Origin of the sequence: Polaromonas sp. JS666, assembly GCF_900103405.1 — a bacterium.
In the GTDB taxonomy this organism is placed as follows: Bacteria; Pseudomonadota; Gammaproteobacteria; order Burkholderiales; family Burkholderiaceae_C; genus Polaromonas.
The window spans coordinates 56,380-110,552 of the sequence record NZ_FNHX01000001.1 but is presented as its reverse complement, the minus strand read 5'-3'; the positions used below and the strand labels follow the sequence as shown (position 1 = coordinate 110,552).

The window sequence follows — 54,173 nt, the reverse complement described above, 5'->3', positions numbered from 1 at the left end:
CTGCGTATCTTGTGGTCCGCCGTGTAGCGGTTGATCATCGAGTCCATGTTGCCGGCGGTCACGCCGAAGAACAGGTTGGGCTTGCCCAGCACGCGGAAAGGATCGGCGCTGTGCCACTCGGGCTGGGCGATGATGCCCACGCGAAAGCCCTGCGCTTCGAGCATACGGCCTATGACAGCCATGCCGAAACTCGGGTGGTCCACATAGGCGTCGCCCGTGACGATGATGATGTCGCAGCTGTCCCAGCCAAGCGCGTCCATCTCGGCCCGGCTGGTGGGCAGAAACTTGGCCGTGCCGAAGCGGGCCGCCCAGTACTTGCGGTAGCTGGTCAGCGGCTTGGCGGCGCGCGTGAAGAAGGAGACGTCGACGGGGGCGTTCATGGGGGCTTTGTAGGGCCTGTTAACCCTGTGTTTGCAAATGCGAATGGGGTGAAAACGGTGCCAATCAAGACGCGCGACGACGCGCAGACCGGGTGTCTGCGCTAGGAGCGCAACGCCGAGTGGCGCCGTTTTCACCCCATTCCCTCCGGGTTGCGATCAAAAAGGCCTTGCGCGGCGTTGCAAAGCCTCGGCGGGGTCTACCCCGCCTGCGTTTTGCGCCTTGCTCAAGGCCTTTTTGACTCGCAACGCATCTTGCAAACACAGGGTTAACAGGCCCTAACCCTCTATTCTAAGGTTTACCCTGAGTTTTGCCCCTTTATTCAGCATTTAAGCCCTACAAAGGCCTTGCCGCAGCCGCCCGGTGTGGTTTATCGGGGCGATTGGCCCCTCCTCGGCCCCGAATCAGCCATGCACCTGCCGGCTGTCGGCCGGTGCTTCATCCCGCTCATTCAGACCGTAATCGCGCAGCACATGGGCCACGCGCAGCCGGTAGTTCTCAAACACGCCACCGCGCCCGCGGCTTTGCGCCTGCCTGTGGCTTTCCAGCTTGCGCCACTCCAGCACGGCCGCCTCGTCGCGAAAGAAGGACAGCGACAGCAGCTTGCCCGGCGTGCTCAGGCTTTCAAAACGCTCGATGGAGATGAAGCCGTCGATTTTTTCGAGCTGGGGCCTGAGCGCCGCGGCGATGTCGAGATAGGTCTGCTTCTGGCCCTGGGCGGGCTGGACTTCAAAAATAATCGCGATCATGGGGGCCTTCCTGGTGCTTTATGGGTTGCTGCGATGCTCGCATCAAGCGGTGAAAACCGGAATGCGGGCATTCATGGAGGGACGATAGTCCCAGCGGAACGACGCGGCGTCTTTGAGCCGCCCCGATACCAGCAAGGCCCGGATAGCCGCCGCGGCGATGGCGCAGGCCAGCGCCTGGCCCGGACACTGGTGGGCACCGTGGCCAAAGCCAGGCACCTGGCGATCAGGGCGCTCCAGCAAAAACTCATCGGGCCTGGGGTTGCACGCGGGGTCGCGGCCCGCGGCGGCCAGCAGCACCAGCACCACATCGCCGGCCTGCAGCGAAACACCCGCCACCCGGCTGGCTTCGGCCACAAAACGGCGCGTGTTGTGGATGGACGGGTCATGACGGCTGACTTCATGAACCATCTGCAGCAGCTTTGAGGGTTCGCGGGCCATGGCGTCCAGCAAGCCGGGCTGCGTGGCCAGGGCCGTGATGCTGTTGCCGATCAAGCCGGCCGTGGCCTCATAGGTCTGAGACAGCAGGCCCACCGCATTGCATAGCAGCGCCCGCGCATCATGCCAGCCGGCCTGCGCCGCTTCTTGCTGCAGGCGCGCCAAGGCGCTGCCGGGCTGGGCGCCGGCGGCCTTTACCAGTTCCGCAAAGCGCGACAGCAAGGCCGAAGCGGCATTGCCGGCCGACACGAGCTGGGCCGGCGTGCTGAGCGGCGACAGGCAGGCGACAAAATCCGCCATCCAGCGCGCGACCTGAGGCAGTTCGGCCTCGCCAAAACCCAGCAGGTCTGCCACCGCCATCACGGGCACCTCAAAGGCCCAGCGCGAAAGGGCCTCTCCCCTTAAGGCGCCCTCCCCGGCGGTTTGCAAGGCCAGCGCTTGCGTTCTTGCCTGTACAGGATCGAGATCCACCGCCGCCAGGAAACGCTGCAGCGCGAGCTTGGGCGCGCCATGCCGCAAGCCCTCGTTCATGCGCACCAGATGGCCGAAAACCTCGCCGGCCGCCGAGCCGACGATGGCTGAGGGAACTGGCTCAGAAACAGGACGCACGCGGCAGGCCGGATTGCCCAGGACCGCCTTGACGCTGGCCGCGTTGCTCGCGATCCAGAGTTTGCGCGGCGCATCAAACACCAGCGCAGGGCCCGCGGCCAGCGCCGCGTAATAGGGATAAGGATTGCGGTGGGCGGACGCCGCGAGGATGTTGTCAGGAGTCGGTTCGGGGTTCATGGCAAGCATTTTTGCCGCAAACACCCACCCCATGCTTCGCCCACGAACGAAGCATCAGCGCCTTGAACTTAAGCGCGCGCCGGCAGCACCTGCCCGCGGCATTCACCAAATCCTATGCGTTGAAAGCCCTCGCGCTCACACCAGGCGCGCAGGATGATGGCATCGCCGTCCTCGAGGAAAGTGCGCGTCTGGCCATTGGCCAGCGTCACTGCCTTCTTGCCGCCGGCGCTGAGCTCCAGCAGCGAGCCGGCCTGCTCGGGCCGCGGGCCGGACAGCGTGCCCGTGCCCAGCATATCGCCGGGCTGCAGGTTGCAGCCGTTGATGGTGTGGTGCGCGAGCATTTGCGCGACTGTCCAGTAGGCGTCGCGGTAATTGGACTGCGACAGGCGCTCGGGACCCAGGCCGGCGTCGCGCATGGCCTGGGTCTGCAGCCAGACTTCGAGCTGCACGTCCAGGCTACCCTGTTGGCGGTTGCCCGGCGAATCCAGGTAAGGCAAAGGCTGCGGGTCGCCCTCGGGTCGGGTAAAGGCCGCGCGAAATGGCGCGAGTGCCTCCAGGGTGACGATCCAGGGCGAGATGGTGCTCGCGAAATTTTTGGACAGGAAGGGGCCCAGCGGCTGGTATTCCCAGGCCTGCACGTCGCGCGCCGACCAATCGTTGAGCAGCACCAGGCCAAAAGCATGGGCCTCGGCCTGCTCCATGGCCACCGGTTCGCCCAGGGCATTGCCCTGCCCCACAAACACGCCGAGCTCCAGCTCATAGTCGAGCCGGTGGCTGGGCCGCAACAGCGGCAGCTCTTCATTAGGCCCCTTGGTCTGGCCCTTAGGCCGCGGGAACTGCTGGCCGCTCACGCCTATGGACGAAGCGCGGCCGTGGTAGCCGATGGGCACCCATTTGTAATTGGGCAGCAACGGTGCGTCGGGGCGGAACAGCTTGCCCACCGTGGTCGCATGGTGGATGCCGGTGTAGAAATCGGTGTAGTCGCCGATGCGGCAAGGCAGGTGCAGCGTGGCCGCGTCCTGGCGGTGCAACAAACCCGCCCACTCGCCCTGCTTCGCGCTGCCCTCGGCCAGGCCTTGCGAAATCGCGGCCCGCAGCGCGCTCATCGCCTGCGGGCTTTGTGCCATCAGCGCATTCATGTCGCTGGCGTCCGTCAGCCCGGTTGCACGCAGGTCCAGCACCTGGTCGCCGATGGCAACACCTATCTTGCGCTCGCCCTGCGGCGTGAGGCTGTAAGTGCCAAAGGGCAGGTTCTGGATGGGAAAATCGCTCGCCTTGTTGGCGGATGTCACCCAGCTGCGCAGCTGGGGGTCATGGGTGGCGTTCAGGAGTGTCGTCATGGTCGGCTTAAAAATGAGGTTTCGGCATCAGCCTTTGAACTGGTCCTTGAGCCCGGCCCAGCAGCCGGCATAAGCGGCGTCCAGCGCCCCGCCCTGCATGGCATAGGCCGTGGGCACAAAGCGGTAGCGGCTTTCGAACATAAAGGCCAGGGTGTTGTCCAGCTTGTGCGGCTTGAGGTCGGCCGCGCTGGCTTTTTCAAAGGCCTCAGCGTCGGGGCCGTGCGGCACCATGCAGTTGTGCAGCGAGGCGCCGCCGGGCTTGAATCCCTCGGGCTTGGCGTCGTACTGGCCGTAGACCAGGCCCATGAACTCGCTCATGAGGTTGCGGTGGTACCAGGGCGGGCGGAAGGTGTCCTCGGCCACCAGCCAGCGCGGCGGAAAGATCACAAAGTCGCAGTTGGCCGTGCCCGGCGTGTCCGAGGGCGAGGTCAGCACGGTGAAGATGGACGGGTCCGGATGGTCGTAGCTGATGGAGCCTATGGTCATGAAATGCGCGGTGTCGTACTTGCAGGGCACCAGGTTGCCGTGCCAGGCCACCACGTTGAAGGGGCTGCGCGGCTGCGTGGTCGACCACAAACGGCCGCCGAACTTCTTGATGATTTCGTAGCCTTTGCCAGGCTCGTCATCGGCGTCAAACGCCGCCACGGGCGCGAGGAAATCACGCGCATTGGCCAGGCCGTTGGAACCTATGGGGCCCAGCTCGGGCAAGCGAAAGTGCGCGCCGTAGTTCTCGCAGATGTAGCCGCGCGAGGCGCCGTCGGGCAAGCCCACGCTGAAGGCCATGCCGCGCGGCAGCACGGCGATTTCACCAGGCTTCACGTCCAGGATACCCAGCTCGGTGGTCAGCACCAGCCGGCCCTGCTGCGGCACCAGCAGCATTTCGCCGTCGGCATTGACCAGCGCGCGCCGCGCCATGGAACGGTTGGCTACATACATATGGGCGGCCATGCCGGTCTGGGCCTCGGCGTCGCCGTTGGCCGCCACGGTGCGCAGGCCGTCGACAAAATCCAGCGGTTCCGCGGGAATGGGAAACGGGTTCCAGCGCAAGGGATCGGGCGGCACGGCCATGCCGCCGGCGGCGCCCGTGGTCCACTGCGGCTGCGCATAAGGCTGGTAGCCGCCCACCACCACCGAGGGCTGGCGGCGGTACAGCCAGGTGCGGCGATTCTCGGCGCGCGGCGCGGTGAAGGCCGTGCCGGATATCAACTCGGTGTACAGGTCGTGCGGCGCGCGCTGCGGGCTGTTGCGGCCTTGGGGCAAGGCACCAGCGACGGCTTCGCTGGCGAATTCATTGCCGAAGCCGGACTGGTAGCGCAAGGGGGTGTTCGTGTTCATTGCGGTTTCTCCAAAATTCCCATGTCATTCTTCGCCGGCGTCTTCAACCGCGCCGCCGTCGGCCCTGGCCTTGGCGATCAAGCGGTCGAAAAAATCGCTGAGCTGCTCGCGTTCGGCCGCGCTCAGCACGCCAAAAATATCCTGGTTGCGCCGGCCCACCAGTTGCATGGCGCGCTGCCAGGCGGCCTTGCCCTTGGGTGTCATGGTCAGCACCACGCCGCGGCCATCGGTCGGGCTGGCGGCCTTGACGACCAGGCCCTGGTCGACCAGCGACTGGGCGGCCCGGCTGGCCTGGCCCTTGTTGAGGTTGGCTTTTTGCGCAAGGTCGTTGACCGACAGCGGCGCGAAGGTGCCGACCGCCGTGAGGCAGCGGCCGTCGCTCATGGACAGCCCGGCCTCGGCCACATAGGCACGCTGGCTTTCCAGGTCGGTCAGCTTGTGCAGCAGATGCAGGCGGTAGGTCAGGGTTCTGTCGAGCTTGATCATGCGGGCCACCGGTTGATTTATTGGTTGCGCCCGCAACTATAAACCCATCCGGTTGCGCGCGCAACCATTTAATCGACAGCCTCCGGAAGGCCCGGAGGCAGTGGCAAACCCCTGCGCCTAGTTGCGCACCACGGTCATCTGGCCGCGCACTTCCCCGCCGGGATAGGCGGCGGTGTGGACGTTGGCGTACCAGCGGCCGGCCAGCAGGTCGGCGGCCTGGGCGGCCGTCAGCGTGGCGCTGCCATCCAGGGGGCTGCGCATGGGGCCGGCCCATGGCAGGGCCACGCCGGCGTTCGCACCTATGGCCGCGGGACCGTGGAAATGCCCCGCCGTGGCCGGGCCCGTCAGGCCGGTGTAGCTGACCTTCCAGCGCAGCAGGTTGGTGTTTTTGTCGAACACCGCGTCGACCTGACCACTGCCTGTGCTGGCATTGGCCGGTACCTCGTTGGCCCCGCGCAATTGTGTGGTCATGGCCACCAGGTTGGACTGGCGGTCCATCACGCTGCAGCCCGTGAGGGCGGCCGCGGCCATGGCCACGGCGGCAAGGGACAAACGGGCGGCGGTGCGGCGGGTCGGCATGGTCGGCTCCTTGAAACAGGAGCCGATTGTGCGTGGCGTGCCCGCGGCCTGCCCGTAGGACAAACCCCATGCGGGCGGTGGGTTCCGGACGACATGCCGGCGCCGCGGCCGCGCCCGCCCGCAAGCCCCGCAACCCTCACAAAAGCCGCCGTCCTACGAAAGGGCTCTTGGCAGGCCGACACAGGCGCGCGGGCACGGCTCCCACACTGATTTACCTAGACCTTCATCAGGAAAATCCCATGACATCCCGCGTTCTCTGGAAAGGCGCCATCAGCTTCGGCCTGGTCCACATTCCCGTCGCGCTGCATTCGGCCACCTCCGAAAGCGGCATCGACTTCGACTGGCTGGACAAGCGCAGCATGGACCCAGTGGGCTACAAGCGCATCAACAAGCGCACCGGCAAGGAAATCAGCAAGGAGAACATCGTCAAGGGCGTCGAATACGAGGACGGCCAGTACGTGGTGTTGTCCGAGGAAGAAATCGCCGCCGCCTACCCCAAGACCACCCAGACCATAGAGATCGAAAGTTTTGTGCCCAACACCGAGATTCCTTTTGTCTACCTGGAGCGGCCCTACTACGTCGCGCCCATCAACAAGGGGCAAAAAGTCTATGCCCTGCTGCGCGACACCCTGCTGAAGACGCAGCGCGTGGGCATTGCCCGCGTCATCATCCAGACCAAGCAACATCTGGCCGTGCTGGTGCCGTCGGGCCCGGCGCTGGTGCTGAACCTGTTGCGCTGGGGCGCCGACATCCGTTCACTGGAAGAGCTGAACTTGCCCCCCGTGGGCGCCAAGGCCGCGGGCCTGTCCGACAAGGAGCTGGCCATGGCCAAACAGCTGGTGGACGACATGACTGGCCAATGGGACCCCAAACAGTTCACCGACTCCTTCAAGGACGACATCATGGCGCTGGTCAAGCGCAAGGCCAAGGAAGGCAAACTGGAGAGCGTGGTGCAGCCGGAAGAATCTGAGGAGCCCGAAGCCCGTTCCGGCGCCAAGATCATTGACCTGACCGAGTTGCTGCAGCGCAGCCTGCGCAAGGGCGGCGGCGATGCGCCCAAGGCCAAGGCCGCCGCCAAGGCGCCCACACGCAAAAAACCCGCGGCCAAAACCAGGGCGCATGCCCCCGCAAGGCGGCGCGCCGCCTAGGCGGCTCCACGCGCAGCCCTGGCCATGGACGACCGCGATTCCCTCAAAAGCTACCGCGCCAAGCGCGACTTTTCGCGCACACCCGAGCCTGCGGAAGGCGGCACGCGCTCGGACAAGTCTCTGCGCTTTGTGATCCAGAAACACGACGCGCGCAACCTTCATTACGACTTCCGCCTGGAGCTGCAGGGCGCGCTCAAAAGCTGGGCCGCGCCCAAGGGCCCCAGTCTGGACCCGGCCGTCAAACGCATGGGCGTGCGTGTCGAGGACCACCCGATTTCCTATGCGGGGTTTGAGGGCAGCATTCCAGCCAGACAATACGGCGCGGGCGATGTGATCGTCTGGGACCGGGGCCTCTGGACGCCGCACGGAGACCCGGCCAAGAGCCTCAAGGCCGGCAAGCTCAAGTTCGAACTGCACGGTGAAAAGCTCAAGGGCGGCTGGACCCTGGTGCGCATGCACGGCCGCGGCGATGAAAGCCACGAGCCCTGGCTGCTGATCAAAGAACACGACGAACACGCCCGCCCGGAAAAAGACTACGACGTGCTCCAGGCCCTGCCCAACAGCGTGCTTTCGGGCCGGCCCCTGCCGCGTGACGCCGCGGAAAAACCCGGCAAGGCGTCAGGCAAGGCCGCGGCGAAGAAAGCCGCGCAAACCGCCGCCGATACTCCGGAAGGCGCCGTTAAGGCCAAGCTGCCCGAGCTACTGACGCCACAACTGGCCACGCTGGTGGCGGCGCCGCCTGCCGACCCGCAAGGCTGGGCCTATGAAATCAAGTACGACGGCTACCGCCTGCTGGCACGCATAGACGGGGACTCGGTTCGCCTCATGACACGCAACGGCAACGACTGGACGCACAAACTGCCCCGCCTGGCCGAGGCCGTGGCCGCGCTGGAGATTCCCTCGGGCTGGGTGGACGGCGAGATCGTGGTGATGAACGAGCATGGCCTGCCCGACTTCGGCGCGCTGCAAAACGCGTTTGACCATGCGAGCACGGCCCGCATTGTGTACTACGTGTTCGACCTGCCCTACTTCGATGGGCTGGACCTGCGCCGGCTGCCGCTGTCGCAGCGCCGCGAACTGCTGTGCGCGCTGGTCACCCGCCATCCGCAGGAGGGCATACGTTTTAGCGACACGCTTGAAGCATCGCCGCAAGACCTGCTGGTGTCGGCGCGGCGGGTCGGCCTTGAAGGCGTGATCGGCAAGCGCGTGGATTCGGCCTATGTCTCGCGCCGCTCGCCGGACTGGATCAAGCTCAAGACCCAGTTGCGTCAGGAGTTCGTGATAGGCGGCTACACAGCCCCCAAGGGCTCGCGCGCCGGCCTGGGCGCGCTGATGCTGGGTGTGCACGACGAAGACGGCGCACTGAAGTACGCCGGCAACGTCGGCACCGGCTTTAACGACAAGGTGCTCAAGGACCTCAAGGCGCGGCTGGAAAAAATCCATACGGAGCGCAGCCCTTTCGCGAAGCTGCCGGCCGGCGTCAAAGGCCAGTTCGTCAAGCCGCAGCTGCTGGCCGAAGTCGCTTTTGGCGAATGGACGCACGGCGGCCACATCCGCCACTCGGTGTTCCAGGGCCTGCGCAGCGACAAGCCCGCCAGCCGCATCCTGCGTGAAAAACCCGCCGCCCTGAAAAGCGGCCAGAAAGGCGCCGCCGTGAATCCTGCGAAAAAAAACACTCCGGCCGCGCTGAAGTCCCTGCGCATCACCCACGCCGACCGAGTGATCGACAGCAGCACCGGCTTTACCAAACAGAATGTGGTCGAGCACTACGCGCAGGTCGCGTCACTGATGCTGCCGCATCTCAAGGCCCGGCCGACCGCACTGGTGCGCGCGCCTTCGGGCATAGGCGGCGAGCTGTTCTTCCAGAAGCATGCCGAGGCCGCCTCCATCCCCGGCATCAAGCTGCTGGACCCGGCGCTCGACCCCGGCCATGAACCGCTGCTGGAGATTCCCTCCGCCGCCGCCCTGCTGGCCGCCACGCAGCTCAATGTGATCGAGTTCCATACCTGGAACGCCACCACGCGCGCCATCCACAAGCCGGACCGCATGACTTTTGACCTGGACCCGGGCGAAGGCGTGGCTTGGCCGCAGGTGCAGGAGGCCGCGCAGCTGGTGCGCGCCTTTCTCGACGAACTCAAGCTCTCCAGCTTCCTCAAGACCAGCGGCGGCAAGGGCCTGCATGTGGTGGTGCCGCTCAAGCGGCAATACGACTTCGACACGGTGAAGGACTTCTCGCATGCGCTGGTGCTGCACCTGGCCGCCGTAATTCCGCAGCGCTTTGCCGCCAAGAGCGGCCCCAAAAACCGTGTCGGCAAGGTTTTCCCCGACTACCTGCGCAACGGCTTCGGCGCGACCACGGTATGTGCCTGGTCGCTGCGTGCGCGGCCGGGCATGGGCGTGTCGGTGCCGGTGGCCTGGGACGAACTGGATTCGCTGACCGGCGGCGCGCACTGGACGGCCCAGACGCTGGGCGCCCGCCTGGCCGTCGGCAACCAGCCCTGGGACGCCTACGAGGGCTCGCGCAACGGCCTGGCGGCCGCGATGAAGCAGCTCGGTTTCAAGCCGGCAGCGCAGGCCAAATAAAGGTCCATCTGAAGGTCCAGCCGGCTGTCATCCGCCTCCTACACACGCAGGGCCCGCGGCCCGACATGGCGAATGCGGGTGCGGTTTTACATTGGCTTCATGGCGGTTTCATACCGTCATTTCGCATTCAACCCAGTCATCTTTTCAAGGAGAACCGGTATGCCATCCAAGCAGAATGATCAGAAAAGAAACAACCCCCAAGCCCAGGACAAGCAGCAGCAACAAGGCCAACGCAACCAGCCCGGCCAGCAGGACAGGCAGAACATCAACCAGTCCAGCGATGCGCAACTGAACCAGGGCCAGGGCAACCAGCGCCAGCCTGGGCAGCAGGGCCAGCACGGCAGCGCCCGGGACAATCCGCAAAAGCAGTCGGAGCGCGATGAGAACATGCAGCCCGAAGATTCGGGCAGCCGGCAATCGGGCCGCAGCAGCAACTGATAGAGCGCCGTGCGCGCCTTCCAGCCAGGAAGACAGCCAGCGGAGGCCATGCGCCTCCGCTTTTTTGCGTCCCCAGGACGGGACTTGCGAGGCAGCCATGAACCAGCCCGATGAAATGGATCTGACGCTTTACCTGCAGACCGAAGGCCGCCGGCTGGCGGCGGAACGGGTCAGGCAGCATGCCGCCACCGACAAGGCCAGGCCATCGCCCACCCAGCAGCAGTGCACGGCTGCACAGCCCGCGCGCAGCCTCAGCGAAGCCCTGCAGCGCATGGGCGTGGGCAGCGCGCACCCGCGCCGCCGCCTGTAGGCGGTGTAGGTGGCCACCGCGACTTGCCTTGCGGCACTGGCCTTGCGCGGGCCCGCGGCCTATCATTTCAGGCAGCGCAACAGCATGCGCCTGGAGACACCATGAAGCCCCTCTTGCCCTTCACACTGGCCGGCTTGCTGCTTTTGTCCGCTTGCCCCGACGCCAAGTCACCCAAAGCCCCACCCAAAGTGCCTGAACCCAAAGCCGCGAACACATCAGCACAGGCCCTGCCGGCGGCGCCGCTGGTGGCGCCGCGCGGTACGCGCGCGTCCGCATGAAGGCTTTCCGGCATGCCGCGCCCATCGCAAGCTGGGCCTTGCTGTGCGGTGCAGGCTTGGTGGCCTGCACCGGCATGCGGGCAGACCCTGCCGCGCAACGCGTCACCGTCGAAGGGCGGACCTACCTGGTCAGCGCGCTGACCGCCGGCACCTGGATAGCCAGCTCACCCACTGCCGGCCCAATCTCCACCACGCCCGCCGGACGCGCCGCCCTGCTGCAGGCCATAGAGCAACACTCGGGCTGCAAGGTCACCGATGTCGACTACTCGCGCGGCGGCATGCAGCTCGATGCGCAGGTGGACTGCGCCAGCCGCCTCAAGAATTAGCCGGCATCCAGGCGAAAAAAAGGGGCAGCCTGCGCCGCCCCCGGTTTGCCGAACCTCGAGTGTCGGCAAGAAACGCTACATATCTTTTCTGGAACCGTCGCCTTATTTCGAGGCCTTCAGCGCATCGCGCAAGGCCTTGACCTGGTCGTGGTTGCGCTGGGCGCCCTGGGCCTGGCGCTCCACCACGCTCTTGATGGCAAGCGGCAGGTTTTGCTTCAGGGCCTTGCGGTAGCGCGCCACGGCGGCGTCCTCGCCGCGCTCGCACTCATTGAGCATGGCTTGGTCGCTGTAGGCGCTCAGCGTCGCGCGCACGGACACCCAGCCGCGGTGCAGCGCGCCGCTGACGGAGCCGCCCTCATCGGGCTTGCCGCCCAGCTGGCGTATCAGGGTCTGCAGCTCCAGGCCCGCGGCGCGGCATTCACCGGAATGGCGGTGCAGCAAGACCTTGATGTCTTCGGAGCGCGAGTGCTCGGCGCATTCGCGGAAACCGTATTCGCCGTCGCGGCAGGATTCGAGCAGGTCGTTGAGCGTGTCAATGATCTCCTCGTCGTCCGCCACGCCGACGGTATCGGCGTTGCTCAGGGTGGCGGTGGTTTCAAAGGCGCTGAGCCGCTCGTGCGCACGGTTCCAGGCCGCGCGGCTGGCCAGGCGGGCTTTCGGCCAGTCCAGGGTCGAGCGCCCCCTGTAGGTATCCCAGCGGTCCGCCAGGCGCATTTCGGTTTCCTCAAACGAGCCCGGGTAATCGCGCCGGCCCTCCACACCCAGCCGGTAGGCGGGTGCATAGTCGTCAAAGGGACGGCCGCTTTCGTAATAAGGCTCCAGCGTGTGCCTGTCGCGCCAGTAAGCCTCTTCGGCCGTCGGGTCCAGCGCCTCGGCGGCTTCCTTGCCGCCCATGCCGCCGGCGATCGCGCCGGCCACGCCACCGACAACGGCTCCCGCAGGGCCGGCCACCACGCCGGCGGCGGCGCCCCCGGCGATGCCGCCCATGGCCGCGCCTATGCCGGTGCCCACCGGGTGCGCGCCGGGCTCTTTGCTGATGGGATCAAGGTTGGGATCATGCTCTTTGGCCATGGTAGGTCTCCTTTGTGTCGAACGCAGGTTTGAAAGAGATCCGCGCCACTGCTTCCTGTGTGTGCTGTGTGTGCTGTGTGGCCGGACACTGGCAACCATGGTCGCGTGCGCTGCAAGACGCGGCGGTCAGGCAAGCACAGACAGGCATGTAGGAGAGCGCCGCGCACAAAACGCCGGCAACTCAGGCATCGAGTTCCGGGTAGCGGCGGAAGATGCCGTCCTCGTTAAAGGGAATGCGCCGCTCGCTGGCCAGGTAGGCGGCCACGCGCCTGTGCCGCGCCACGCGGTCGTGCAGCGCCATCACATGCGGCACGTTTTTCAGCGCGCGGCGGGCGGCCTTGGGGAAGGCATACAGCAATCCCTCCACCAGCTGGAACAGCGAGAGGTCGGCATAACTGAGGCTGCCGCCCACCAGGTGCGCACTGCCGCGCGGGTTGCGCACCAGCACGGCTTCAAACCAGGCCAGGAATTTGCGGATGCGCGCCGTCCTGAATTCCCTGGCGCGCCTGAGCGCTTCCGTCTTCTGCTCTTCGTAATAAAGACCCGTGCCCACCGGATGGTGGGTGTCGTGCGCCTCGGCCACAACGTCGGCAATCGTGAGCTGGATCTGGTGCGTCCACAGGCGCGCTGTTTCGCTTTTGCCGACCAGGCCCAGGCGCGGTCCCAGGTAGAGCAGGATGGCCGCCGACTGGCCGACGATGGTCTTGCCGTCCACCAGGAATGGCGGTGCGAAGGGCGGCTGGTGCACGGCGGCGCTCTCGATGAAATGCATCATCGCGGGAATGCCCTGACCCTCGCCTTCACAGCCGCGCGCCACGTCCACGTAGTCGGCGCCGGCGGCCTCCAGCGCGAGCCGGACAAATTCGCCGCGGCCCTGGATGCCGGGCCAGTAATGAAGTTCGTAAGGCATGAATGACAACTCCTGTGAGGTCGTTTCATTCTGCGTGAAGCCCGTGCGCGAATCCACGGCAAAAGGCTCGGCGTGCCCTTGTCCTACGAAGATTTCGCCCCCTTCCGACAAGCCGCCGTTTTGGGCGAGCCTAAGTTGAAACTGTACCCATCCATCCAGGCCCGCCGAACGCGGCGATCAAGGCCAAACTCTGGAGCCCATCATGACCACCTTCCCCGCATCCCTGCATGGCAAAACCCTGCGCTGGACCTTCCGGGACGGCCCGACCAAGGGCCATACCTTTGAGCACACGTTCGCCAGCGACGGCACCCTCACCTGGCGCAGCGCCAGCCCGGGCGCCAAGGACCACCTCCAAAACGCCAGCGCCGCCGTCAAAATGTCGGACGACGTGCATGTGGTGTCTTACCTTTCGAAGGAGAGCGGCTACACGCTGACGGTGGCACTCAACCTCAAGACCGGCGCGGCCACAGGCTTTGCCTCCAACGGCAAGGACTGGGTCCAGCAGTCGGGCAGCTTCGAGGTGCTGGGCGAAAGCCGCGCCTAGCCCGCCGCCGCGATCTGCCTCAAGGCCTGCTCGAACACTTCCACAGGCTGGCCGCCGGAAATCAGGTGGCGGTCGTTGATGATGACGGCCGGCACCGAATGGATGCCTTGCGTCAGGTAGAACTGTTCGCGCTCGCGCACCTCGCGCGCGTATTCGCCCGAGGCCAGTACCTCGCGCGCGCGGCTTTCATCCAGCCCCGCTTCGGCAGCGGCCTTGGCCAGCACCTCGTGTGAGGCCGGGCTCTGGCCGTCGGTGAAATAGCGCTTGAACAGCAGCTCCTTGAGCGCCTTCTGCTTGCCCGCGCCTTCGAGTTCGGCCCAGTGCAGCAAGCGGTGCGCGTCAAAGGTGTTGTAGATGCGGCTGCGCCCGCCGCCGGGCTCGTCGGCCATGCTGAACTTGAAGCCCACCTGGGCACCGCGCGCACGGATGTTCTCGCGGTTGGCCTGGGCCTGGGCCGGCGTGATGCCGTATTTCTCGGTGATGTGCTCGGTGATCTCCTGGCCCTCGGGCGCCATTTTGGGATTGAGTTCAAAGGGCTGGAAATGCAGCTCAGCCTGGATGTCGCCGCGCACGCGCTCCAGCGCCTGGTCCAGCGACTTCAGGCCTATGACGCACCAGGGGCAGGAAACGTCGGACACAAAATCGATCTTGAGTTGGGTGGTCATGGGAAGGCCTTGGAAGTTGCTGCTCTGGGCAGGCCGATTTTGGCCCGTAGCAAGCCAGCTTGCGGCTCACCCCGGGATATTCAAGTACCCGGTGCGTGGTTAATCCCCCTCCGTCCCCGCTGCCCGCCATCTTCTGTGGCAGCCCGTTTCAAGAAACTGTCACACAAGCTTCCTAAGATTCCGGCAGCGCAGCGGCCCTGCCCTGCGTTTCGGCGCGGGCACAGCGCCGCTTCGCATCATTCCCCACCTGAAACTGGAACACACAACAATGTCCGACCTGGCCACCCCTTCCCTTCCCTCACGCCGCACCGCCCTGAAATTCCTGGCGACCGCGCCCATGCTGCCGCTGGGGGCACTGGCCTCCAGCACCCTGCTGTCGGGCTGCGCCACCGGCAGCGGCCCGGCTGGAGCGGGCAATTACCTGTCTTCCAGCTTCACCTCCATGGCCGCGCCTTCGCTGGCCGACACGGCCGCCATGGCCACCACCACCGTGGGCTCCAGCCTGCAGGTCCGGCTCAAGGACAACAGCACCCAAAGCTATCGGCTGGCCTACCAGCCCTTCTTCGTGACTGGCGATAGGGTGCCGGACGGCAAGGGTGGCACCATCCTGAGCGGTGGTTATGTGGACATCAACAACCAGCCCATCATCGACCGCTCGGTGCCCGGCAAGGAACGCCAGATGTTCTCCGACTCGCCCGACGGTACCTCGCTGCTGGGCCTGCCGAACGCCAACGTGCCCGGCGTCAAGGGCAAGGCGGTGTTCGCCGTCGTGCAGTTTGAATACACCACGCGCGACCAGGCCGGCGCCGACGCCTATGGCAACCTGCCCTCGCCCATCGCCGTGCTCACCCTGGACCAGGACCAAGCCACCGGCAAGCTCAGCCTCGTGAAGTACCACAACGTCGACATGTCCAAGGCGCACGGCCTGTGGATCACCTGCGGCGCCAGCCTCTCGCCCTGGAACACCCACCTGTCCAGCGAGGAGTACGAGCCCGACGCACCTTTTGCGGCCGAGAGCTCGCAGTTCAAGAAGTTCAGCAAGAACGTCTACGGCGACGAGACCAAGGCCAACCCCTACCACTACGGCCACCTGCCCGAAGTCACCGTGCATCCCGACGGCACCGGCACGGTGAAAAAGCACTACAACCTGGGCCGCATCTCGCACGAGCTGGTCCAGGTCATGCCCGACAACCGCACCGTGCTGATGGGCGACGACGCCACCAACAGCGGCCTCTTCGTCTTTGTGGCCGACCGCGAGAAAGACCTGTCGTCCGGCACCTTGTACGTGGGCAAACTGGGCAGCGGCTTCTCGGTCGACCCGGCCGCCGAAGGCGCAAAGATTTCCTGGATCAAGCTGGGCCACGCCACGAGCGCCGAAATCGAAAAAATGGCCGACACGCTCAAGCCGTCCGACATCATGACGGTGCACAAAACCGACCCGTCCGATGCCAGCTTCACCAAGGTCTTCTACAACGGCAACGCCAACTGGATCAAGGTCAAGCCCGGCATGGAAAAAGCCGCCGCCTTCCTGGAAACCCACCGCTATGCCTACCTCATGGGCGGCAGCATGGGCTTTTCCAAGATGGAAGGCACCACCGTCAACATCAAGGACAAGATCGCCTACTCGGCGCTGCAGAACATGCAGGACTCCATGGTCAAGACCGGCAAGGGCTGGAACGCTGCCAGCGGCATCGCGCTTGACAAGGCGCTGATCGCCGGCGGCGTGATGATGCACAAGCTGGACGGCGGCCAGAAGGACTCGGCCGGCAACGCCATCAACAGCGAATGGATGCCGGTGCACACCAAGGCCCTGCTGGTCGGCGAAGACATCGCCGGCGATGCGCTGGGCAACAAGGCCAACCCCAACATGGTGTCCAACCCCGACAACCTGAAGTTCTCGGAAAAAATGCGCACCCTCTTCATCGGTGAAGACAGCAGCACCCACGTCAACAACTTCATCTGGGCCTACAACGTCGACACCAAGCAGCTGTCGCGCCTGATGTCCATGCCCTCGGGCGCTGAAGCCACCGGCCTGCATGTCGTGGACGACCTCAACGGCTGGACCTACATCATGAGCAACTTCCAGCACGCCGGCGACTGGATCCCGTCGCTGCACGGCAAGGTGCAGGCCACGCTGGACCCGCTGGTGCGCGCGAACTACAAGGACCGCTACGGCGCGGCCGTCGGTTATCTCACCGCCGACCCGAGCAGCATCAAGCTCGGTTAAGCGCGGAGCCGCTCAAAAGCCCTCCTGGCGTTGTTGCGCCGCCTTGCCGTGCCTTCAGCACTGTCTGCGGCGACGCGCCTAGCCAGGACCGCTTCGCTGGGTTTTGTGAGCAGCTCTATACAAGACTGCGATCAATCTCATCACCCTTCGCCCTGAGTTGCCGAGCTTTTCGGCGGCCTCAGGGCGAACTGCATTGGGGCGCCGGTATACGCGCACCGACTTGTGCATCGTTACACCCTTCTTCCCTAGAATGCCGGGAAGCCCGCGGCGACCTTGCCCGGGCAGCACCGACCGCCGGGAATACCATGCACTACCGCCACGACGACCTGATCCATTACGCGCAAGCCCTGCTGACCGCCGCCGGGCTGGAGCCGGCCAAGGCCACGGCCGTGGCCGAAATCCTCGTCGAGGGCGACCTCTTGGGCCACAACACCCATGGCCTGGCCCTGCTGCCCGGCTATCTGGGCGAGCTCGAAGCAGGTTCCATGGAAAAGCGGGGCGCGCCCACCGTGCTGGCCGACCACCCGGCCGCCCTGACCTGGGACGGCCGCCGCCTGCCCGGCCCCTGGCTGGTGCTCGAAGCCATGGCGCTGGCCGCCGAACGCGCCGCCACCCAGGGCACATGCACCGTGGTGATACGCCGCAGCCACCACATCGCCTGCCTGGCCGCCTACCTCAAGCGCGCCACCGACCAGGGCCTGCTGATGCTGCTGACCTGCTCCGATCCCAACACCGCCAGCGTCGCGCCCTTCGGCGGGCTGGACCCGGTGTTCACGCCGAACCCGGTCTCAGCCGGCATTCCCACGGGCGGCGTGCCGGTGCTGATGGACGTTTCCACCTCGGCCACCACCAACGGCATGACCAACCGCCTGCACAAGGAAGGCAAACGCCTGCCCGCGGCCTGGGTCATGGACGGCCATGGCGTGGCCAGCGACAACCCTTCGGTGCTGTTTGAAGAACCCAAGGGCACCATACTGCCGCTGGGCGGCATGGACTCCGGCCACAAGGGCTACGGCCTCACGCTGCTGGTCGAGGCCCTGACCGGCGGCCTGGCCGGCCACGGCCGCGCCGACCCCAAGGAGGGCTGGGGCGCCACAGTGTTCCTGCAGATCCTGGATCCGCGCGCCTTCGCCGGCCTCGAAGCCTTCGAACGCCAGACCGGCCACGTCGCCGATGCCTGCCGCGCCTCGCGTCCCGCGCATGCAGGCAAGGCCGTGCGCACGCCCGGCGAAAAAGGCATCGCGCTGGCGGCAAAGCAAAAGCTGGATGGCGTGGCGCTCTACCCGTCCATACTGCCGGCGCTCTCCAGCTGGGCCATCAAGCTCGGGGTGACGGAGCCGGTCGCCGTCCCTTAAAACGCGGGGCTTTCCAGGGAGAAAACCGGTCTAGCCGGCCAGCGCTTGCCGGTTCGAGGCCCGGTCCTACTACAAAAGCTTTCCAAAATTGCGCGAAGCCTCCGCATGCCAGGGGTTTGTCCCTAGACGGGGAATTTTTCAGCTTCACATAATTAGTGCGTCGTTCAAACTAATTCCAAAGTGCTGCGTAGGCAGTGGAACGACCACCGGGATTTATCTGAGCTCAAAAACACATGCCTGCCTGGGCAAAAACTATCGGAGACACTCAATGAAATTCAAAGCTTCCCTGACTGCCATCGCACTCAGCCTGGCCGCCGCCGGCGCATTTGCGCAGGTGACGGTAGGCGTCAGTTGGTCCAACTTCCAGGAGGAACGCTGGAAAACCGATGAAGCCGCCATCAAGACGCAGCTTGAAAAGCTGGGCGCCAAATACATCAGCGCCGATGCCGCGGGCTCTCCCGAAAAACAGCTGGCGGACATTGACGGGCTGATGGCCAAGGGCGCCAAGGTCCTGATCGTGCTGGCCATGGACAAGGACGCCATCCTGCCCGCCGTGAACAAGGCCACCAAACAGAAGGTGCCCGTCATCGCCTACGACCGCCTGATCGAGGCGCCCGGCGTGTTCTACATCACCTTCGACAACAAGGAAGTCGGCCGCATGCAGGCCCGCGCCGTGTTCAAGGCCAAGCCCAAGGGCAACTACGTGATGATCAAGGGCTCACCCACCGACCCGAACGCCAATTTCCTGCGCGAAGGCCAGCAGGAAGTCATAGACGCCGCCGTCAAGAAAGGCGACATCAAGATCGTGGGCGAGGAATACACCGAGGGCTGGAAGCCCGAAGTCGCGCAGAAAAACATGGAACAGATCCTGACCAAGACCGGCGGCAAGGTCGATGCCGTGGTCGCCTCCAATGACGGCACCGCCGGCGGCGTGGTGGCGGCGCTGAGCGCCAAGGGGCTCAAGGGTGTGCCGGTGTCGGGCCAGGACGGTGACTTTGCCGCCCTGAACCGCGTGGCCGTGGGCACCCAGACCGTGTCGGTCTGGAAGGATGCCCGCGACCTCGGCAAACAGGCGGCCAGCGCGGCGGTCAATCTCGGTGCCGGAAAACCGGTCGAGGGCGCAAGCTCCTGGAACGGCGGCGAGAAAAAGATCGCCCTGCAGGCCCAGTTTCTGAAACCCGTGCCCATCACCCGCGACAACCTCGACGTAGTGCTCAAGGCCGGCTGGATCAAAAAAGACGAGCTCTGCAAGGGCGTCACCGGTAACGTCGCCGGCTGCAAGTAATACAGGCCTTCCAGGCACCCGCTCCCCGTTCCGCGCAAGCGGGCAAGGCAACCGGCCTGTAGGTTGCCCGGGAGCGCCGCACCCCCAAAACCATGCAATTGCCTTTTCGAATCCCGCGCGACACCGCCATTGACTGGCGGCTGGTCTTCATGGGAGCCGTGCTCGCCGTCCTGGCGGGTGTGTTCCAGGTCCTGTCGGGCGGCATTTTCCTGTCGCCTGAAAACCTCTACAACATCGCCCAGCAAACTGCGGTGGTGGGTATCGTGTCCACCGTCATGGTGCTGATCATTGTGGCGCGGCACATTGACCTGTCGGTCGGCTCGGTGATCGGTTTTGTCGGCGTGCTCATCGCCTACCTTCAATACACCCTGGGATGGTCCTGGCCGGCGGCGTCGCTTGCCGGGCTGGCCGCGGCGCTCGTGGTATCGGTGTACCAGGGATGGCTGACGGCCATGCTGGGCGTGCCGTCTTTTGTGGTCACGCTGGGGGGCTTGATGTCCTTGCGCGGCGCGGCCTTCCTGGTGGCCGACGGCAAGACCCAGCCGGTCAGCGACGAGTTCTTTTTGCAGCTGGGCGGCGGCTATGACGGCGGCATCGGGGTGACCGCCACCTGGGTCCTCACCGCCTGCGTCAGCCTGGTGCTGGTGGTTCGCAGGGTGCTGGGCCGCCGCGCCTCGGCACGCCACGGGATGCCCCAGCAGCCCGTATGGGTGGACGTTCTGCTGGTGGCCGCGCCCGTGGCCCTGCTGGCGGCATTTGCCGCGGCCATGAACAACTACCAGGTCACCAACAAGGACGCGCCCCAAGGCATCCCGATACCCGTGCTCATCTGGGCGGGCGTGGCGGTGCTGATGTCCTTCATCTCCCGGCGCACCCGTTTTGGCCGCTACGTCTACGCCATGGGCGGCAACCCCGACGCCGCGATACTGGTCGGCATACCGGTCAAGCGGGTCACGCTCATGCTGTTCGCCCTGCTCGGCGTGCTCATCACCATCGCGGCCATCGTCTCGGTGGCCCGCCTGAACGCGGGTACCAACTCGCTGGGCACTGGCATGGAACTGTTCGTGATCGCCGCCGCCGTGATAGGCGGCACCGCGCTGGCCGGCGGTAGCGGCACCATCATCGGCTCGGTGCTGGGCGCGCTCATCATGCAGTCGCTGGACAGCGGCATGCTGCTGCTGGATGTTTCCATCGGGAAACGCATGGTCATCATCGGGCAGGTGCTGATTGTGGCGGTGGTGTTTGACGTGCTCTACCGCAAATGGGCGCAGGAAAGCTGACATGCCAACCCTGCAACCCTCCAACGAACCCCTGGTCCAGTTCAAGGACATCCGCAAGGCCTTTGGCGGCGTTCACGCCGTCGACGGCGTGAACCTGAACCTGTACGCGGGCGAAGTGGTCGCCGTGCTGGGCCACAACGGCGCCGGCAAATCGACCCTGATGAAAATGCTGGCGGGCGCCTTTCCCATCGACTCGGGCGAGATCCACGTGATGGGACAGAAAGTGAACCTGCGGACCCCGGCCGACGCGCAGCGGGAAGGCATAGAAACCATCTACCAGACGCTGGCCCTGGCCGACAACCTGGACGCCGTGGCCAACCTCTTCCTGGGCCGCGAAAAAATGACGGCCTGGAACACGCTGGACGACTACTTCATGGAGGCGCAGGCACGCAAGGTGTTCGGCCGCCTGAATAAAAACTTCACCAACATCCACACCCCGGTGCGGCGCCTGTCCGGCGGGCAGCGCCAGGTGGTGGCCATCTCGCGCGCCATTTATTTCAATGCCCGCATCCTGATCATGGACGAGCCCTGTGCCGCCCTGGGCCCGGAGGAGTCCGCCATGGTGGCCAACCTGGTGCTCCAGCTCAAGGCCGAAGGCGTGGGCATTTTCCTGATCACGCACGACATGCACGACGTGTTTTCGCTCAGCGACCGTGTCTCGGTGATGAAAAACGGCCGCCTGGTCGGCACCTACCGCACGGCCGACCTGGACGAGGACCAGATCCTCGGCATGATCATCGCCGGCAAGCCGCCGCCAGGGCGCGAGCAGGCCCCGCACCGTAGCGCCTGATACCATGCCATCGTCCATGAAAACCACAGGCGACCAGCAACTCGTCAAGCGTATCAATCGCAGCGTGTTGATGCGCCTGCTGCGCAACCAGCCGAGCCGCTCGCGCGCGCAACTGGCCAATCACAGCGGCTTGACCAAGTCGACCGTCAGCCTGCTGGTGCGCGAACTGATTGATGAAGGCTGGCTCAGCGAAATCAGCATGGCCGCCTCCAACGGCGTGGGGCGGCCTTCCACACCCCTGCAGATCGACGGCCAGTCGCGCGGCCTGATCGGTGTGGAAGTGGCGGTCGACACCGTGCGTGTGGCCAGCGTGTCCCTGCTGGGGAAGGTGCTGTGGTCGACGCAGGAGCCTTTGCGCAGCACCCGGCCCGAAGACGTCTGCTGCCAGGTCGCCGGCCTGGTGGTCATGGCCCAGGCGCAGCTGGTCTCGCGCGGCGCGCAACTCTCGGGTGTGGGCATAGGCCTGCCCGGCGCGTTTGACGAAACCACCGGCGTGTTGCGCTTTGCCCCCAACCTTGGCTGGCGCAACGTGGACTTTGTGCCGCAGATCACCCAGGCGCTGACGCAGGCGGGCTTGCCCCCGGTGCCGGTGCACGTGCAAAACGAAGCCGACACCGCCGCACTGAGCGAGTACGAGTTTTCGGAGAACGACGGCAAGGATTCGCTGATTTTTGTGAGCTGCGATGTGGGCGTGGGCGCCGGCATCGTTCTCAACGACAGGCTGTTCACCGGCATGCGGGGCATGGCCGGCGAGATCGGCCACAGCGTCCTGGAACTGGGCGGTCCCCCCTGCTCCTGCGGGCGGCGCGGCTGCGCGGAGGCCTTTATCGGTTCGGGCGCCCTGGGCCAGCTGGCGGATGCCCGCCGGTCGGGACACTACCTGGGCGTGCTGCTGCAGAACCTGTGGACCACCTTTGACCCCAGCGTGCTGGTGGTGGGCGGCTCCTCATGCCTGCGTTTTCCCGACATGGTGAAGGTTGCCCAGGAAACGCTGCAAAACTACGCCACCGATGCCGGCGTCAGCGCTCCCACGGTGCGCGTCGCGCGCTACGGACTGCTGGCTTCAGCGGTGGGGGCCGCCGCCCTGGTGCTGCACCAGTACCTGCGCCCCATGCATCCGTCCGGCCGCATTGTGGGCAATGGCCGCCCAGGGCGGGGCCGGGGCCTCGAACCGGCCTCCACACAGCGCAGGCCTGTGTCGGCGTAAAAAGTGGCCAAGCGGCACACCGCCCGGCAGCCCGGCGCGCGGGAATCGCCGGTGTCGCGAGATCGACCGTAGGCCTTGGCTGACAGCCATCAGGGCATCTCCCCGATAAGGCCGCGCCTGCGCGGCACACACAGTGGAAGCACAACATTTTTTGGAGAAGAAAAATGTCTTTTGCGCTTTACATGCTCGGGTTCGTGATCTTCCTGGCCGGTGTCATCTGGGGCGCCGTGGAAGCCGGCGTGCCGCATCTTTACATCGGCATAGGCGCGCTGATCTTCCTGGGCATAGGCATCTTCAGCGCCGTCAGCCGCACGCGCAGCAAAGACCCGTCTTAAGCGCGGGCACGGCTGTCCCCGGCTATTCCTGAGGGGACTCCGGCAAGGTTTCCTGCGCCCTCAAAGCCTGTTGCAACTGGGCCAGCACGGCGCTCGCGGCACGCAGCTGGCTTTCATTCATACCCGCGGCCAGGGCATTGGCCCATCGTTTCTGGCCTGACTGTATGGTGCCCAGCGCTTTACGGCCCTTGGGCATGAGCCGCAACAGCTTGGCACGCGCATGGGCCGGGTTGTCCTGATAGGCGGCGAAGCCCTCCTCCACCAGCAAATCCGCCACGCGCTGCACACTCTGCCGCGTCAGATTCATGGCCCGCGCAATCTGCGCCACCGACAGCGGCGCATCCTCCACCGCGGCCAGCACCTGCCAGCGCGCCGAAGTCTGCCCGGCAGGCGCCGCCAGCGCGTCGCCGGCCGCCGTCAGCAGGCCGTTGAGCTGCATCACCTGCACCACCAGCCAGCTCAGGGTGTTGGCCGCCGGCGTGCGCTCGACTTCCCCGGTGGCGGCCACCGATTTGACAGCATGCTGTCGTTTAACTATACTTCCAGACATGACAACATTCTGTCATATTCACCCCGTCACCACCAACATCAACCTGCCCGCCTGAAAGGAATGCCACCATGCTGAAAACCTATACCGGAAGCTGCCACTGCGGCGCCGTCCGCTTTGAAGCCGACATCGACCTCAGCAAGGGCACGGGCCGCTGCAATTGCTCTATCTGTACCAAAACCCGTAACTGGGGCGCCATCATCAAGCCCGACGCCTTCCGGCTCCTCGCCGGCGAAAGCGAACTGAGCGACTACCAGTTCGGCACCAAAAGCGGCCATCACCTGTTTTGCAAGCACTGCGGCGTGCGCCCTTTCGGCCGGGGTTACATCGAGCAGATCGGCGGCGACTACGTGTCCATCAACATCGCCGCCCTGGACAATGCCGAGCCAGAGGAACTCATCAACGCACCGGTCAACTACGCCGACGGTCGCAACAACGCCTGGTGGAACAAGCCCGCCGAAACGCGGCACCTGTAAGAGCCGCGCAGAAAATCCGCCCGCACAGCCGGCACGGCTGTGCGCCGTGCGGGTTATGCCATGCGACGTAGGCGCTGTCTCATGACATCTAGTCGCCACGTCTCACATACGGCGGAATTTGCAAGCGTAGTGTTGCAACACGCCCGGACAAACAAACGCCGGGCGTAAGAACCAACACCTAAACCGCCCTTTTCCGGAGAAACCATGAAGCTCAACCATCTCGCGCCCCTTGCCGCAGCGACCCTGCTGGCCTGCCTCAGTCCCGGCGCCCTGATGGCGCAAACCACGACCTCGATGTACGACATCCCCAACCCGTCCTGGTACATCATGCCGCAGGTCACCGTGGTAGACCCGGACTCGCGGTTCAACGGCAACAAGAACCTCAGCGGCCTTGGCCTGCGTTTGGGCAAGGCGGTGTCCCCCTCCTGGGACATGCAGATAGGCGGCAGCATAGCCCGCGCCAACAACAACGGCCGGCGCTTTGAGCAGGACACGCTGGGCATCGACGGGTTGTACATATTCAACCGCAGCAGCAATTTCAGGCCCTTCCTGCTGGCCGGCATAGGCGCCGAGCGGGACAAATTGCCCAACACCAGCAAGACTTCGCCCTATCTGAACCTGGGCCTGGGCTTTCAGCTGGGGCTGTCCGACCAGTGGTTCATGCAGGCAGACCTGAGGCGGACCCGCACCTACCTTCGCGGCAACACCTTCGGCTTTGACCACGCCAACACCAACACCGTGAATGTCGGCCTGAGCTACTACTTCGACAAGCCGGCGCGTCCCGTGACCGCGCAGTACACCCCGCCACCGGCGCCCGAGCCAACGGTCACCGCACCGCCACCACCACCTCCTCCGGCGCCGGCACGCTTCGAGAAGGTGACGCTGTCGGCCACGGAACTGTTTGCCTTTGACAGCGCCGAACTGGCAAGCCCGCAACCCAAGCTTGACCAGATCGCGCAAACCCTGATGGGCGGCAATTTCAACGGCAACATCACCGTGACCGGCTATACCGACCGCATCGGCTCGGACGCTTACAACCTTAAACTGTCGCAGCGCCGCGCGGACGCGGTGAAGAGCTACCTGGGTAGCAAAGGGGTCAACACCGGCCGCCTGACCGCCGTCGGCAAAGGGGAAAGCAACCCCGTCGTGACCTGCCATGACCGCAAGCTCAAGGACCTGATTGCCTGCCTGGCGCCCAACCGCCGCGTGGAAGTCGAGGAAATCGTCATCGAGCGCCGCGTCAACTAAAGGTCGCGCCACACCCTTGGCAAAAGCCGGCGCCTGCCGGTTTTTGCTTTTTCGTGCTGCGCGAACCTGGGGCTTGCGCGCGAACGCCTATTTCGCGCCCAGGCCCATGGCCCGTGAAATCACTTCCTTCATGATTTCATTCGTGCCGCCGTAAATGCGCTGCACGCGCGCGTCGGCATAGGCGCGCGTGATCGGGTATTCCCACATATAACCGTAGCCGCCGAAGAGCTGCACACATTCGTCCATGACCTTGCACTGCAGCTCGGTGCACCAGTACTTGGCCATGCTGGCGGTCGCGGTGTCCAGCTTGTCCTGCGCCACCAGCTCCGCGCATTTGTCGACAAACACGCGCGCCACCTGCACCTCGGTCTGCAGTTCGGCCAGGGTATAGCGCGTGTTCTGGTAGCTGGCCACCGGCTGGCCGAAGACCTTGCGTTCCTTCACGTAGGCCAGCGTCCAGTCAATCGCGGCCTGGGCCGAGGCCACGGCCGTGATGGCAATCTGCATGCGCTCCCAGGGCAGTTGCTCCATCAGGCAGATAAAGCCGCGGTTCTCATGCGCCTGGCCGCCCAGCAGGTTTTCGGCCGGCACCTTGACGTCCGTGAAGAACAGCTCCGAGGTGTCCTGCGCCTTCATGCCCAGCTTCTTGAGGCGCTTGCCGGTTTCAAAGCCCGGCATGCCGCGCTCCACCAGCACCAGGCTGGTGCCCTTGGCGCCGGCGGCCGGATCGGTCTTGGCCACCACAATGACCAGGTCGGCATGCCAGCCGTTGGTGATAAAGGTCTTGCTGCCGTTGAGCCGATAGCTGCCGTCGGGCTGCTTGAGCGCCGTGGTCTTTACGCCCTGCAGGTCCGAGCCGGCGGCCGGCTCACTCATCGCGATGGCGCCCACCATCTCGCCGCTGGCCAGTTTGGGCAGGTATTTCTTTTTCTGGGCTTGCGTGCCGTAGTGAAGGATGTAAGGCGCGACGATCTCGCTGTGCAGGCTGTAGCCGATGCCGGTAAAGCCGCCGCGGCCCAGTTCCTCCATCTGAACCACCGAATACAGCTTGTCGGCGCCCGCCCCACCGTATTCCTCGGGCATGGTCATGCACAAAAAACCGTTCTCGCCGGCCTTGTTCCAGACCTTGCGGTCCACATACCCCTGCTCTTCCCATTGCTCGTGAAAGGGCGCGATTTCCTTGTCCATAAAGCGGCGGAAGGCGTCACGAAAGGCTTCGTGGTCGGAGCTGAAGAGGCTGCGTTCGATCATGGTGTCACCTGTGGGGAAAACCTGGAGTATTTATACAAAGCGTCTGCTTTGTGAAATGAATATACTGCATGAGGCGCCCCGTCCGCCTCCGAATCATCCCTGCCCTCCCCCGAGGAAAAATCCATGAGTATCGAAGCCTTTATCTACGACGCCGTCCGCACGCCGCGCGGCAAGGGCAAAAAAGACGGCAGCCTGCATGAGGTCAAGCCCGTCAACCTGCTGGCCGGCGTGCTAGCGGATTTGCAAAAGCGCAACGGCTTTGACACCGCCGCCGTCGACGACGTGGTCATGGGCGTGGTCTCGCCCGTGGGCGAGCAAGGCGCCGTCATCGCCAAGGTGGCCGCGCTCAAGGCCGGATGGGACTTCCGCGCCTCCGGTGTGCAAATCAACCGCTTTTGCGCCTCGGGCCTGGAGGCCGTCAACCTGGCCGCGCAGAAAGTGCGCTCCGGCTGGGAAGAGCTGGTGGTGGCCGGTGGTGTCGAAAGCATGAGCCGCGTGCCGATTGGCGCCGACGGCGGCGCCTGGGCGCAAGACCCCGAAACCAACAGCGCCACGTTGTTTGTGCCGCAAGGCATAGGCGCCGACCTGATCGCCACGCTCGAAGGCTTCAGCCGCGCCGACGTGGACGCCTTCGCGCTCGAAAGCCAGCAGCGCGCCGCCAGAGCCCGCGCCGCCGGCTACTTCGCCGACTCCATCGTGCCGGTCAAGGATTTCCTGGGCCAGACCATCCTGGGCGAGGACGAATTCATCAAGCCGCAGACCACGCTCGAAGGCCTGGCCTCGCTCAAGCCCGCCTTCGACCAGTTGGGCGCCATGGGCTTTGACGCCGTGGCCCTGCAGCGTTACCCACAGGTCGCACGCATACAGCATGTGCACCATGCCGGCAATTCGTCCGGCATCGTCGACGGCGCGGCGGCCGTGCTGGTGGGCTCCGAAGCCGCCGGCAAAACCCACGGCCTGAAGCCGCGCGCCCGCATCGTGGCCGCAGCGCTCAGCGGCGCCGACCCGACCATCATGCTGACCGGGCCCATGCCGGCCACACGCAAGGCCCTGGCCAAGGCCGGCCTCACGGTGGACCAGATCGATTTGTTCGAGGTCAACGAGGCCTTCGCCGCCGTGGTGATGCGTTTCATGAAGGAAATGAAGGTGCCGCACGACAAGGTCAATGTGAACGGCGGCGCGATTGCCATGGGCCACCCGCTGGGCGCCACCGGTGCGATGATCCTGGGCACGCTGGTCGACGAGCTGCACAGGCGCAAGCTGCGCTACGGCCTGGCCACGCTGTGTGTGGGCGGCGGCATGGGCATCGCGACCATTGTGGAAAGGGTCTGAAGCCATGAAGACCATCAAATACCAGATTGATGACGGCATCGCCACCATCACCTTTGACGAGCCCAACTCCCCCGTCAACACCATGTGCCTGCAGTGGCAGGAGGACCTCGGCGAAGTCACCGCCCAGGTGGTGAAAGACAAGGCGTTGCTCAAGGGCATCATCCTGGCGTCGGCCAAATCCACTTTTTTTGCCGGTGCCGACCTCAAGGCGGTCATGCGCCTCACGCCGGCCGACGCGCCCAAGGCCTATGCCGAAGTCGAACGCGTCAAGAAAAACTTCCGCACCCTGGAGACCCTGGGCATTCCCGTGGCCAGCTGTCTCAACGGCACGGCGCTGGGCGGCGGCTGGGAGGTCGCGCTGGTCGGACACTACCGCGTGGCGGTGGACGACCCCAAGACCCAGTTCGGCCTGCCCGAGGTGACCCTGGGCCTGCTGCCCGGCGCCAGCGGCGTGACCAAGATGACGCGCCACCTGGGCCTGATGGGCGCGCAGCCCTACCTGGTCGAAGGCAAAACCTTCAGCCCGCGCCAGGCGCTGGAGCTGGGCCTGGTGCATGAGCTGGTGGCCGACCCGGGCGAGCTGCACGCCAAGGCCCTGGCCTGGCTGGCCGCCAACCCCCAGGCGCAACACCCCTGGGAAGCGAAAGACTACAAAATCCCCGGCGGCACCCCGGCCAATCCCAAGATCGCCGCGGCCCTCAGCGTCGCGCCCGCCATGCTCAAAAAGCAGACACGCGGCCTCTACCCCGCGCCCGAAGCCATCCTGGCCTGCATGGTCGAAGGCGCGCAGGTGGACCTGGAAACCGCTTTGCGCATCGAAAGCCGCTACCTCGCCAGGCTCATGACCGGCAGCAACGCCAAGGCCATGATCAACACCTTCTTCTTCAACATGAACGCCATCAAGAGCGGGCAGTCGCGCCCGCCCCGGATGCCGAAGTTCAGGCCCAACAAGGTCGGCATCCTGGGCGCCGGCATGATGGGCGCGGGCATCGCCTATGCGCAAGCCAGCCGGGGCATCAGCACCGTGCTCAAGGACGTCAGCCAGGAGAAGGCCGAGGCCGGCAAAGCCTACAGCAGCAAGATCACCGCGCCCCGCGTCGAAAAAGGCCGCATGACGGCCGCCGAACAAAGCGCCCTGCTGGCGCGCATCACCGCCACCGGCCAGGCCGCCGACCTGGCCGGCTGCGAGCTCATCATCGAAGCCGTGTTCGAGCGCCGCGACCTCAAGGCCAAGGTCACGCAGGAGGCCGAGCCCCTGCTCGCACCCGGCGGCTTTTTTGCCTCCAACACCTCCACCCTGCCGATTTCCAGCCTGGCCACGGCCAGCGACCGGCCCGAGAAATTCATAGGCATCCACTTCTTCAGCCCAGTCGACAAGATGAAGCTGGTCGAGATCATCCGCGGCAAACAAACCGACGACGAAACCGTGGCCCGCGCCTTCGACTACGTGCAGGCCCTGGGCAAGATCCCCATCGTCGTCAACGACTCGCGCGGCTTTTACACCAGCCGTACTTTCGGCACCTTTGTGATGGAAGGCGCGGCCATGCTGGGCGAAGGCATACCCGCCGCCGCCATTGAGAACGCCGGCATCCAGGCCGGCATGCCGGTGGGGCCCCTGGCCGTGCTCGATGAAACCGCGCTCTCGCTGAGCGTGCATGTGCTGGACCAGACCCGCACCGACTTCACGGCCGAAGGCAAGACCTACACGGCGACGCCCGGCGAACTGCTGGTCGAACGCATGGTGAAGGAATTGAAGCGCCCGGGCCGCGCGGCCGGCGGCGGCTTTTACGACTACCCCAGCGAGTCCGGCGCGAAAAAACAGCTGTGGCCCGAACTCAAACCCCTGTTCGAAAAACCCGGCGTGGCCTGGGACATCCAGGAACTCAAGGACCGCCTGCTCTGCCGCCAGGCCGTGGAGACTGCCCGCTGCCTCAGCGAAGGCGTGCTGACCACCGTACACGACGCCAACATAGGCTCCATCTTCGGCATAGGCTTCCCAGCCTGGACGGGCGGCGCGATGCAATTCATCTATGGCATGGGAGTGGACGCCTTCATCGCGCGCTGCGCAGAGCTGGCCGGCAAATTCGGGCCCGGCTTTGTGCTGGCCGATACCGTCAAGGATGCGATCCGCAAACACCAGCCGGTGTACTGAACGGCACCCTTTCTTTTTTCATTCACCTCACCCGACCATTTCATGCCAAGACTCCAGAACAAGATCAGCCTCATCACCGGCGCCGCCCAGGGCATAGGCCTGGCCACCGCCCTCAAGTTCGCGACAGAAGGCGCCACCGTCATCGTCTGCGACGTCAAGCAGGCCGGCGTCGACGACGCCGTCAAACAATGCCAGGCCCTGGGCGCCCAGGCCGCGGGATTTGTGATGGACGTGACCCAGCGCGCCATGGTCGACGCCGTGGTCGGCAAGGTCAAAGACCAGTTCGGCCGCATCGACGTGCTGGTCAACAACGCCGGCATCACGCAGGACGCCCGCCTGCAGAAAATGACGCTGGAACAATTCGACAAAGTCATAGACGTCAACCTGCGCGGCGTTTTTCACTGCGCGCAAGCCGTGGCCGACACCATGGTGGCCCAGGGCAGCGGCGTGATCCTCAACGCCAGCTCCGTCGTCGGCATCTACGGCAACTTCGGCCAGACCAACTATGCCGCCAGCAAATTCGGCGTGATCGGCTTCACCAAAACCTGGAGCCGCGAACTGGGCCCTAAGGGCGTGCGCGTCAACGCCGTCGCGCCGGGTTTTGTCGCCACACACATCCTGGACACCATCCCCGAAAAAGTCCTCAAGGAAATGGAAGCCCATGTGCCGCTCAAGCGCCTGGGCCGGCCCGAGGAGATTGCCAATGTCTACGCCTTCCTCGCGAGCGACGAGGCCAGTTATGTCAATGGGGCGGTGATTGAGGTATCTGGGGGAATGTCGGTTTAGGCCAGAGCGCCGGAACCCCCTACATGCCCCAGGAGAAACGGCCTGAAATTGACTTGCCGCCGATTGTCAGCACACCGGCATCGTTCCTGACACTCAGAATAAAGTCCTTTGGAAGCGTCGAATCTCCAGGGTTGATGAACCGGAGCAACAAGACCTGTTGTTGCGTATCGAAGGCTTCGACTTTTATGTGCTGCATGGGAATCACCACGCTTTGGTTGCCGCCGGGCATCGCAAAGCTGAGGGCAGCTATGGATGGCCGGCTGTCGTCGCCCACGACAACATCCAGGAGATAGCCTTGCGCCTCGAATGAAATAGAGCTGGTGGCCGATGCTGTGGTAAACGCGCTGATCGCTACGGCTATTGCAATGAGGGATGATCGCATTGGACCTCGCGCCGTTGAGCTTGTCATGAATTCACGCCGCACCCGAAGCTTCGGTCAATCATGCCAGCGATTCTAGGCGTGCAATCTGCGAATTGCATCCTTATGCTGTTTGCGTTCAATCGTTAAATTCACTCGGATGAATCGTGTCGTAGACATGGCCTTCACAACAAAAGACCACCATCCAAAGACCGAACTTGTGGTCGGAGTCAGGGGGGATCAGTTTGTTGAGCGCCCGCGCAACGGCTTGTTTGATGGCCACATCGATGTCCTTCCCGTCTGATGCCAGCGTTTCAACCGTCACCATGACCAGGGCCTCTTTTTCATAGAGCTCCACTTGTGGGATCGACCACCGCGCCGCCGTGGCATCGACAAAAGCGAGCGCCACTTTTTCAGGAAGTTCCGGCTGGGAAGTGAACGTGCCCATGGCTTGTGATGTGAATCCTGCAAGGCGGGTGGATCAGCGATGGCAGGATGATGCGTTATGGCAAGGGCGCGTCAACAGGGCGCAGAAGGAAACGGAATTTTTCACCGAAATTAGTTCCTGTTTTTGCTTCGAAACCGAAGCCGGGCCGCCGACGGCTTAATCCGAAACGGCCCGAAAAGTGATGGTGGCCGGCCCCGTGACATATTCCGCATCCAGGAGCCTCGCGTCGGCCTCTCGGGAAACTACTCACTCAAGCTGTGCAAAATGACATGGCGCGCCGGGTTCCGACCTGTCAGTATTCAGTCAATACCCAAGGAAACACATGCCCGCCGTTCTGCCCACCCGTTTGCCCCTTTCCGGGGATGCCGCCCTCGAGAAAACCCGGCACGCCGACAGTGCCGCGCGTGAGCAGCGCCGCAACAGCCTGGCGGCGAAGATGGCCGCAGACCGGCAAGGTACCGGCCCCGCGCCAACGGCCGCGGAAATCGAGCAATGCAGGGAAGACGCCGCATTCGAGCAGGCAATGGGCAGGCTGCTGGCGGACGTGCCCCTGCCCCGCTAGGCGCTTTGCCGGCTCAGTCCAGGCGCTGGATCAGGTCTTCCAGGGCCGGGAAATCGACCGGCTTGACCAGGTGGCAGTCAAAACCGCCGGCCAAGGTCCGGCTCTTGTCGTCCTCATGGCCGTAACCGGTAATGGCCGCAATGAGTATGCCGGGGCCGTACGGCAAGCCGCGCAGCTCGCTGGCGACTTCAAAGCCATTCATGCCCGGCATGCCGATATCGACCAGCGCGGCGTCCGCCCTGTAGGTTTTTGCGATCTCCAGCGCGTCGGGCCCGTTGTAAGCGACCTTGGCCGAATGCCCCAGCAGCCGGAGCACTTCCGCGAGGCTGTCGGCCGCGTCCCGGTTATCGTCAACGACCAGGAATTTTTTTGCGGGCTCATCGGCCGTCACCGGCTTGCCTACACTGGCCCCGGGAATTGAAAACTTGAAGCGGCTTCCCCTTTCGGGGCCCTCGCTCTCGGCGCTGAGCACGCCGCCGTGCATTTCCACCAGCGACTTGGCCAGCGTCAAGCCTATGCCCAGCCCGCTTTCCTTGGCGGCCGACTGCATGTCGCCCTGGGAAAACAATTCAAAAATCTCCTGGATCGCGGTCCTGGTAAGGCCCAGCCCGGTGTCTGACACCTCGGTCCATATCTGGGTATCTTCCGTCCAGCAGCGCAGCGTGATACGCCCGCCCGCCGGCGTGTACTTGGCCGCGTTGGTCAAAAGGTTCTGGATCACCTGGGTCAGCCGTATGCTGTCGGCGTCCACATAGACGTCATCCTGCGGCAGCTCCAGGGAAAAAGTGTGGTGCCTGGCGTCCATCATGGGCCGCATGGCCTCCGCGGCCCGGCTCAGGACCTGGTTGTAGAGCACGGTTTCTTTTTTGAGCCGTATCTTGCCCGTGCTCAGGCGCCCGACGTCCAGCAGGTCGTCGACAAGCCGCGTCATATGGGTCAACTGGCGGTCTATCATCTCGCGGCTGTTTTTGACGACCGGGCTGGGCGCGGGCTCGAGCTGCAGCACGGTGACGGCATTCCGTATGGGTGCCAGCGGGTTGCGCAGCTCATGCGCGAGCATGGCCAGGAATTCATTCATGCGCCGGCTGGAGCGCTCCAGTTCCTCGAGCTGCCGGCGCTCGGACATGTCGCGGGTGATCTTGGCGAAGCCGCGCAACTGCCCTTCGGCATCGCGGATGGCCGTGATGACCACATTGGCCCAGAACCGGGTGCCGTCCTTGCGCACGCGCCAGCCCTCCTCTTCGGCGCGGCCTTTTTCCAGCGCCGTCCGCAGCTCGTTCTCGGGCATGCCCAGCGCCAGTTCCTCGGGCCGGTAAAACATGCGGAAGTGCCGGCCTATGGCTTCGGCGGCGGTATAGCCCTTGAGGATCTGCGCGCCGGTGTTCCAGCTCTGGATGATGCCCTCGGGGTCCAGCATGAAGATCGCATAGTCCTGCACGCCCTCCACCATCAGGCGCAGCCGTTCTTCGCTTTCGCGCAGGGCCTGCTCCTGCCTGCGCCTTTCGCTGAGGTCACGGGTCACCTTGGCGAATCCTGCATGGGTCCCGTCCGGGTCGGTCAGCGCGGTGATGACCACATTGGCCCAGAAGCGCGAGCCGTCCTTGCGCACCCTCCAGCCCTCGTCCTCGAAGCGCCCCCGTTTTTTGGCGAAGGCCAGTTCCTGCTGGGGCCAGCCGGTGGCCCGTGCCTCGTCCGTGTAAAACATGGAGAAATGCCGCCCTATCACCTCATCGGCGGTATAGCCCTTGATGCGGGTTGCGCCGGCATTCCATGACACCACATGGCCGTCCGGATCCAGCATGAAGATCCCGTAGTCCACCACGGAATCGACCAGCAGGCGAAAGCGTTCGATGCTGACGGAATCCACGGGCAGGACGGTATGCTGGCTCACGACACCCAATCTCCCGCCTTGGCTAGCGGCGCGCGAGCGCTCGGCATGAACATGGAGCTGGCTGCGTACAAATACGGCATCACAAAGGGCTCGGGCAAAAAGAAACCCGGGTGGCCCGGGCCTTGAACTGGTAAATCCAGAGGAGTGAGTGCGGCCCCGGATGGGGTCGCCACTTCAATATAGCCAAGCCAAAAGTAACATTCTGTAGGAGAACGCCGCGTTCCAAAGCCCGCAAGCGCTTGCGGGCTGGCCGCCGTGCCCGGCCTTAATGCTTTCGCCGGATCAGGAATGCACTGCCGGCCGGCTCAAAGCCCAGTGCCGGGTAATAAGACATGGCGTCGGGGGCGGACAAGAGTATCAGCGACACCTGGTCGCCAATGATGGCTTGCGTGCGCCGGACCAGCTCCTTGCCTATGCCCGCGCCCTGGTACTTTTTGTCGACCGCGAGGTCCGAGAGGTAGCAGCAATAAGCGTAATCGGTCAGCGAGCGGCTCAGGCCCACCAGCTCATTGCCCACCCAGGCCGACAGCACCAGGCTGGGCACGGAGAACATGCGCGCAATCCGGGGCAGGTCGCCCGTGGGGCGCTTGAGGCCGGATTGGTCGAAGACCCGCACGACGTCAAGCGGGTCCAACGGGTAGTTGTGGCGGTATTCAACGGGGACGTTTGTCATGGGTCAAGGGCCTGAAGTTTGTCGTCATCGTTTTATCCGGCATCGGCTATCGCAGCAATGGACAGTTTCTGCCCAAAGACACCAGAACAGGCGGCTTCGCGCCCTGGTGTGTTTCGGCATCACACCACCGCAACATTGCCCCATGCCAGCCCGATATACAACCCGCTCCAGAGAAAAAGCATACCAATCAGAAACAGCACAAGAACCGCGGTAAAGCGATCCACCGCGGTGAACTCTATCCAGCCGCCGTCCGTGAGCAACTCCAGAAGGATGTCCGCCCAGCTCACGGGCTGGGTCTGGATTTCCGGCTCATGTCTGGAAATCAGCAGCTTCCAGGCGCCAAAGAGGAACAGGCCGCCGATAATGCAGCAGAGGACGGCGAAGGCGTCAATCATGGATTTACAAAAGATGCGATGCAGATCCCTCCAATGACGCCAAAGGCAGCGCCATAAATATTGGCAGCAATTCCAACGCCTTTCAAAAGCCGCATTCCTTCGATATCGTTGGCGTCAATCAAAAACTGAACGCATTGCCTGCGGCTTTCCACGGCATGAGGGGCTCCGCGCTCTTTCAGTGAGTTCTGCATGCCGATGGAAGACACCATGGCCAGAAGCGAGGCCACGCTGATGACCGGAAAGAACAGGCCACGCACGGTCCAGATCGAAACGTTGGGCATGCAGTATGCGTGGAGCACCTCGGCAGCAAAGGCAATCGCCAAGCCGGCAAGGATAAAGAGGGTTTCATTGCGGGTCAGGTCTTTGACAACCTGGTCCGCACTTTTGGAGAAATCAATTCTCATCCACAGCCCCTTCGGAACGGCCCGCCGCCTCGGGGCCCAAGTATTCATGCTTGAGGATGATGCGCGCCAAGCGATGCTCCAGATGGCGGACGGAAGGCTTGTGGCCGTCCGTCCTGAAAGAAAAGTATTCGCCATAGGGGTTTCTGGCATAAACGGTCAGGATGTAGCTCGTGTGCTCGCCGTTGCTTGTATCTTCATCCTTGCGCACGATGACGGCGTGACGGCCTTCAAATGCGAAACGCGCGTCCTCGGCGTGGACAACGCTGTCCAGGAACTGCCGCATCGCCAACTCGACGCGGGACGCAGCCGGATGGCGCCGCACGTATATGAGATAGGCTGCAATGCCAAGCGCTGAAAGCAGGAAGACGGCGCTTGGCAGGAAATGGGTGTCGTACATGTCTGGGCACTACGCTTTATGGCTTGACCGATTCAGGAAGCGACGCCGTCACGCCTCGCCCATCCCCTAGCCGCGATTAGAGCTCATCTGCCGCAACCACGCCCCAGGCGCCAGACCCACACTGCCCTTGAAACGCCGGCTGAAATGGCTCTGGTCGGCAAAGCCGCAGGCGGCGGCCACTTCGGCCAGGCCCCGGCCGGCCAGCATGGCGGACTGGGCGCGTTCCAGGCGCACGGCGTTAAGGTAGATATGCGGCGGCACGCCGAACTGCCGGGCAAAGGCGCGGGTCAGGTGCACACGCGACAGGCCGGCCTCGCGCGCGAGGGCGTCCACGGTGATGTCTTGGTCGTAGTGGCTGCGCAGGTAGTCGCGTATTCGGGCCATGCGGGCCGCGCCGGCGGCCTTGCTGCCCTCGCCCGCGCCGCGCCGCTCGCCGTAGCGCTGCAGCAGCCGCACCAGCACGTCGCGCGTGAGTTCCTCGGCACGCAGCGACTCCTGGGCCTGGCCGGCCGCGCCTATGGCTTGCGCCAGCGCACGGCCCATGGCCGCGTCGCGCACCACGGGCTGGCGAAAGTAGGCCGCCATGTCGAGGCCCGCTTCTTTGTCGCGGCATTCATCGACCACGTGCGGCGCCACGTACAGCATGCTGTAACCAAAGCCCTCCTGGGTGCCGCGCTGGCCGTCGTGCGGCTCGTCGGGGTTAAAGAGGATGATGTCGCCGCGCAGGCTGGCGTGCAGGGTGCCGCCGCAGTGGAAGGTCTGCACGCCGGAGGCGGTTACGCCTATGGAATAGGTTTCATGGCTGTGTCGCTCAAACGTGTGTTCAGTGAAGTGGGCCTTCATCTGCGTCACGCCGGCCAGCGCGCCGGGACGAAAGCGCGCCCAGTCCTGGGCAGTGGGTTGCTGGGCGTGGTGCATGAAACAATCGTACAAGACGCGGCAGGCCCGGACAAGCAGACTCCTTGCTTCCAACACAACACAAGAGGAGTTTTCCGTGAAAACAGACGCCATAGACCTGCAGGCCAAGCTCGCGAGTTTTGAGGGCCAATGGCAGCCGCGCACCGTGAGCGAGTTCAACGGCCACGACGTGATGGTGGTCAAGGTGCAGGGCGAGTACAGCTGGCATTCTCACCCCGACAGCGACGATTTCTTCCTGCTGCTCAAGGGGGAACTGCATATCGACATCGAGGGCAGCCCCACCGTGATCCTCAAGCCCGGCCAGCTCTACGTGGTACCGCGCGGCGTGCGGCACCGGCCGCGCGCGGCGCAGGAGGCGCAGCTGCTGCTGATAGAGCCGACGGGCGCACCCAACAGCGGCGATGCGGCCACGGCGGCCCCGCGCAGGGTGATCTGAAACCGGGTTTTCGGGACCGAGGGCAATTGAGGGAATCCAATTACTTGACTTTGTCAACCAATTGCTTGACGATAGCCGTCATGGCCCCTTCAAGCTCCCCCACCCTTCCCACGCCCCTTGCTCCGGCCCCCGCCACGTCGCACATCAAGGCGATACGCGGCTTCAACCGCTTCTATACCCAGCGCATCGGCGTGCTGGCCCCTTACCTGGGCAGCGAGTTCTCGCTGACCGAGGTGCGGGTGCTCTACGAGCTGGCCCACCGCGACCAGCCGACCGCGACCGAGCTGGGGCGCGATTTGTCGCTGGACGCGGGCTATTTGAGCCGCATCCTGCGGCGCTTTGAAAGCCAGGGCTGGCTGGCGCGTGTGCCCTCGCCGGCCGACGCGCGGCAAAGCCTGCTCAAGCTGACGCAGGCCGGGCACAAGGTGTTCGCGCCGCTGCAGCAGCAGTCGCGCGACGAGGCGGCCGCCCTGCTGGCTCCGCTGGCGCCGGAGGACCAGGACAAGGTGGTGAACGCGATGGGCACGGTGCAGCGCCTGCTGGCCGGCCCGGGCGAGGCCGCGGCGACGCGCACCGTGGTGCTGCGCGACCCGCAACCCGGCGACATGGGCTGGGTGGTGCAGCAGCACGGCGAGATCTATGCGCGCGAATACGGCTGGAACAACGAGTTCGAGGCGCTGGTGGCCGACATCGCGGGCAAGTACCTCAAGAATTACCGGCTCGACTGCGAGAAATGCTGGATCGCCGAACTCGACGGCGAACGCGTGGGCGCGGTGTTTGTGGTGCGCAAGTCGGCGACGGTGGCGCAGCTGCGCATGCTGATCCTCACGCCGGGCGCGCGCGGCCTGGGCCTGGGCGGGCGGCTGTCGGACGAATGCATCGCCTTCGCGCGCGCCAAGGGCTACAAAAAAATGGTGCTCTGGACCAACAGCTGCCTCACGGCGGCGCGCGCGATCTATGCGAAGCGCGGCTTCAAGCTGGTCAAGCGCGAGCCCTACCAGGGTTTTGGCCATGAGCTGGTGGGCGAGACCTGGGAGCTAAAGCTTTAGGGCTACAGCCTTAAAAGCTCCGGAAGTTTTCAGCCCGGGCCTCGTGAACCACGAAGAGCGGGCTATTGTTTTAATAGCAGATGAAGCGCCTCGGCTTCTTGCGCGCGGACTGGGCCATGTGTCAGGCGCGGCGATAATGGGCGCATGAGCCCCCCGCCCGCGCAAGAGCATCCGCAACCCAAGTCCCTCACCGACCTCTTTGTTTCATTCACGCTGTTGGCCCTGCAGGGTTTCGGCGGCGTCCTCGCTGTCGTGCAGCGCGAGTTGGTCGAGAAAAAACGCTGGATGACGCGTGAAGAGTTCATCGAAGACTGGGCAGTGGCGCAAATCATGCCGGGCCCCAATGTGGTGAACCTGTCCTTGATGGTGGGCGGGCGCTATTTCGGCCTCAAGGGCGCAATGGCGGCGCTGGCCGGCATGCTGACGGTGCCGCTGGTGCTGGTGCTGCTGCTGGCGGTGCTGTATGCCCAGTTCGCCGGCCACCCCGGCGTGGCGGGCGCGTTGCGCGGCATGGCCGCGGTGGCGGCCGGGCTGATAGGCGCGACCGGCCTCAAACTCTTTGGCGCCCTCAAAAAAAACGTGCTGGGCCTGCGGCTGTGCATAGGCCTGGGCTTGCTGTGCTTTGTGTCCATCGCGCTGCTGCGCATCCCGCTGGCTTATGTGTTGCTGAGCCTGGGCCTGGCGGCCTGCGTGCTGGCCTACCGAAAGCTCGCGCCATGAACGAACCGCTGCAAACACTGCACCTGGCCTTTGGCGCGCGCGAATGGTTTGACCTGTTCCTGCATTACCTCTCGCTGTCGCTGCTCTCGGTGGGTGGTGCCATCAGCACCGCGCCCGACATGCACCGTTTCCTGGTCGACAAGCAGCACTGGCTGACCGACGCGCAGTTCAACGCTTCCATCGCCATCGCGCAGTCGGCGCCCGGCCCTAATGTGCTGTTCATCGCGCTGATGGGCTGGAACGTGGGACTGAACGCCGGCGGCATGCTCAGCGGGCTGTTGGGCGTATTCGTGGCACTGCTGGGCATCCTGATTCCGAGCACCACGCTGACCTACACGGCCGCGCAATGGGGCCACCGCAACCGCGAGCTGCGGGCGGTGCGCGCCTTCAAGCAAGGCCTGGGACCCATCGTGGTGGCCTTGCTGATCGCCACCAGCTGGATCCTGGCCGGCGCCAACGGCAGTTCACTGAAAGACTGGCCGGTATGGCTGTTGACGGCGGCTTCGGCCCTCATCGTCTGGCGCACCCGCATCCATTTGCTGTGGCTGCTGGGCGCGGGCGCGCTGCTGGGTTGGTACGGGCTGGTCTGAGCCACCACTGCCCGAAACACTACTCCGGCTTGCCGCGCCGGTGAAAGTACACCATGCGCGCCGCCTGCCGCATGGGCTCGGTGTCCAGCGCCAGGTTGAAGATCCAGTCGGCCTGGAAATGGTCGAACAGCCAGCGCAGCGTGCGCTTGGCGCGAAATTTTGGGTAGTTCCGGACCAGCCCGCGCATGGGGTCGGCCGGGTCGCCGCCGTCGGCCGCACCGGCTTGCAAAAAGGCCGCCACGGCGCCACCCACCGCATCCCCATGCTCCAGCGCCGTATGGATGCCGCCGGCCGTCACGGGCGACACCATGCCGGCAGCGTCGCCGACCAGCATCACGCGCGCATCGGACACGCGCTTGAGCACACCACCGCAGGGAATCATGCCTGCGCGCGTCGCCAGCGGCTCGGCATCGCCGACAGCGACGTGCGGCGCGATCCTGGCCGTGAAAGAGTCCATCCAGGCCTGTTTGGGGGGCACACCTGAGGCGGACATCCGCCGGGCCAGGCCGATCTGCTGGATGCCGACGCCCGCGACGGCCCAGCCGATATAGCCGGGGGCGAGCTTGCGGTCTATGAAGCAGTGCAGCAAGTTGGCGTCCAGCCGGGCCTGGCCGTATTCATGCTCGATGCCGAACAGGAACTGGGTATTGAGCGACAGGCCCAATGCCTTGGCAACGCGCGAATGCGGGCCGTCGGCGCCGACCAGGTAGCCGGCCTGCAGCACGGCCGGCTCCTGCGAGGCCACCGACTTGACCGAGACCGACCATCCGCCGTTGTCCCGCGCGGCGCTCTCGAACAAGGTGCCGGCCAGCAGCGTGACGCCGTCTGCCTGGACGGACGCGCACATCCAGTCCAGCAGCGCCGGCGTGTCGGTCGCCCAGAAGTAATAACCGGGCGCGTGCAGGTCCACGTGGCGCAGGTTGGGCGAATACAGCCGCACGCCGTCCACCTGGCGCACCAGTGCCGCGGGTACCTGCTGCAACCAGGGGATGGTGTCTATGGCATCTTTGACAATGATGCCGGTGGTGTGCAGCTTGTCCCCTGAGGAAGACTTCTTTTCCACCACGGCGACCCGCAGGCCGGCCTGGGCCGCGGCGCGCGCGCAGGCCAGCCCGGCAAAACTCGCGCCTATGACGACGAGGTCGAAGCGCTGCGGCGTCATGCCCTGCGCTGGCGCAAGGCTTCGTAAAGGCAGACGCCGCTGGCCACGGACACATTGAGGCTTTCCACCGCGCCGCGCATGGGGATGCTGACCAGCTCGTCGCAGGTCTTGCGCGTGAGCTGGCGCATGCCCTCGCCTTCAGCGCCCAGCACCAGGGCAACCGGGCCTTTCAGGTCCACGTCGTAAATGGTTTTTTCGGCGTCGTCGCTGGTGCCTATGCACCAGATGTTGCGTTCCTTGAGCTCGCCCAGGGTGCGAGCCAGGTTGGTGACCATGAAATAAGGCATGGTTTCGGCCGCGCCGCTGGCCACCTTGGCGACGGTGGCGTTGATGCCGGCCGCATGGTCCTTGGGAGCGATCACGGCATGGGCGCCGGCGCCGTCGGCCACGCGCAGGCAGGCGCCCAGGTTGTGCGGGTCGGTCACGCCGTCCAACACCAGCAGCAAGGGCTGGGCCGTGCCGGCTTCCTCAAGTTGCTCGAGCAGCTCATCGAGCGATTTGACCTGGGCCAGGGCATCGACCCGGGCCACCACCCCCTGGTGGCCGTGGCTGCCGCACATCTTGGCCAGGCGCAGGCCGTCGGACTCGATCAGCCGTATGCCGGCCTCGCGGGCCCGGTCCGTGAACTGGCGCATGCGCGCATCGCGGCGCGAAGCGTCGAAAAACACCTCCAGAACGGACTTGGGCGCGGTTTTGATGCGCACGCCGACAGCATGGAAGCCAAAAAGGACTTTGGGGGTAGATGACATGCAGGGGATTATCACTGCAGCCCCCGGAAGCTGTTAACGGTCGTCACGGAGCCCCGTTTAGGCCGTTAATAGCTTCTTAGGCATTACTACCGGTGCACAGGGACCGACCGACGGTCACAATGCGGGCTGGGTAAGTCTAAAATAGTAACAATTTGTTGATCCTGCAGGCAGGACGTTTTCCGCAATAACGCGCACAGTTGGGGGCACTATGGGATTGAGGCTTAAATTTAATCTGGTGTTGATCGTGGTGTTCCTGGCCGGCTTCGGCGCCGCCGGGTTCATATCGCGCCAGCTCCTGCAGGAAAACGCCCGCGAGGAAGTCCTGCGCAATGCGCGGCTCATGATGGACACCGCCCTCTCGGTGCGCGCCTACACGGTCGAGCAGATCAAGCCGCACCTGGACAAGCAGCTCGAGGAAGTCTTCCTGCCGCAGACCGTGCCGGCCTACGCTGCCACCGAAACCCTGGGCCACATCCAGAAGAAGTACCGCGACTACGGCTACAAGGAAGCGACGCTGAACCCGACCAACCCGCGCGACCGCGCCACCGATTGGGAAGCCGACATCGTCCAGCAGTTCCGCCAGAACGCCGACTCGAAAGAGCTGATCTCGGAGCGCGCCGCCGCCACGGGCCGGCTGCTCTACATCGCCAAGCCGATACAGATCACCAACGCGGCCTGCCTGCAGTGCCACAGCGTGCCGGCCGCCGCGCCGGCCAGCATGATCAAGATCTACGGCGAGGCCAACGGCTTCGGCTGGAAACACAATGAAATCATAGGCGCGCAGGTGGTAACGGTGCCCATGGAAATTCCCATCCGCAATGCAGAGCGCACCTTCAAGACCTTCATGGCCTCGCTGGCCGCGGTGTTCGTGGTGGTCTTCGTGGTGCTCAACCTGATGCTGAGCTGGCTCATCGTGCGGCCCATACGCCGCATGTCGCAGGCGGCTGACAAAGTCAGCACCGGCGACTTCGAGGTGCCCGAATTCGCCGACGGCGGCAAGGACGAGGTGGCGGTGCTGGGCAGTTCCTTCAACCGTATGCGCCGCAGCCTGGAAAAAGCCATGCAAATGATTGATCGCGGCGACTGAACAACGGATTACCCGCCCACCACGACACCGGACGCATGACCGAGCCCGAAGACAAGACCCGAACCCTGCCCGTGCGGCCCGACGCCCCGGGAAGTGGGGATGTGGCCGCCCTGGCGCCGGGGCAGACCGTTTTTGAATACCGCATTGAAAAAATGCTGGGCGGCGGCGGTTTCGGCATTACCTACCTGGCGCAGGACATCAACCTGCAGCTGCCGGTGGCCATCAAGGAATACTTTCCGGGCGACCTGGCCGTGCGTTCGGCCGACCTGTCGGTCCACGTCCGCTCCGGTGAAAACCGGGGCCAGTTCCAGTGGGGCCTGGAGCGCTTCCTGGACGAAGCCCGCGCGCTGGCCTCGTTTCGCCATCCCAACATCGTGCGGGTGCTGCGCTACTTCAAGGAAAACGGCACCGCCTACATCGTCATGGAGTACGAGTCGGGCGACCCGCTCAAGCGCTGGCTGGCCAAGCAGCCCGCGCTGGACCAGCAGGGCCTGCTGAAGATCGTCTACCCGCTGATGGACGGCCTGGAGGCGGTGCACAAGGTGAACTTCCTGCACCGCGACATCAAGCCGGACAACATCTACATCCGTGCCGACGGCACGCCGGTGCTGCTGGACTTCGGCGCGGCCAGGCGCCTGACCGGCAACCAGGACATGACCAACATCGTGAGCCCGGGTTTCGCGCCCTTCGAGCAATACCACAGCAAGGGCCACCAGGGTCCGTGGACGGATGTCTATTCGCTGGGCGCGGTGATGTACTGGATGACGACCGGGCAAAAGCCCATGGAGTCGGCCTCGCGCGTGCGCGAGGACAGCATGCCCAAGGCCGCCGACACCGCCAGCGCGGTGGTCTTCGGCGCGCCGCTGCTGCGCGCCATCGACTGGGCAATGACGCCCAATGAAACCCAGCGGCCGCAGGACATCGCGGCGCTGCGCCAGGCGCTGCTGAGCTCGGACTTCGTGAAGACACAAACCCTGCGCGCGGCCAGCGTGCTGGTGCCCGCAACACCTCCTGCCCCGCCCGTGCCCGCGCCGGCGCCGGCGCCGGCCGAAGTTAAAACGGTCACCGCGCCGCCGGACAACGCCCTGCTCGCCTACGCCGCCAATTCGCAGTCCATCCCGCTCAACAGCGCCGAGAACCTGCGCAAGAACGTGCTGGGCACCATCATGTTCCTGGACCTGGTGTCCTACTCCACCTATTCGGTGGACCAGCAGGTGGTGGTCAAGTCGCTGTTCAACGAGCTGATCACCAAGGCCATAGGCGGCGTGAAAGAGTCGTCGCGCATCATGATAGACACCGGCGACGGCGCGGCCATCTGCTTCCTGGGCGATCCCGAGGAGGCGCTGCAGTCGGCCCTGCTGCTGCGCGACCTGCTGGCGCAGAAGTACGGCCGCAAGCTGTCGCTGCGCGTAGGCCTGCACCTGGGGCCCATCCGCATGGTGTTCGACATCAACAACCGGGTCAACGTGGTGGGCGACGGCATCAACGTGGCCCAGCGCATCATGGACTTCGCCAGGCCCAACCAGGTGGTGGTCTCGCGCGCCTACTACGACGTGATCTCGCGCATCACCGACAGCGCGGCCGGCCATTTCGACTACCTCGGCCCGCACATGGACAAGCACCTGCGATCGCACGAGATCTATGCGGTGCTGGACCCGAATGCCGCCCCGGCGGCGCCCGCAGCGCGCAATCTGGAGTTCGAGCACACGGCCTCCTTCGCCGCGCTGGCCTCGCTGACCCCCGAAGTCGTGCACGACATTGAAACCGAGCTGGCCAAGCTGATCGGCCCGCTGGCCCGGGTGCTGGTCAAGAAGTCCGTGCCGCGCACCGTGAGCGCCCAGGGCCTGCGCGACCTGCTGGCCGTCTCCATTCCCGACGCCACGGCGCGCGAAGCCTTTGTGCGGCCGCGCAATGCCAGCGCGCCCGTGCATTCAACACCGCTGGGGGCTTCGGGCCCGCGCAGCGGTGTTACCAGCGCCACCGGCGGCACCAGCGCGCCCAGCCGCGTGCTGTCCATGCCGGTGTCCGGGCTGCGGCACCAGGATATGAGCCGGCCCTCGGGACTGTCGTCGCCTTCGGGACCGTCCGCGACCTCGACCTCCATCAATGTGCAGTATTTCAGCGCCGAACTGCAGTCCCAGTTGGAACGCATGCTGAGCCTGTACATAGGCCCTCTGGCCAAGACCCTGGTGCGCAAAGAGTCGGCACGCCACACCACGCTGGGCGGGCTGGCCAAGGCCCTGGCGCTGCAGATCGACAAGCCCGACGACCGGGCGAAATTCCTGGCCGCGGCGCAAAAACTGCGTTGAGCCCGGCGCTGGCCCGGGCAACCCAGGCTCAGGCTGAAATAACCCGTCCCGCGTCTATGGTGATGCGCCGCTCGCAGCGCGCGGCAATGCCCTGGTCGTGCGTCACCAGCACCAGGGTGGTCCCGAGTTCGCGGTTGAGCTCGAACATCAGCGACATGACGGTTTCGCCGGTGGCGAAGTCCAGGCTGCCGGTGGGCTCGTCGGCCAGCAACACTGCCGGCTGCACCACAAAAGCCCGCGCCAGCGCCACGCGCTGCTGCTCGCCGCCCGACAGCACCTTGGGGTAGTGGCCCAGGCGCTCGCCCAGGCCGACGCGCCTGAGCATCTCAGTGGCCTGCGCGCGCGCATTCCTGGCGCCCGACAGCTCCAGCGGCAGCATGACGTTCTCGAGCGCGGTCAGGTTGCCCATGAGCTGGAAGCTCTGGAACACAAAACCGACCTTCTGGGCGCGCAGGGCGGCGCGGTCGTCCTCACTGAGGGCGAACAGGTCCTGCCCGGCCAGCTTGACCGTGCCCTGGGTGGGCGTGTCCAGTCCGGCGATGATGGAGAGCAAGGTGCTTTTGCCCGAGCCCGAAGCGCCGACAATGGCGGCGGTTTCACGCGCGGCGAGCGCGAAGTCAATATCGCGCAAAATGGCCAATGTGCCGGTGGAGTCGGTGACCGACTTGAAAACATGCTCCACGGAAATAATTGAAGCCTCAGGCTTTGCAGTCGCGCCGGGAAAGCCGGGCGCTGTGGAGCCCATGGAAGCATCACTCACCGCAGGTTCAAACATGTCAGCCTTGTCAGAAAATATGAAATCCGACTTTACCAAGCTTGCCGGCCAAACAATAGCGCGCCTGGTAAAACCTTTGGCCGCGCTGCTGGCGGCCGCCGCGCTGGGCGCGGTCCCGGCCGTTCAGGCGCAGGCGCCCGCCTCCGCGGCCCAGGGCGACACGCTGCTGGTCGTCGGTGACTCCCTGAGCGCCGAATACGGCCTCAAGCGCGGCACCGGCTGGGTGCCGCTGCTGGAAAAGCAGATCGCCGGCGAAAAGAAAAGTGCCAAGGTCGTCAATGCCAGCATCAGCGGCGACACGACTTCGGGCGGCCGCTCCCGGCTGCCGGCCCTGCTGGCGCAGCACAAGCCCACCGTGGTGGTGATAGAGCTGGGCGGCAACGACGCCCTGCGCGGACTGCCGCTGGACATGACCGAGCAAAACCTCAGCGCGATGACGCAGGCCGCCAAAAAGGCCGGCGCGCGGGTGCTGCTGGTCGGCATGCAGGTGCCGCCCAACTACGGCAGCGCCTATGCGGCGAATTTTTCGGGCCTGTTCGCCAAGGTCGCCAAGGCCGAAAAAGTGGCGCTGGTGCCGTTTTTCCTCAAGGGTGTCGCCGACGCCGCCGACCCTGTGGCCGCCTTCCAGGCCGACCGCATCCACCCCAACGAGCAGTCGCAGCCCCGCATGCTGGCCAATGTGTGGCCCGAACTCAAGAAACTGCTCAAGTGAGCCTGGACCGCATTTCCGCCGAGGAGGCGCTGGCCGGCCTGGGCCGCTACTCCGACATCATCGACGCCCGCAGCGAGGGCGAATACGCCGAGGACCACCTGCCCGGCGCGCTGAACTGGCCCAGCCTGCACGACGAGGAACGCAAAATCGTCGGCACAAAATACAAACAGATCAGCCAGTTCGAGGCGAAAAAACTGGGTGCGGCCCTGGTCGCGAAAAACATCGCCGAACACATACAGCGCGAGGTGCTGGACAAGCCCCGCGAATGGCAGCCTCTGCTTTACTGCTGGCGCGGCGGCAAGCGCAGCGGTGCGCTGGCGCTGGTGCTGGAGCAGATCGGCTTTCGGGTCACGCTTGTCGACGGTGGCTACAAGGCCTTTCGGGCGGCACTGGTGGCCGACCTGCCGCGGCTGGCGGCGCGCTTTGACTACCGGGTGGTGTGCGGCCCCACCGGCTCCGGCAAGACCCGGCTGCTGCAGGCCCTGGGGACCGAAGGCGCGCAGGTGCTGGACCTGGAGGCGCTGGCCAGGCACCGCAGCTCGGTGCTCGGTGCAATTCCCGGCCTCGAGCAGCCCAGCCAGAAGGCCTTTGACAGCGCCATCTGGTCCGCCCTGCGCGGCTTCAACCCGGCCAGGCCGGTGTATGTGGAAAGCGAAAGTAAAAAAGTCGGCAATGTGGCGGTGCCTGAAGGCCTGATGACCGCCATGCGGGCCAGTCCCTGCCTGGACCTGCGCCTGCACGAGGACGAGCGCGTGGCGCTGCTGCTCGAGGACTATGACTTCTTCGTCAAGGACACCGCGTTTTTCTGCGAGCGGCTGGGCGCCTTGACCGAGGTGCGCGGCAAGGCCACGGTGCAGGACTGGCAGGCCCGCGCGCGCGCCGGCGACGCGGCCTCGGTGGTGCGCGAGCTGCTCACCCTGCACTACGACCCGGGCTATGCGCGCTCCATGGAGCGCAACTTCAGCCAGTACCCGAAAGCCACCCCGCTCAACGCGGCCAACCGGTCCAGGCAGACCATGGCGGGGCTGGCCAGGGCCATTCTTGAGGAGGAGACAACAACATGAAAAAAATCCTTGCCGCCGCCGGCATCGCCCTGGCCGGGCTGGCCGCCTACCTGTGCCTGTGGCCGGTGCCCATCGCGCCGCAAAGCTGGGAAGCGCCCGCGCCTCCCGGCTACAGCGGCCCATTCGCGGCCAACGACAAACTCGCCAAACTGAAAACCATCCCGCTGGGGACCGAGGAAGGCCCTGAGCACCTGGTCGCCGCCCGGGACGGAAAACTCTACGCCGCGGTGGCCAGTGGCGCCATCCTGCGGATGAATCCGGACGGCAGCGGCCGGGAGGTGGTGGTCAACACCGGCGGCCGCGTGCTGGGTTTTGACTTCGATGCGGCCGGCAACCTCATCGCCGCCGATGCTTTCAGGGGCTTGCTGTCGATTGCGCCGGACAAAAAAGTGACGGTGCTGGCGGACAAGGCCGCGGGCATGCCGATTCTGTATGCCAATGCGGTGGTGGTGGCCCGCAACGGCAAGGTGTATTTCAGCGACGCGTCCACCCGCTTTGGGGCCCGGGAATGGGGCGGCACCTTCGAGGCCAGCATTCTCGACATCCTGGAGCAGTCCGCCACGGGCCGGGTGATTGAATACGACCCGGCGACCCGGGCCACACGCGTCGTAGCAAAAGGCCTGAGCTTTGCCAATGGCGTGGCCTTGAGCCAGGACGAGCGCTCGCTGTTTGTGGCTGAAACCGGCAGGTACCGCATCTGGAAACTGCCGGTGGATGCGCGGGAGCAGGACGTCGGCCAGCCCGGCGCCAGCCTCAAGCCGCTTTTTGACAACTTGCCCGGCTACCCCGACAACCTGATGCGCGGCCTGGACGGCAAGGTCTGGGTGGGCCTCGTCAAGCCGCGCAACCCAAAGATTGACGGCATGGCCCGCAAGCCCTTTATGCGCAAACTGACGCTTCGCCTGCCGCGCGCCTTGTGGCCTATTCCCAAGGCCTACGGCCATGTGGTGGCGTTCACGGAAGACGGGAAAGTGGTGGCCGACCTGCAGGACCCGACGGGCGCCTATCCCGAAACCACCGCCGTGACGGAGACGGCGGACAGGCTGTATGTGCAAAGCCTGCATGCCAGGGAGCTGGGCTGGCTGCCCAAATAAGGCAGCAGCCGGCAACAAAAAACCCGGCCACACGCTGGGTGTGCCGGGTTTTGGGGGTGTCAAGCCTGAAAGCTCAGGGCGCCGGGTCGGTGGGTGGCACGCCGGCCGGTGCATCGCCGTCGGCGGGCGGCGCATCGTTCCCATCGTCGGCCGCATCATCCTGCTTGCCCTCCGCCTTGCGCTTGAGCTTTTCTTCTTTTTTGCGTTTTTTTGCGAGCTCTTTCTGGCGCTTTTCGTAAGAGTAATTGGGAGTTGCCACTGCGTGCTTTCGTAAGGAGGTAACCCTTACTGTACTGCATTGCCGTCAGGCAACGCCAGGCTTTTGATACGGCTTTGGGTCAGGCTTTTTCCAGGGCCTGGGCGATGTCGGCCTGCAGGTCGGCCACGGCCTCCAGCCCCACCGAAAACCGCACCAGCCCGCCTTTGTGGGGCCATGGTGTGGTGCGCAGCGCCGGAATGTCGTAGGGCGCGCACAAACTCATGGGCCCGGCCCAGCTGTAACCCAGTTTGAAAAGTTTCAGGCTGTCACAAAAGCGGTCCACCCGCTCGGGGCTGAACTCGGGCTTGAAGACCGCGCTCATCAGGCAGGCCGCGCCTGTGCAGTCGCGCTTCCAGGTTTCATGGCCGGGTGATCCGGGCAGAGCCGGATGCAGCACGGTGGCAATCTGCTGCCTGCCGGCCAGCCAGGCGGCCAGTTCGCGGGTGGCGGCGTCCTGGGCGGCGTAGCGCAAGGCCATGCTGTTGAGGCCGCGCAGCACCAGTTCGGCATCGTTGCCGCCTATGCCGTAGCCGACACGCATGTGGCAAAAATGGACCAGGTGGTGCAGCGCCTCGTCGCGCGTGACCACGGAGCCCATCAGCACGTCGGCGCCGCCGCTGGGGTATTTGGTCAAGGCCTGGACCGAGATGTCCAGGCCCAGGTCGAAAGCGTTAAAGGCCAGGCCGGCGCCCCAGGTGTTGTCGAGCGCGGTCACGATGCCGGCAGGGTGCACGTTCTTGTGCGCCTTGACGGCCGCGACCAAGGCCGGCATGTCGGGGAACTCCAGCGTGATGGAGCCCGGCGCCTCTATCCACACCAGCCGGGTTTTCGGGCCCAGCTTGACGGCCAGGTCGGCCGGGTTCATCGCGTCATAAAAGCGGTGGCTGATGCCCCAGGCGGCGAGCTCGCCCTGCGCGAAGGTCTTGTTGGGGCCGTAGGCGTTGTCGGGGATCAGCAGTTCATCGCCGGCCTTGAGCAAGGCCATGCCAACCAGCACCACCGCCGCCAGGCCGCTGGGCACCAGCGTGCAATGCTTGCCGCCTTCGAGCGTGGCGATGCGCTCTTCCAGCGTGAAGGTGGTCGGCGTGCCGTGCAGGCCGTAGGCATAGCCGGTTTTGTGTTTCCAGTCGCGGCTGCGCAGCGCGGCGACGGTGGGAAAGGCGATGGTCGAAGCCTTGTAAACCCCGGGCGGGATGGCGTCAAACCCGGCAGGCGGCTTGTAAGGGTGATGAATCAGAGTAGTGGATGTTTCGCTCATCACCGCATATTAACGGCAAGCTCAGAAGCTTGAAGAGCAGCGGAACAAAAGCAGCGCCGGCAGCCTGGCCGCACATTCCAGCAGGGGCCGCGGAACCGGCTTCGCCGGGCCGCAGGCGCAGCGGCCCCCTCGGGGGGCAGGAAGCTACACGAAGTGAGCGACCGTGGGGGCTATATCTTCCACTTCGCCATGAGCTGCGCCGGCGACAGCGAGTCATAGCCTTCAAACGGCTGATGGATCCAGGGGTTGGTGGGCAGCAATTCGACCGAGTAGTCGGGCTCGAAGGTGGAAACACCCTTGGTCCAGATCACCGCGCTGCGCAGCTCGGTGATGGGTTTGTAGTTGTTCTTGAGCTGGTGGATCACGGCGTTGAGGGTGTGGCCGGTATCGGCCAGATCGTCGACCAGCAGCACCTTGCCGGCGATCTCACCCTTGGGGGTGGTGATGTAGCGGGCGATGTCGAGGTTGCCCTGCGTCATGCCGGCGTCAGCCCGGTAGGAGCTGGTAGACATGATGGCCAGCGGCTTGTCGAAGATGCGCGAGAGAATGTCGCCGGGGCGCATGCCGCCCCTGGCCAGGCACAGGATGGTGTCGAACTGCCAGCCGGACTGGTGGATCTTGATCGCCAGTTTTTCGATCAGGTTGTGGTACTCGTCGTAGCTCACGTAGAGATGCTTGCCGTCTTCTGTCAACATGGGTGGCGCTCCTGATGTATTCGCTGCTTGCGCCCTTTTCAGGGGGCGGCAAGCGTGTTTGGCTAAGGCTGTGGCTGGCAACCGCTCAAGCGGCGGCGTAGGGGTTACGCAGCAGGATGGTGTGGTCGCGGTCCGGGCTGGTGGAGATCATGTCAATCGGCACGCCGGTCACTTCCTCAATGCGGTGCAGGTATTTTTGCGCGGCCGCGGGCAGTTTGGCGTATTCCGTGACGCCGACCGTGCTTTCGCTCCAGCCCGGCAGGGTTTCGTAGATCGGCTTGCAGCGCGCGATGTCCTCGGCACCCATAGGCAGGATGTCGGTGATGTGGCCGTCGAGCTCGTAGCCGGTGCACAGCTTGAGCTCGTCGATGCCGTCAAGCACGTCGAGCTTGGTGATGCACAGGCCCGACAGGCCGTTGACCTGGGCCGAGCGCTTGAGGAGCGCGGCGTCAAACCAGCCGCAACGGCGGCTGCGCCCAGTGGTCACGCCTTTTTCGGCGCCCACGGTGCTCAGGTGGTAGCCCACGGTGCCGGGTTTTTCCCAGTCGAGCTCGGTCGGGAAAGGCCCGCCGCCCACGCGCGTGCAATAGGCCTTGGTGATGCCCAGGATGTAGTGCAGCATGCCCGGGCCCACGCCGGCGCCGGCCGCGGCATTGCCGGCCACGCAGTTGCTGGAGGTGACATAGGGATAGGTGCCGTGGTCGACGTCGAGCAAGGTGCCCTGCGCGCCTTCAAACAGCAGGTTGGCGCCATCGCGGTGCGCGTCATTGAGTTCGCGCGAGACGTCGGCCATCATGGGCTTGAGCAGCTCGGCATGGCGCATGGCTTCGGCGTAGACGGTGTCGAAGTCGACGGCCGGCGCGTGCAGGTAGCCGGTCAGCACGAAGTTGTGCAGCTCCAGCAGATCGCGCAGCTTGGCGGCGAAGCGGTCGGGGTATTTGAGATCCTGCACGCGCAGGGCGCGGCGGGCGATCTTGTCCTCATAAGCGGGGCCTATGCCGCGGCCGGTGGTGCCTATCTTGGTGGTGCCGCCCTTTTCGCGGTAGGCTTCGCGCGCGATGTCCAGCGCGGCGTGGAAAGGCAGGATCAGCGGGCAGGCCTCGCTGATGCGCAGGCGTGAACGCACTTCGACGCCAGCTTTTTCCAGGCCTTCGATTTCCTCGAAGAGCTTGGCGGCCGACAGCACCACGCCGTTGCCGATGTAGCACTTCACGCCCGGGCGCATGATGCCGCTGGGGATCAGGTGCAGCGCGGTCTTCACGCCGTTGATGACCAGCGTGTGGCCGGCGTTGTGACCGCCCTGGAAGCGCACCACGCCCTGGGACATCTCGGTCAGCCAGTCGACCAGCTTGCCCTTGCCTTCGTCGCCCCACTGGGTGCCCACGACCACGACATTGCGGCCCGCGTCTGCGGTTTGTTTGTTTGTCATCTTCAATTCTCGTTAAGGTGTGTTGGGATCAAGCCGGACGGGGGCACGGGGCCCTCACGCGGCTTTCTTCAGGGGCTGGACCACCCATTGACCGGCAGCGTTGGCCAGTTCGCGGTCGCAATCGAATTCGTTGACTTCGTGTTCGTGGCCGGGCAGCACGCAGGCCACGGTTTCGCCGCCGGCGCGCAGGCGCGCGATGGCCGCACGCAGGCCGGCGTCCTCGCTCCAGGGCGCGCGTATGGCGGCCTTCAGGGGCCGCGGCGGCAGCACGCTGACGAGTTCCTTCAAGTCCAGGCTGAAGCCGGCCGCCGGGCGGTTGCGGCCGAACACGGCGCCGACCTCGTCATAGCGGCCGCCGCGCGCGAGTTCGGCGCCCTGCCCGTAAATGGCAAAGCGCGTGCCGCTGTAATAGGCATAACCGCGCAGGTCGGCCAGGTCGAAGCTGACCTTGACCTCGCCGCTTTCACCACGGGTGTGGGCTGCCAGCCATTGGAGGTTTTGCAGGGCGGCCTTGAGGCCCGTCGAGGGCGGCAGGGCTTTTTCGGCCTCGGCCAGGACTTTTTCATCGCCGTAGAGCTGCAGCAGCGCCTTCAGGCCCTGGCGCGCTTCGCTGGAAATACCGTCCTTGAGGCCGGCGGTGAGGCTGTCAAGCTCGCTCGCGTCCTTGGCGGCCAGCGCGGTGTGGATCAGGGCCAGGGTCTTGGCGCTGAGGGTGGCGCCGGCCAGCAGGCTGTTGACAATGCGCACGTCGGCCATGTCGACGCTCAGCGCGGTGACGCCGGCGGCCTTCAAGCCCTGCAGCGCCAGCTGCTGGGCTTCGAGGTCGGCCTCGAGGCCGGCATGGCCGTAGATCTCAGCGCCGAACTGCAGCGGCTCGCGGGTGGCATGGGGCCGGTCGGCGCGGGTGTGCAGCACCGGGCCGCAGTAGCACAGGCGCGCCACGCCGCTGCGGTTGAGCAAATGGGCGTCAATGCGGGCAACCTGGGGCGTGGTGTCGGCGCGCAGGCCCAGTGTGCGGCCGGAAAGCTGGTCGACCAGCTTGAAGGTTTGCAAATCCAGTGCTTCGCCGGTGCCGGTCAGCAGCGACTCGAGGTGCTCGAGCAGCGGCGGCATGACGAGTTCATAGCCGTAGCTGCGGGCGGTGTCCAGGAAGAGGCGGCGCAGCTCTTCGATGTGGCGCGCCTCGGAGGGCAGGACATCGGCAATTTGATCGGGCAATTGCCATGATGACGACCAGGCGGGCATTGTGATTTTCGTGGGCTGTTAAAAACAGCATTTTACCGGGCTTGAGGCCGGTTTTCGGCTTGCCGGAGGCTGATAAGGCCCCCGCAGAGAAATAGTGCCTGGGCTGTGGGTGTGAAATTCAGCTCAGCAGCACCAGCAGGGCGACGCCTGCCGCGATGCTGCACAGCCCGAAGAAGCGGATCTGGCCGTCGCCCAGGGTGAGGATCTGCTCGAACATGCGGCGCCAGCCGCCGGGAGAGATGAAGGGCAACAGGCCCTCGATGACCAGCATCAGGGCCAGTGCCAGCCAGAAGGTATTGCCGTCCACGCCGGCTTATTTTTTGGCGGGTGCGGCGCTGCCTGAGCCTGGGCCGCGCATCGCCTTGAAGAAGTCAGACGAAGGGTCCAGCACCATCACGTCGCTTTTCTTGCTGAAGCTGGCCTTGTAGGCATCCAGGCTGCGGTAGAACTGGGCGAACTGCGGATCGCGCCCGAACGACTCGGCATAGGTGCGGGCGGCTTCGGCATCGCCCTCGCCCTTGACCTTCTGCGCGTCGCGGTAGGCGTTGGCGATGGTCACCTCGCGCTGGCGATCGGCGTCGGCGCGGATTTTTTCGCCTTCGGCCGCGCCGGTGGAGCGCAGCTCGTTGGCCACGCGCTGGCGCTCAGCCACCATGCGCTTGTAGACCGAATCGGTGATGGCTTCCACGTAGTCCACGCGTGTGATGCGCACGTCGACCACGTCCACACCCCAGGGCTGGGCACCCTGCACGGCCTGCAGCACTTCGCGCTTGACGTCGGCCATCAGCGCTTCGCGCTTGAGCGAGAGCAGGTCCTTGACGGTGCGCTTGTTGATCTCTTCCTGGAAGGCGTTGCGAACCAC

Annotated in this window: 59 protein-coding genes (2 of these 59 only partly in view); 29 read left to right on the top strand and 30 right to left on the bottom strand. The window is 65.0% G+C overall.

Translation table 11 applies throughout. The features are described 5' to 3' along the window. The 7 genes from BLQ85_RS00545 to BLQ85_RS00515 all read right to left on the bottom strand — a co-directional run. Positions 1-380, bottom strand: partial view of a YgiQ family radical SAM protein gene (locus BLQ85_RS00545; RefSeq protein ID WP_074574134.1) — the 5' end (the start) only. It extends 1,990 nt beyond the left edge of the window; 380 of the gene's 2,370 nt are visible here — the first part of the coding sequence; it begins with the start codon at positions 378-380; its stop codon lies beyond the left edge, outside the window. 402 nt (positions 381-782) lie between these two features. Beyond that, complete coding sequence (locus BLQ85_RS00540; RefSeq protein WP_007865191.1) at positions 783-1,127, bottom strand: antibiotic biosynthesis monooxygenase family protein; 345 nt, start codon at positions 1,125-1,127, stop codon at positions 783-785. A gap of 42 nt (positions 1,128-1,169) precedes the next feature. Further along, a complete protein-coding gene (locus tag BLQ85_RS00535) occupies positions 1,170-2,348 on the bottom strand; it encodes a cytochrome P450 (RefSeq protein WP_074575074.1) in 1,179 nt (392 codons plus the stop codon). Between the two features lie 68 nt (positions 2,349-2,416). Next, on the bottom strand, positions 2,417-3,688 hold the full coding sequence (gene fahA, locus BLQ85_RS00530) for a fumarylacetoacetase (RefSeq protein ID WP_074574133.1): 1,272 nt from the start codon (positions 3,686-3,688) through the stop codon (positions 2,417-2,419). Positions 3,689-3,715: 27 nt separating this feature from the next. After that, positions 3,716-5,023: a homogentisate 1,2-dioxygenase gene (hmgA, locus tag BLQ85_RS00525; protein ID WP_074574132.1), complete on the bottom strand. Its 1,308-nt coding sequence runs from the start codon at positions 5,021-5,023 to the stop codon at positions 3,716-3,718. Positions 5,024-5,047: 24 nt separating this feature from the next. Beyond that, positions 5,048-5,509 (bottom strand): MarR family winged helix-turn-helix transcriptional regulator, encoded by a 462-nt coding sequence (locus BLQ85_RS00520; protein WP_074574131.1) that lies wholly within the window; start codon positions 5,507-5,509, stop codon positions 5,048-5,050. Positions 5,510-5,626: 117 nt separating this feature from the next. Beyond that, positions 5,627-6,088: a CHRD domain-containing protein gene (locus BLQ85_RS00515; RefSeq protein ID WP_074575073.1), complete on the bottom strand. Its 462-nt coding sequence runs from the start codon at positions 6,086-6,088 to the stop codon at positions 5,627-5,629. Between the two features lie 239 nt (positions 6,089-6,327). Between BLQ85_RS00515 and BLQ85_RS00510 the strand changes: the two genes are divergently transcribed. From BLQ85_RS00510 to BLQ85_RS00490, 6 genes are all read left to right on the top strand, one after another. Further along, a complete protein-coding gene (locus BLQ85_RS00510) occupies positions 6,328-7,236 on the top strand; it encodes a non-homologous end joining protein Ku (protein WP_074574130.1) in 909 nt (302 codons plus the stop codon). A gap of 24 nt (positions 7,237-7,260) precedes the next feature. Then, entirely contained in the window at positions 7,261-9,819 is a 2,559-nt protein-coding gene (ligD, locus tag BLQ85_RS00505; RefSeq protein ID WP_074574129.1) for a DNA ligase D, read from the top strand. A gap of 159 nt (positions 9,820-9,978) precedes the next feature. Next, positions 9,979-10,257 carry a hypothetical protein gene (locus BLQ85_RS00500; RefSeq protein ID WP_074574128.1) on the top strand — a complete coding sequence of 93 codons (279 nt, stop codon included), beginning with the start codon at positions 9,979-9,981 and terminating at the stop codon, positions 10,255-10,257. Between the two features lie 97 nt (positions 10,258-10,354). Then, positions 10,355-10,567, top strand: coding sequence for a hypothetical protein (locus tag BLQ85_RS00495; RefSeq protein ID WP_074574127.1), 213 nt, complete (start codon positions 10,355-10,357; stop codon positions 10,565-10,567). Positions 10,568-10,668: 101 nt separating this feature from the next. Then, positions 10,669-10,845, top strand: a complete 177-nt coding sequence (locus tag BLQ85_RS24505) for a hypothetical protein (protein ID WP_175456023.1) — start codon at positions 10,669-10,671, stop codon at positions 10,843-10,845. Beyond that, complete coding sequence (locus BLQ85_RS00490) at positions 10,842-11,171, top strand: hypothetical protein (RefSeq protein ID WP_074574126.1); 330 nt, start codon at positions 10,842-10,844, stop codon at positions 11,169-11,171. Before BLQ85_RS24505 ends, BLQ85_RS00490 begins: the two co-directional genes overlap by 4 nt. A gap of 102 nt (positions 11,172-11,273) precedes the next feature. On the opposite strand, the gene BLQ85_RS00485 is transcribed toward BLQ85_RS00490, so the two are convergent. Together BLQ85_RS00485 and BLQ85_RS00480 are read right to left on the bottom strand one after the other, a co-directional pair. Continuing rightward, positions 11,274-12,242, bottom strand: coding sequence for a ferritin-like domain-containing protein (locus BLQ85_RS00485; RefSeq protein WP_074574125.1), 969 nt, complete (start codon positions 12,240-12,242; stop codon positions 11,274-11,276). 181 nt (positions 12,243-12,423) lie between these two features. Beyond that, positions 12,424-13,152, bottom strand: a complete 729-nt coding sequence (locus tag BLQ85_RS00480; protein WP_074575072.1) for a glutathione S-transferase — start codon at positions 13,150-13,152, stop codon at positions 12,424-12,426. A 202-nt stretch (positions 13,153-13,354) separates the two neighbouring features. Here BLQ85_RS00480 and BLQ85_RS00475 point away from each other — a divergent pair, with 202 nt between their 5' ends. Further along, positions 13,355-13,696: a MoaF N-terminal domain-containing protein gene (locus tag BLQ85_RS00475; RefSeq protein WP_074574124.1), complete on the top strand. Its 342-nt coding sequence runs from the start codon at positions 13,355-13,357 to the stop codon at positions 13,694-13,696. Here BLQ85_RS00475 and BLQ85_RS00470 read toward each other — a convergent pair. Next, positions 13,693-14,361 carry a DsbA family oxidoreductase gene (locus BLQ85_RS00470; protein ID WP_074574123.1) on the bottom strand — a complete coding sequence of 223 codons (669 nt, stop codon included), beginning with the start codon at positions 14,359-14,361 and terminating at the stop codon, positions 13,693-13,695. The genes BLQ85_RS00475 and BLQ85_RS00470 overlap by 4 nt on opposite strands. A gap of 268 nt (positions 14,362-14,629) precedes the next feature. On the opposite strand from BLQ85_RS00470, the gene BLQ85_RS00465 reads away from it, so the two are divergent. From BLQ85_RS00465 to BLQ85_RS24500, 7 genes are all read left to right on the top strand, one after another. Beyond that, entirely contained in the window at positions 14,630-16,588 is a 1,959-nt protein-coding gene (locus BLQ85_RS00465) for a PhoX family protein (protein WP_074574122.1), read from the top strand. A 305-nt stretch (positions 16,589-16,893) separates the two neighbouring features. Then, complete coding sequence (locus BLQ85_RS00460) at positions 16,894-17,943, top strand: Ldh family oxidoreductase (RefSeq protein WP_074574121.1); 1,050 nt, start codon at positions 16,894-16,896, stop codon at positions 17,941-17,943. Positions 17,944-18,211: 268 nt separating this feature from the next. Further along, positions 18,212-19,228, top strand: a complete 1,017-nt coding sequence (gene xylF, locus BLQ85_RS00455; protein ID WP_074574120.1) for a D-xylose ABC transporter substrate-binding protein — start codon at positions 18,212-18,214, stop codon at positions 19,226-19,228. 92 nt (positions 19,229-19,320) lie between these two features. Beyond that, positions 19,321-20,508 carry a sugar ABC transporter permease gene (locus BLQ85_RS00450; RefSeq protein WP_074574119.1) on the top strand — a complete coding sequence of 396 codons (1,188 nt, stop codon included), beginning with the start codon at positions 19,321-19,323 and terminating at the stop codon, positions 20,506-20,508. A 1-nt stretch (position 20,509) separates the two neighbouring features. Next, the gene (locus BLQ85_RS00445) at positions 20,510-21,298 is read left to right on the top strand and encodes an ATP-binding cassette domain-containing protein (protein ID WP_074574118.1); all 789 of its coding nucleotides are present in this window, start codon (positions 20,510-20,512) and stop codon (positions 21,296-21,298) included. A 16-nt stretch (positions 21,299-21,314) separates the two neighbouring features. Continuing rightward, on the top strand, positions 21,315-22,505 hold the full coding sequence (locus BLQ85_RS00440) for an ROK family protein (RefSeq protein ID WP_074574117.1): 1,191 nt from the start codon (positions 21,315-21,317) through the stop codon (positions 22,503-22,505). Positions 22,506-22,669: 164 nt separating this feature from the next. Then, on the top strand, positions 22,670-22,840 hold the full coding sequence (locus tag BLQ85_RS24500; RefSeq protein ID WP_175456022.1) for a hypothetical protein: 171 nt from the start codon (positions 22,670-22,672) through the stop codon (positions 22,838-22,840). 22 nt (positions 22,841-22,862) lie between these two features. On the opposite strand, the gene BLQ85_RS00435 is transcribed toward BLQ85_RS24500, so the two are convergent. Next, positions 22,863-23,390: a MarR family winged helix-turn-helix transcriptional regulator gene (locus BLQ85_RS00435; RefSeq protein WP_083336676.1), complete on the bottom strand. Its 528-nt coding sequence runs from the start codon at positions 23,388-23,390 to the stop codon at positions 22,863-22,865. A 68-nt stretch (positions 23,391-23,458) separates the two neighbouring features. Between BLQ85_RS00435 and BLQ85_RS00430 the strand changes: the two genes are divergently transcribed. Both BLQ85_RS00430 and BLQ85_RS00425 read left to right on the top strand, forming a co-directional pair. Further along, positions 23,459-23,863, top strand: a complete 405-nt coding sequence (locus tag BLQ85_RS00430) for a GFA family protein (RefSeq protein WP_074574115.1) — start codon at positions 23,459-23,461, stop codon at positions 23,861-23,863. 204 nt (positions 23,864-24,067) lie between these two features. Next, complete coding sequence (locus tag BLQ85_RS00425; protein WP_074574114.1) at positions 24,068-25,111, top strand: OmpA family protein; 1,044 nt, start codon at positions 24,068-24,070, stop codon at positions 25,109-25,111. Between the two features lie 87 nt (positions 25,112-25,198). Here BLQ85_RS00425 and BLQ85_RS00420 read toward each other — a convergent pair whose 3' ends face one another. Next, a complete protein-coding gene (locus BLQ85_RS00420; protein ID WP_074574113.1) occupies positions 25,199-26,362 on the bottom strand; it encodes an acyl-CoA dehydrogenase family protein in 1,164 nt (387 codons plus the stop codon). Between the two features lie 123 nt (positions 26,363-26,485). Between BLQ85_RS00420 and BLQ85_RS00415 the strand changes: the two genes are divergently transcribed. From BLQ85_RS00415 to fabG, 3 genes are read left to right on the top strand one after another with little or no spacing between them, the layout of a single operon-like run. Further along, positions 26,486-27,694, top strand: coding sequence for an acetyl-CoA C-acetyltransferase (locus BLQ85_RS00415; RefSeq protein WP_074574112.1), 1,209 nt, complete (start codon positions 26,486-26,488; stop codon positions 27,692-27,694). 4 nt (positions 27,695-27,698) lie between these two features. After that, on the top strand, positions 27,699-29,846 hold the full coding sequence (locus tag BLQ85_RS00410) for a 3-hydroxyacyl-CoA dehydrogenase NAD-binding domain-containing protein (RefSeq protein WP_074574111.1): 2,148 nt from the start codon (positions 27,699-27,701) through the stop codon (positions 29,844-29,846). A 42-nt stretch (positions 29,847-29,888) separates the two neighbouring features. Next, complete coding sequence (fabG, locus tag BLQ85_RS00405; RefSeq protein ID WP_074574110.1) at positions 29,889-30,632, top strand: 3-oxoacyl-[acyl-carrier-protein] reductase; 744 nt, start codon at positions 29,889-29,891, stop codon at positions 30,630-30,632. Positions 30,633-30,651: 19 nt separating this feature from the next. On the opposite strand, the gene BLQ85_RS00400 is transcribed toward fabG, so the two are convergent. After that, on the bottom strand, positions 30,652-31,014 hold the full coding sequence (locus BLQ85_RS00400; protein WP_074574109.1) for a hypothetical protein: 363 nt from the start codon (positions 31,012-31,014) through the stop codon (positions 30,652-30,654). A 115-nt stretch (positions 31,015-31,129) separates the two neighbouring features. After that, positions 31,130-31,438: a hypothetical protein gene (locus BLQ85_RS00395; protein WP_074574108.1), complete on the bottom strand. Its 309-nt coding sequence runs from the start codon at positions 31,436-31,438 to the stop codon at positions 31,130-31,132. Positions 31,439-31,760: 322 nt separating this feature from the next. Here BLQ85_RS00395 and BLQ85_RS00390 point away from each other — a divergent pair, with 322 nt between their 5' ends. Further along, positions 31,761-32,000 carry a hypothetical protein gene (locus tag BLQ85_RS00390; RefSeq protein WP_074574107.1) on the top strand — a complete coding sequence of 80 codons (240 nt, stop codon included), beginning with the start codon at positions 31,761-31,763 and terminating at the stop codon, positions 31,998-32,000. Between the two features lie 13 nt (positions 32,001-32,013). On the opposite strand, the gene BLQ85_RS00385 is transcribed toward BLQ85_RS00390, so the two are convergent. From BLQ85_RS00385 to BLQ85_RS00360, 6 genes are all read right to left on the bottom strand, one after another. Next, entirely contained in the window at positions 32,014-33,891 is a 1,878-nt protein-coding gene (locus BLQ85_RS00385; RefSeq protein WP_074574106.1) for a PAS domain-containing hybrid sensor histidine kinase/response regulator, read from the bottom strand. Positions 33,892-34,156: 265 nt separating this feature from the next. Beyond that, positions 34,157-34,564, bottom strand: a complete 408-nt coding sequence (locus BLQ85_RS00380; RefSeq protein WP_074574105.1) for a GNAT family N-acetyltransferase — start codon at positions 34,562-34,564, stop codon at positions 34,157-34,159. A 119-nt stretch (positions 34,565-34,683) separates the two neighbouring features. Continuing rightward, positions 34,684-34,959, bottom strand: a complete 276-nt coding sequence (locus BLQ85_RS00375) for a hypothetical protein (protein WP_074574104.1) — start codon at positions 34,957-34,959, stop codon at positions 34,684-34,686. Then, positions 34,956-35,363 (bottom strand): hypothetical protein, encoded by a 408-nt coding sequence (locus BLQ85_RS00370; RefSeq protein ID WP_074574103.1) that lies wholly within the window; start codon positions 35,361-35,363, stop codon positions 34,956-34,958. The genes BLQ85_RS00375 and BLQ85_RS00370 overlap by 4 nt, the downstream gene beginning before the upstream one ends. Beyond that, positions 35,353-35,760 (bottom strand): hypothetical protein, encoded by a 408-nt coding sequence (locus BLQ85_RS00365; RefSeq protein ID WP_074574102.1) that lies wholly within the window; start codon positions 35,758-35,760, stop codon positions 35,353-35,355. The genes BLQ85_RS00370 and BLQ85_RS00365 overlap by 11 nt, the downstream gene beginning before the upstream one ends. A 66-nt stretch (positions 35,761-35,826) precedes the next feature. Beyond that, entirely contained in the window at positions 35,827-36,678 is an 852-nt protein-coding gene (locus tag BLQ85_RS00360) for an AraC family transcriptional regulator (protein ID WP_074574101.1), read from the bottom strand. A 76-nt stretch (positions 36,679-36,754) separates the two neighbouring features. On the opposite strand from BLQ85_RS00360, the gene BLQ85_RS00355 reads away from it, so the two are divergent. The 4 genes from BLQ85_RS00355 (at position 36,755) to BLQ85_RS00340 (ending at position 39,473) form a co-directional block, all read left to right on the top strand. Next, on the top strand, positions 36,755-37,114 hold the full coding sequence (locus BLQ85_RS00355; RefSeq protein WP_074574100.1) for a cupin domain-containing protein: 360 nt from the start codon (positions 36,755-36,757) through the stop codon (positions 37,112-37,114). Positions 37,115-37,194: 80 nt separating this feature from the next. Further along, complete coding sequence (locus BLQ85_RS00350; protein ID WP_074574099.1) at positions 37,195-38,163, top strand: bifunctional helix-turn-helix transcriptional regulator/GNAT family N-acetyltransferase; 969 nt, start codon at positions 37,195-37,197, stop codon at positions 38,161-38,163. Between the two features lie 144 nt (positions 38,164-38,307). After that, positions 38,308-38,883 (top strand): chromate transporter, encoded by a 576-nt coding sequence (locus BLQ85_RS00345; protein ID WP_074574098.1) that lies wholly within the window; start codon positions 38,308-38,310, stop codon positions 38,881-38,883. After that, positions 38,880-39,473, top strand: a complete 594-nt coding sequence (locus BLQ85_RS00340; protein ID WP_074574097.1) for a chromate transporter — start codon at positions 38,880-38,882, stop codon at positions 39,471-39,473. The genes BLQ85_RS00345 and BLQ85_RS00340 overlap by 4 nt, the downstream gene beginning before the upstream one ends. Positions 39,474-39,492: 19 nt before the next feature. Here BLQ85_RS00340 and BLQ85_RS00335 read toward each other — a convergent pair whose 3' ends face one another. Together BLQ85_RS00335 and rlmB are read right to left on the bottom strand one after the other, a co-directional pair. Next, on the bottom strand, positions 39,493-40,635 hold the full coding sequence (locus tag BLQ85_RS00335) for an NAD(P)/FAD-dependent oxidoreductase (RefSeq protein ID WP_074574096.1): 1,143 nt from the start codon (positions 40,633-40,635) through the stop codon (positions 39,493-39,495). After that, entirely contained in the window at positions 40,632-41,384 is a 753-nt protein-coding gene (gene rlmB / locus BLQ85_RS00330; protein WP_074574095.1) for a 23S rRNA (guanosine(2251)-2'-O)-methyltransferase RlmB, read from the bottom strand. Before rlmB ends, BLQ85_RS00335 begins: the two co-directional genes overlap by 4 nt. A 208-nt stretch (positions 41,385-41,592) precedes the next feature. Here rlmB and BLQ85_RS00325 point away from each other — a divergent pair, with 208 nt between their 5' ends. Together BLQ85_RS00325 and BLQ85_RS00320 are read left to right on the top strand one after the other, a co-directional pair. After that, positions 41,593-42,471 carry a c-type heme family protein gene (locus BLQ85_RS00325; protein WP_074574094.1) on the top strand — a complete coding sequence of 293 codons (879 nt, stop codon included), beginning with the start codon at positions 41,593-41,595 and terminating at the stop codon, positions 42,469-42,471. 35 nt (positions 42,472-42,506) lie between these two features. Then, complete coding sequence (locus tag BLQ85_RS00320) at positions 42,507-44,780, top strand: protein kinase domain-containing protein (RefSeq protein ID WP_074574093.1); 2,274 nt, start codon at positions 42,507-42,509, stop codon at positions 44,778-44,780. Between the two features lie 28 nt (positions 44,781-44,808). On the opposite strand, the gene BLQ85_RS00315 is transcribed toward BLQ85_RS00320, so the two are convergent. Then, positions 44,809-45,525 (bottom strand): ABC transporter ATP-binding protein, encoded by a 717-nt coding sequence (locus BLQ85_RS00315; RefSeq protein WP_083336733.1) that lies wholly within the window; start codon positions 45,523-45,525, stop codon positions 44,809-44,811. A gap of 49 nt (positions 45,526-45,574) precedes the next feature. On the opposite strand from BLQ85_RS00315, the gene BLQ85_RS00310 reads away from it, so the two are divergent. From BLQ85_RS00310 to BLQ85_RS00300, 3 genes are read left to right on the top strand one after another with little or no spacing between them, the layout of a single operon-like run. Beyond that, a complete protein-coding gene (locus tag BLQ85_RS00310; protein WP_254779625.1) occupies positions 45,575-46,267 on the top strand; it encodes an arylesterase in 693 nt (230 codons plus the stop codon). After that, positions 46,264-47,331 (top strand): tRNA 2-selenouridine(34) synthase MnmH, encoded by a 1,068-nt coding sequence (mnmH, locus tag BLQ85_RS00305; RefSeq protein ID WP_074574091.1) that lies wholly within the window; start codon positions 46,264-46,266, stop codon positions 47,329-47,331. Before BLQ85_RS00310 ends, mnmH begins: the two co-directional genes overlap by 4 nt. After that, entirely contained in the window at positions 47,328-48,425 is a 1,098-nt protein-coding gene (locus BLQ85_RS00300) for an SMP-30/gluconolactonase/LRE family protein (RefSeq protein WP_074574090.1), read from the top strand. The genes mnmH and BLQ85_RS00300 overlap by 4 nt, the downstream gene beginning before the upstream one ends. A 73-nt stretch (positions 48,426-48,498) precedes the next feature. Here the strand turns inward: BLQ85_RS00300 and BLQ85_RS00295 are convergent, their stop codons facing one another. From BLQ85_RS00295 to hflC, 7 genes are all read right to left on the bottom strand, one after another. After that, complete coding sequence (locus tag BLQ85_RS00295) at positions 48,499-48,684, bottom strand: hypothetical protein (RefSeq protein ID WP_074574089.1); 186 nt, start codon at positions 48,682-48,684, stop codon at positions 48,499-48,501. Between the two features lie 79 nt (positions 48,685-48,763). Next, complete coding sequence (locus tag BLQ85_RS00290) at positions 48,764-49,942, bottom strand: PLP-dependent transferase (RefSeq protein ID WP_074574088.1); 1,179 nt, start codon at positions 49,940-49,942, stop codon at positions 48,764-48,766. Between the two features lie 170 nt (positions 49,943-50,112). Beyond that, positions 50,113-50,637, bottom strand: a complete 525-nt coding sequence (locus tag BLQ85_RS00285) for a phosphoribosyltransferase (protein WP_074574087.1) — start codon at positions 50,635-50,637, stop codon at positions 50,113-50,115. A gap of 85 nt (positions 50,638-50,722) precedes the next feature. Then, on the bottom strand, positions 50,723-52,066 hold the full coding sequence (locus BLQ85_RS00280) for an adenylosuccinate synthase (protein ID WP_074574086.1): 1,344 nt from the start codon (positions 52,064-52,066) through the stop codon (positions 50,723-50,725). A gap of 54 nt (positions 52,067-52,120) precedes the next feature. Then, a complete protein-coding gene (locus BLQ85_RS00275; protein ID WP_074574085.1) occupies positions 52,121-53,311 on the bottom strand; it encodes an ATP phosphoribosyltransferase regulatory subunit in 1,191 nt (396 codons plus the stop codon). A 118-nt stretch (positions 53,312-53,429) separates the two neighbouring features. Then, positions 53,430-53,618 carry a DUF2065 domain-containing protein gene (locus BLQ85_RS00270; RefSeq protein ID WP_074574084.1) on the bottom strand — a complete coding sequence of 63 codons (189 nt, stop codon included), beginning with the start codon at positions 53,616-53,618 and terminating at the stop codon, positions 53,430-53,432. A 6-nt stretch (positions 53,619-53,624) separates the two neighbouring features. Beyond that, positions 53,625-54,173, bottom strand: partial view of a protease modulator HflC gene (hflC, locus tag BLQ85_RS00265; RefSeq protein WP_007871219.1) — the 3' portion only. 354 nt of this gene lie beyond the right edge of the window; 549 of the gene's 903 nt are visible here — the last part of the coding sequence; its start codon lies beyond the right edge, outside the window; it ends in the stop codon at positions 53,625-53,627.

Excerpts from the sequence above, each read along its gene's own strand:
- BLQ85_RS24505 (WP_175456023.1), top strand. The coding sequence starts at position 10,669 with ATGAAGCCCCTCTTGCCCTTCACACTGGCCGGCTTGCTGCTTTTGTCC.
- BLQ85_RS00310 (WP_254779625.1), top strand. The coding sequence starts at position 45,575 with ATGAAATCCGACTTTACCAAGCTTGCCGGCCAAACAATAGCGCGCCTG.
- BLQ85_RS00475 (WP_074574124.1), top strand. The coding sequence starts at position 13,355 with ATGACCACCTTCCCCGCATCCCTGCATGGCAAAACCCTGCGCTGGACC.
- xylF (WP_074574120.1), top strand. The coding sequence starts at position 18,212 with ATGAAATTCAAAGCTTCCCTGACTGCCATCGCACTCAGCCTGGCCGCC.
- BLQ85_RS00315 (WP_083336733.1), bottom strand. The coding sequence starts at position 45,525 with ATGGGCTCCACAGCGCCCGGCTTTCCCGGCGCGACTGCAAAGCCTGAG.
- BLQ85_RS00350 (WP_074574099.1), top strand. The coding sequence starts at position 37,195 with ATGGCCCCTTCAAGCTCCCCCACCCTTCCCACGCCCCTTGCTCCGGCC.
- BLQ85_RS00500 (WP_074574128.1), top strand. The coding sequence starts at position 9,979 with ATGCCATCCAAGCAGAATGATCAGAAAAGAAACAACCCCCAAGCCCAG.
- BLQ85_RS00515 (WP_074575073.1), bottom strand. The coding sequence starts at position 6,088 with ATGCCGACCCGCCGCACCGCCGCCCGTTTGTCCCTTGCCGCCGTGGCC.
- BLQ85_RS00425 (WP_074574114.1), top strand. The coding sequence starts at position 24,068 with ATGAAGCTCAACCATCTCGCGCCCCTTGCCGCAGCGACCCTGCTGGCC.
- BLQ85_RS00465 (WP_074574122.1), top strand. The coding sequence starts at position 14,630 with ATGTCCGACCTGGCCACCCCTTCCCTTCCCTCACGCCGCACCGCCCTG.
- BLQ85_RS00400 (WP_074574109.1), bottom strand. The coding sequence starts at position 31,014 with ATGCGATCATCCCTCATTGCAATAGCCGTAGCGATCAGCGCGTTTACC.
- BLQ85_RS00510 (WP_074574130.1), top strand. The coding sequence starts at position 6,328 with ATGACATCCCGCGTTCTCTGGAAAGGCGCCATCAGCTTCGGCCTGGTC.
- BLQ85_RS00375 (WP_074574104.1), bottom strand. The coding sequence starts at position 34,959 with ATGATTGACGCCTTCGCCGTCCTCTGCTGCATTATCGGCGGCCTGTTC.
- hmgA (WP_074574132.1), bottom strand. The coding sequence starts at position 5,023 with ATGAACACGAACACCCCCTTGCGCTACCAGTCCGGCTTCGGCAATGAA.
- rlmB (WP_074574095.1), bottom strand. The coding sequence starts at position 41,384 with ATGTCATCTACCCCCAAAGTCCTTTTTGGCTTCCATGCTGTCGGCGTG.
- BLQ85_RS00470 (WP_074574123.1), bottom strand. The coding sequence starts at position 14,361 with ATGACCACCCAACTCAAGATCGATTTTGTGTCCGACGTTTCCTGCCCC.
- BLQ85_RS00440 (WP_074574117.1), top strand. The coding sequence starts at position 21,315 with ATGAAAACCACAGGCGACCAGCAACTCGTCAAGCGTATCAATCGCAGC.
- BLQ85_RS00485 (WP_074574125.1), bottom strand. The coding sequence starts at position 12,242 with ATGGCCAAAGAGCATGATCCCAACCTTGATCCCATCAGCAAAGAGCCC.
- BLQ85_RS00540 (WP_007865191.1), bottom strand. The coding sequence starts at position 1,127 with ATGATCGCGATTATTTTTGAAGTCCAGCCCGCCCAGGGCCAGAAGCAG.
- BLQ85_RS00490 (WP_074574126.1), top strand. The coding sequence starts at position 10,842 with ATGAAGGCTTTCCGGCATGCCGCGCCCATCGCAAGCTGGGCCTTGCTG.
- BLQ85_RS00340 (WP_074574097.1), top strand. The coding sequence starts at position 38,880 with ATGAACGAACCGCTGCAAACACTGCACCTGGCCTTTGGCGCGCGCGAA.
- BLQ85_RS24500 (WP_175456022.1), top strand. The coding sequence starts at position 22,670 with ATGTCTTTTGCGCTTTACATGCTCGGGTTCGTGATCTTCCTGGCCGGT.
- fabG (WP_074574110.1), top strand. The coding sequence starts at position 29,889 with ATGCCAAGACTCCAGAACAAGATCAGCCTCATCACCGGCGCCGCCCAG.
- BLQ85_RS00345 (WP_074574098.1), top strand. The coding sequence starts at position 38,308 with ATGAGCCCCCCGCCCGCGCAAGAGCATCCGCAACCCAAGTCCCTCACC.
- BLQ85_RS00280 (WP_074574086.1), bottom strand. The coding sequence starts at position 52,066 with ATGACAAACAAACAAACCGCAGACGCGGGCCGCAATGTCGTGGTCGTG.
- BLQ85_RS00335 (WP_074574096.1), bottom strand. The coding sequence starts at position 40,635 with ATGACGCCGCAGCGCTTCGACCTCGTCGTCATAGGCGCGAGTTTTGCC.
- fahA (WP_074574133.1), bottom strand. The coding sequence starts at position 3,688 with ATGACGACACTCCTGAACGCCACCCATGACCCCCAGCTGCGCAGCTGG.
- BLQ85_RS00395 (WP_074574108.1), bottom strand. The coding sequence starts at position 31,438 with ATGGGCACGTTCACTTCCCAGCCGGAACTTCCTGAAAAAGTGGCGCTC.
- BLQ85_RS00495 (WP_074574127.1), top strand. The coding sequence starts at position 10,355 with ATGAACCAGCCCGATGAAATGGATCTGACGCTTTACCTGCAGACCGAA.
- BLQ85_RS00415 (WP_074574112.1), top strand. The coding sequence starts at position 26,486 with ATGAGTATCGAAGCCTTTATCTACGACGCCGTCCGCACGCCGCGCGGC.
- BLQ85_RS00420 (WP_074574113.1), bottom strand. The coding sequence starts at position 26,362 with ATGATCGAACGCAGCCTCTTCAGCTCCGACCACGAAGCCTTTCGTGAC.
- BLQ85_RS00380 (WP_074574105.1), bottom strand. The coding sequence starts at position 34,564 with ATGACAAACGTCCCCGTTGAATACCGCCACAACTACCCGTTGGACCCG.
- BLQ85_RS00285 (WP_074574087.1), bottom strand. The coding sequence starts at position 50,637 with ATGTTGACAGAAGACGGCAAGCATCTCTACGTGAGCTACGACGAGTAC.
- ligD (WP_074574129.1), top strand. The coding sequence starts at position 7,261 with ATGGACGACCGCGATTCCCTCAAAAGCTACCGCGCCAAGCGCGACTTT.
- BLQ85_RS00300 (WP_074574090.1), top strand. The coding sequence starts at position 47,328 with ATGAAAAAAATCCTTGCCGCCGCCGGCATCGCCCTGGCCGGGCTGGCC.
- BLQ85_RS00370 (WP_074574103.1), bottom strand. The coding sequence starts at position 35,363 with ATGAGAATTGATTTCTCCAAAAGTGCGGACCAGGTTGTCAAAGACCTG.
- BLQ85_RS00390 (WP_074574107.1), top strand. The coding sequence starts at position 31,761 with ATGCCCGCCGTTCTGCCCACCCGTTTGCCCCTTTCCGGGGATGCCGCC.
- BLQ85_RS00290 (WP_074574088.1), bottom strand. The coding sequence starts at position 49,942 with ATGAGCGAAACATCCACTACTCTGATTCATCACCCTTACAAGCCGCCT.
- BLQ85_RS00365 (WP_074574102.1), bottom strand. The coding sequence starts at position 35,760 with ATGTACGACACCCATTTCCTGCCAAGCGCCGTCTTCCTGCTTTCAGCG.
- BLQ85_RS00445 (WP_074574118.1), top strand. The coding sequence starts at position 20,510 with ATGCCAACCCTGCAACCCTCCAACGAACCCCTGGTCCAGTTCAAGGAC.
- BLQ85_RS00460 (WP_074574121.1), top strand. The coding sequence starts at position 16,894 with ATGCACTACCGCCACGACGACCTGATCCATTACGCGCAAGCCCTGCTG.
- BLQ85_RS00430 (WP_074574115.1), top strand. The coding sequence starts at position 23,459 with ATGCTGAAAACCTATACCGGAAGCTGCCACTGCGGCGCCGTCCGCTTT.
- BLQ85_RS00325 (WP_074574094.1), top strand. The coding sequence starts at position 41,593 with ATGGGATTGAGGCTTAAATTTAATCTGGTGTTGATCGTGGTGTTCCTG.
- BLQ85_RS00450 (WP_074574119.1), top strand. The coding sequence starts at position 19,321 with ATGCAATTGCCTTTTCGAATCCCGCGCGACACCGCCATTGACTGGCGG.
- BLQ85_RS00320 (WP_074574093.1), top strand. The coding sequence starts at position 42,507 with ATGACCGAGCCCGAAGACAAGACCCGAACCCTGCCCGTGCGGCCCGAC.
- BLQ85_RS00275 (WP_074574085.1), bottom strand. The coding sequence starts at position 53,311 with ATGCCCGCCTGGTCGTCATCATGGCAATTGCCCGATCAAATTGCCGAT.
- BLQ85_RS00535 (WP_074575074.1), bottom strand. The coding sequence starts at position 2,348 with ATGAACCCCGAACCGACTCCTGACAACATCCTCGCGGCGTCCGCCCAC.
- BLQ85_RS00410 (WP_074574111.1), top strand. The coding sequence starts at position 27,699 with ATGAAGACCATCAAATACCAGATTGATGACGGCATCGCCACCATCACC.
- BLQ85_RS00435 (WP_083336676.1), bottom strand. The coding sequence starts at position 23,390 with ATGTCTGGAAGTATAGTTAAACGACAGCATGCTGTCAAATCGGTGGCC.
- BLQ85_RS00360 (WP_074574101.1), bottom strand. The coding sequence starts at position 36,678 with ATGCACCACGCCCAGCAACCCACTGCCCAGGACTGGGCGCGCTTTCGT.
- BLQ85_RS00480 (WP_074575072.1), bottom strand. The coding sequence starts at position 13,152 with ATGCCTTACGAACTTCATTACTGGCCCGGCATCCAGGGCCGCGGCGAA.
- BLQ85_RS00520 (WP_074574131.1), bottom strand. The coding sequence starts at position 5,509 with ATGATCAAGCTCGACAGAACCCTGACCTACCGCCTGCATCTGCTGCAC.